General features: G+C 42.3%; 53 protein-coding genes (2 of these 53 only partly in view). 14 read left to right on the top strand and 39 right to left on the bottom strand.

Translation table 11 applies throughout. The annotated features are described in order from the left end of the window. From SRRS_RS06575 to SRRS_RS06535, 9 genes are all read right to left on the bottom strand, one after another. A protein-coding gene (locus tag SRRS_RS06575) for an acyltransferase (protein WP_371367325.1) crosses the window boundary here: on the bottom strand, positions 1-464 show its beginning. Its footprint begins 751 nt before the window's first position; only the first 464 of its 1,215 coding nucleotides appear in the window; it begins with the start codon at positions 462-464; its stop codon lies beyond the left edge, outside the window. Positions 465-582: 118 nt separating this feature from the next. Further along, positions 583-1,449: a class I SAM-dependent methyltransferase gene (locus SRRS_RS06570; RefSeq protein ID WP_371367323.1), complete on the bottom strand. Its 867-nt coding sequence runs from the start codon at positions 1,447-1,449 to the stop codon at positions 583-585. Between the two features lie 240 nt (positions 1,450-1,689). Continuing rightward, positions 1,690-2,121, bottom strand: a complete 432-nt coding sequence (locus SRRS_RS06565) for a cupin domain-containing protein (RefSeq protein ID WP_371367321.1) — start codon at positions 2,119-2,121, stop codon at positions 1,690-1,692. A gap of 99 nt (positions 2,122-2,220) precedes the next feature. After that, positions 2,221-2,664 carry a MarR family winged helix-turn-helix transcriptional regulator gene (locus tag SRRS_RS06560; RefSeq protein ID WP_371367319.1) on the bottom strand — a complete coding sequence of 148 codons (444 nt, stop codon included), beginning with the start codon at positions 2,662-2,664 and terminating at the stop codon, positions 2,221-2,223. A 313-nt stretch (positions 2,665-2,977) separates the two neighbouring features. Further along, entirely contained in the window at positions 2,978-5,023 is a 2,046-nt protein-coding gene (locus SRRS_RS06555) for an OPT family oligopeptide transporter (RefSeq protein WP_371367318.1), read from the bottom strand. Between the two features lie 486 nt (positions 5,024-5,509). Next, positions 5,510-5,944, bottom strand: a complete 435-nt coding sequence (locus SRRS_RS06550; protein WP_371367316.1) for an OsmC family protein — start codon at positions 5,942-5,944, stop codon at positions 5,510-5,512. Between the two features lie 129 nt (positions 5,945-6,073). Next, complete coding sequence (locus SRRS_RS06545) at positions 6,074-7,810, bottom strand: sigma 54-interacting transcriptional regulator (RefSeq protein ID WP_371367314.1); 1,737 nt, start codon at positions 7,808-7,810, stop codon at positions 6,074-6,076. A 402-nt stretch (positions 7,811-8,212) separates the two neighbouring features. Continuing rightward, the gene (locus SRRS_RS06540) at positions 8,213-8,554 is read right to left on the bottom strand and encodes a CGGC domain-containing protein (RefSeq protein WP_371367312.1); all 342 of its coding nucleotides are present in this window, start codon (positions 8,552-8,554) and stop codon (positions 8,213-8,215) included. Positions 8,555-8,644: 90 nt separating this feature from the next. Further along, positions 8,645-9,322, bottom strand: a complete 678-nt coding sequence (locus tag SRRS_RS06535) for a hypothetical protein (protein ID WP_371367310.1) — start codon at positions 9,320-9,322, stop codon at positions 8,645-8,647. Between the two features lie 537 nt (positions 9,323-9,859). Between SRRS_RS06535 and SRRS_RS06530 the strand changes: the two genes are divergently transcribed. Further along, on the top strand, positions 9,860-11,221 hold the full coding sequence (locus SRRS_RS06530) for an APC family permease (RefSeq protein ID WP_371367309.1): 1,362 nt from the start codon (positions 9,860-9,862) through the stop codon (positions 11,219-11,221). 241 nt (positions 11,222-11,462) lie between these two features. On the opposite strand, the gene SRRS_RS06525 is transcribed toward SRRS_RS06530, so the two are convergent. The 3 genes from SRRS_RS06525 to SRRS_RS06515 all read right to left on the bottom strand — a co-directional run bounded on the left by SRRS_RS06525 (position 11,463) and on the right by SRRS_RS06515 (position 13,325). Beyond that, positions 11,463-11,690 (bottom strand): hypothetical protein, encoded by a 228-nt coding sequence (locus SRRS_RS06525; protein WP_371367307.1) that lies wholly within the window; start codon positions 11,688-11,690, stop codon positions 11,463-11,465. Between the two features lie 199 nt (positions 11,691-11,889). After that, on the bottom strand, positions 11,890-12,315 hold the full coding sequence (locus SRRS_RS06520) for a GNAT family N-acetyltransferase (RefSeq protein WP_371367305.1): 426 nt from the start codon (positions 12,313-12,315) through the stop codon (positions 11,890-11,892). A gap of 185 nt (positions 12,316-12,500) precedes the next feature. After that, on the bottom strand, positions 12,501-13,325 hold the full coding sequence (locus SRRS_RS06515) for a PDZ domain-containing protein (RefSeq protein WP_371367303.1): 825 nt from the start codon (positions 13,323-13,325) through the stop codon (positions 12,501-12,503). Between the two features lie 371 nt (positions 13,326-13,696). Here SRRS_RS06515 and SRRS_RS06510 point away from each other — a divergent pair, with 371 nt between their 5' ends. Beyond that, a complete protein-coding gene (locus SRRS_RS06510) occupies positions 13,697-14,128 on the top strand; it encodes a hypothetical protein (RefSeq protein WP_371367301.1) in 432 nt (143 codons plus the stop codon). A 270-nt stretch (positions 14,129-14,398) separates the two neighbouring features. Here SRRS_RS06510 and SRRS_RS06505 read toward each other — a convergent pair whose 3' ends face one another. The 3 genes from SRRS_RS06505 to SRRS_RS06495 all read right to left on the bottom strand — a co-directional run bounded on the left by SRRS_RS06505 (position 14,399) and on the right by SRRS_RS06495 (position 15,840). Continuing rightward, positions 14,399-14,608 (bottom strand): hypothetical protein, encoded by a 210-nt coding sequence (locus SRRS_RS06505; RefSeq protein WP_371367299.1) that lies wholly within the window; start codon positions 14,606-14,608, stop codon positions 14,399-14,401. A 185-nt stretch (positions 14,609-14,793) separates the two neighbouring features. Beyond that, complete coding sequence (locus tag SRRS_RS06500) at positions 14,794-14,997, bottom strand: molybdopterin-binding protein (protein WP_371367297.1); 204 nt, start codon at positions 14,995-14,997, stop codon at positions 14,794-14,796. Positions 14,998-15,099: 102 nt separating this feature from the next. Continuing rightward, positions 15,100-15,840 carry a class I SAM-dependent methyltransferase gene (locus tag SRRS_RS06495; protein ID WP_371367296.1) on the bottom strand — a complete coding sequence of 247 codons (741 nt, stop codon included), beginning with the start codon at positions 15,838-15,840 and terminating at the stop codon, positions 15,100-15,102. A gap of 226 nt (positions 15,841-16,066) precedes the next feature. Between SRRS_RS06495 and SRRS_RS06490 the strand changes: the two genes are divergently transcribed. Continuing rightward, positions 16,067-17,224, top strand: a complete 1,158-nt coding sequence (locus SRRS_RS06490) for an MFS transporter (protein WP_371367294.1) — start codon at positions 16,067-16,069, stop codon at positions 17,222-17,224. A gap of 67 nt (positions 17,225-17,291) precedes the next feature. On the opposite strand, the gene SRRS_RS06485 is transcribed toward SRRS_RS06490, so the two are convergent. Further along, the gene (locus tag SRRS_RS06485; RefSeq protein ID WP_371367292.1) at positions 17,292-18,716 is read right to left on the bottom strand and encodes an HD domain-containing phosphohydrolase; all 1,425 of its coding nucleotides are present in this window, start codon (positions 18,714-18,716) and stop codon (positions 17,292-17,294) included. 522 nt (positions 18,717-19,238) lie between these two features. Between SRRS_RS06485 and SRRS_RS06480 the strand changes: the two genes are divergently transcribed. The 6 genes from SRRS_RS06480 (at position 19,239) to megL (ending at position 25,318) form a co-directional block, all read left to right on the top strand. After that, positions 19,239-20,168 (top strand): Rossmann-like and DUF2520 domain-containing protein, encoded by a 930-nt coding sequence (locus SRRS_RS06480; protein WP_371367290.1) that lies wholly within the window; start codon positions 19,239-19,241, stop codon positions 20,166-20,168. A 14-nt stretch (positions 20,169-20,182) separates the two neighbouring features. Beyond that, positions 20,183-21,016, top strand: coding sequence for a 3-methyl-2-oxobutanoate hydroxymethyltransferase (gene panB / locus SRRS_RS06475; protein WP_371367288.1), 834 nt, complete (start codon positions 20,183-20,185; stop codon positions 21,014-21,016). Between the two features lie 14 nt (positions 21,017-21,030). After that, complete coding sequence (gene panC, locus SRRS_RS06470; RefSeq protein WP_371367286.1) at positions 21,031-21,888, top strand: pantoate--beta-alanine ligase; 858 nt, start codon at positions 21,031-21,033, stop codon at positions 21,886-21,888. After that, a complete protein-coding gene (gene panD, locus SRRS_RS06465) occupies positions 21,882-22,265 on the top strand; it encodes an aspartate 1-decarboxylase (RefSeq protein ID WP_371367284.1) in 384 nt (127 codons plus the stop codon). The genes panC and panD overlap by 7 nt, the downstream gene beginning before the upstream one ends. Positions 22,266-22,458: 193 nt before the next feature. Beyond that, entirely contained in the window at positions 22,459-24,015 is a 1,557-nt protein-coding gene (locus SRRS_RS06460; RefSeq protein ID WP_371367282.1) for a sigma 54-interacting transcriptional regulator, read from the top strand. Between the two features lie 112 nt (positions 24,016-24,127). Further along, the gene (gene megL / locus SRRS_RS06455; RefSeq protein WP_371367280.1) at positions 24,128-25,318 is read left to right on the top strand and encodes a methionine gamma-lyase; all 1,191 of its coding nucleotides are present in this window, start codon (positions 24,128-24,130) and stop codon (positions 25,316-25,318) included. A 173-nt stretch (positions 25,319-25,491) separates the two neighbouring features. Here megL and SRRS_RS06450 read toward each other — a convergent pair whose 3' ends face one another. From SRRS_RS06450 to SRRS_RS06425, 6 genes are all read right to left on the bottom strand, one after another. Further along, a complete protein-coding gene (locus SRRS_RS06450; protein WP_371367278.1) occupies positions 25,492-25,977 on the bottom strand; it encodes a GNAT family N-acetyltransferase in 486 nt (161 codons plus the stop codon). 30 nt (positions 25,978-26,007) lie between these two features. Next, the gene (locus SRRS_RS06445) at positions 26,008-26,472 is read right to left on the bottom strand and encodes a MarR family winged helix-turn-helix transcriptional regulator (RefSeq protein WP_371367276.1); all 465 of its coding nucleotides are present in this window, start codon (positions 26,470-26,472) and stop codon (positions 26,008-26,010) included. 217 nt (positions 26,473-26,689) lie between these two features. Further along, positions 26,690-27,247 (bottom strand): RNA 2',3'-cyclic phosphodiesterase, encoded by a 558-nt coding sequence (gene thpR, locus SRRS_RS06440; RefSeq protein WP_371367274.1) that lies wholly within the window; start codon positions 27,245-27,247, stop codon positions 26,690-26,692. A 32-nt stretch (positions 27,248-27,279) separates the two neighbouring features. Continuing rightward, positions 27,280-27,969: an aspartate/glutamate racemase family protein gene (locus SRRS_RS06435; protein WP_371367272.1), complete on the bottom strand. Its 690-nt coding sequence runs from the start codon at positions 27,967-27,969 to the stop codon at positions 27,280-27,282. Positions 27,970-28,119: 150 nt separating this feature from the next. After that, on the bottom strand, positions 28,120-29,022 hold the full coding sequence (locus SRRS_RS06430; RefSeq protein WP_371367270.1) for a LysR family transcriptional regulator: 903 nt from the start codon (positions 29,020-29,022) through the stop codon (positions 28,120-28,122). A gap of 120 nt (positions 29,023-29,142) precedes the next feature. After that, a complete protein-coding gene (locus SRRS_RS06425) occupies positions 29,143-29,991 on the bottom strand; it encodes a Cof-type HAD-IIB family hydrolase (protein ID WP_371367268.1) in 849 nt (282 codons plus the stop codon). A 144-nt stretch (positions 29,992-30,135) separates the two neighbouring features. Here SRRS_RS06425 and SRRS_RS06420 point away from each other — a divergent pair, with 144 nt between their 5' ends. Beyond that, positions 30,136-30,591 carry a chemotaxis protein CheX gene (locus tag SRRS_RS06420; RefSeq protein ID WP_371367266.1) on the top strand — a complete coding sequence of 152 codons (456 nt, stop codon included), beginning with the start codon at positions 30,136-30,138 and terminating at the stop codon, positions 30,589-30,591. Positions 30,592-30,818: 227 nt separating this feature from the next. On the opposite strand, the gene SRRS_RS06415 is transcribed toward SRRS_RS06420, so the two are convergent. The 9 genes from SRRS_RS06415 to SRRS_RS06375 form a co-directional block, all read right to left on the bottom strand. Continuing rightward, positions 30,819-32,336, bottom strand: a complete 1,518-nt coding sequence (locus tag SRRS_RS06415) for a response regulator (protein ID WP_371367264.1) — start codon at positions 32,334-32,336, stop codon at positions 30,819-30,821. Positions 32,337-32,381: 45 nt separating this feature from the next. Further along, positions 32,382-35,090 (bottom strand): ATP-binding protein, encoded by a 2,709-nt coding sequence (locus SRRS_RS06410; protein ID WP_371367262.1) that lies wholly within the window; start codon positions 35,088-35,090, stop codon positions 32,382-32,384. Between the two features lie 292 nt (positions 35,091-35,382). Further along, positions 35,383-36,324 (bottom strand): tRNA glutamyl-Q(34) synthetase GluQRS, encoded by a 942-nt coding sequence (gene gluQRS, locus SRRS_RS06405; RefSeq protein WP_371367261.1) that lies wholly within the window; start codon positions 36,322-36,324, stop codon positions 35,383-35,385. Between the two features lie 233 nt (positions 36,325-36,557). Next, complete coding sequence (gene iadA, locus SRRS_RS06400) at positions 36,558-37,724, bottom strand: beta-aspartyl-peptidase (protein ID WP_371367259.1); 1,167 nt, start codon at positions 37,722-37,724, stop codon at positions 36,558-36,560. Between the two features lie 174 nt (positions 37,725-37,898). Next, complete coding sequence (gene pflA / locus SRRS_RS06395) at positions 37,899-38,645, bottom strand: pyruvate formate-lyase-activating protein (RefSeq protein WP_371367257.1); 747 nt, start codon at positions 38,643-38,645, stop codon at positions 37,899-37,901. 26 nt (positions 38,646-38,671) lie between these two features. Then, positions 38,672-40,900: a formate C-acetyltransferase gene (pflB, locus tag SRRS_RS06390; RefSeq protein WP_371367255.1), complete on the bottom strand. Its 2,229-nt coding sequence runs from the start codon at positions 40,898-40,900 to the stop codon at positions 38,672-38,674. A gap of 540 nt (positions 40,901-41,440) precedes the next feature. Next, positions 41,441-42,133: an HAD family hydrolase gene (locus tag SRRS_RS06385; RefSeq protein WP_371367253.1), complete on the bottom strand. Its 693-nt coding sequence runs from the start codon at positions 42,131-42,133 to the stop codon at positions 41,441-41,443. 460 nt (positions 42,134-42,593) lie between these two features. Beyond that, positions 42,594-44,072 carry an ATP-binding protein gene (locus SRRS_RS06380; RefSeq protein WP_371367251.1) on the bottom strand — a complete coding sequence of 493 codons (1,479 nt, stop codon included), beginning with the start codon at positions 44,070-44,072 and terminating at the stop codon, positions 42,594-42,596. Positions 44,073-44,151: 79 nt separating this feature from the next. After that, on the bottom strand, positions 44,152-44,751 hold the full coding sequence (locus tag SRRS_RS06375; RefSeq protein ID WP_371367249.1) for a DedA family protein: 600 nt from the start codon (positions 44,749-44,751) through the stop codon (positions 44,152-44,154). A gap of 239 nt (positions 44,752-44,990) precedes the next feature. Here SRRS_RS06375 and SRRS_RS06370 point away from each other — a divergent pair, with 239 nt between their 5' ends. Together SRRS_RS06370 and SRRS_RS06365 are read left to right on the top strand one after the other, a co-directional pair. Then, positions 44,991-45,569 carry a DJ-1/PfpI family protein gene (locus SRRS_RS06370; protein ID WP_371367247.1) on the top strand — a complete coding sequence of 193 codons (579 nt, stop codon included), beginning with the start codon at positions 44,991-44,993 and terminating at the stop codon, positions 45,567-45,569. Positions 45,570-45,637: 68 nt separating this feature from the next. Further along, on the top strand, positions 45,638-46,093 hold the full coding sequence (locus tag SRRS_RS06365; protein WP_371367245.1) for a hypothetical protein: 456 nt from the start codon (positions 45,638-45,640) through the stop codon (positions 46,091-46,093). Positions 46,094-46,216: 123 nt separating this feature from the next. Here the strand turns inward: SRRS_RS06365 and SRRS_RS06360 are convergent, their stop codons facing one another. The 5 genes from SRRS_RS06360 to SRRS_RS06340 all read right to left on the bottom strand — a co-directional run bounded on the left by SRRS_RS06360 (position 46,217) and on the right by SRRS_RS06340 (position 52,287). Further along, positions 46,217-46,852 carry a nitroreductase family protein gene (locus SRRS_RS06360; protein ID WP_371367243.1) on the bottom strand — a complete coding sequence of 212 codons (636 nt, stop codon included), beginning with the start codon at positions 46,850-46,852 and terminating at the stop codon, positions 46,217-46,219. Positions 46,853-46,871: 19 nt separating this feature from the next. Further along, entirely contained in the window at positions 46,872-47,420 is a 549-nt protein-coding gene (locus tag SRRS_RS06355; protein ID WP_371367241.1) for a gamma carbonic anhydrase family protein, read from the bottom strand. A gap of 107 nt (positions 47,421-47,527) precedes the next feature. Then, a complete protein-coding gene (locus SRRS_RS06350; protein WP_371367239.1) occupies positions 47,528-48,934 on the bottom strand; it encodes a DASS family sodium-coupled anion symporter in 1,407 nt (468 codons plus the stop codon). Between the two features lie 135 nt (positions 48,935-49,069). Further along, entirely contained in the window at positions 49,070-50,734 is a 1,665-nt protein-coding gene (locus SRRS_RS06345) for an MDR family MFS transporter (RefSeq protein ID WP_371369737.1), read from the bottom strand. Positions 50,735-51,435: 701 nt separating this feature from the next. Then, the gene (locus SRRS_RS06340; protein ID WP_371367237.1) at positions 51,436-52,287 is read right to left on the bottom strand and encodes a YitT family protein; all 852 of its coding nucleotides are present in this window, start codon (positions 52,285-52,287) and stop codon (positions 51,436-51,438) included. Between the two features lie 180 nt (positions 52,288-52,467). On the opposite strand from SRRS_RS06340, the gene SRRS_RS06335 reads away from it, so the two are divergent. Further along, positions 52,468-52,638, top strand: coding sequence for a Spo0E family sporulation regulatory protein-aspartic acid phosphatase (locus SRRS_RS06335; RefSeq protein WP_371367235.1), 171 nt, complete (start codon positions 52,468-52,470; stop codon positions 52,636-52,638). Between the two features lie 392 nt (positions 52,639-53,030). On the opposite strand, the gene SRRS_RS06330 is transcribed toward SRRS_RS06335, so the two are convergent. The 3 genes from SRRS_RS06330 to SRRS_RS06320 form a co-directional block, all read right to left on the bottom strand. Next, positions 53,031-53,777: a CAP domain-containing protein gene (locus SRRS_RS06330; RefSeq protein WP_371367233.1), complete on the bottom strand. Its 747-nt coding sequence runs from the start codon at positions 53,775-53,777 to the stop codon at positions 53,031-53,033. A gap of 210 nt (positions 53,778-53,987) precedes the next feature. Next, positions 53,988-56,114, bottom strand: a complete 2,127-nt coding sequence (cooS, locus tag SRRS_RS06325) for an anaerobic carbon-monoxide dehydrogenase catalytic subunit (protein WP_371367231.1) — start codon at positions 56,112-56,114, stop codon at positions 53,988-53,990. 64 nt (positions 56,115-56,178) lie between these two features. Further along, entirely contained in the window at positions 56,179-57,444 is a 1,266-nt protein-coding gene (locus tag SRRS_RS06320) for an NAD(P)/FAD-dependent oxidoreductase (protein WP_371367229.1), read from the bottom strand. Positions 57,445-57,637: 193 nt separating this feature from the next. Between SRRS_RS06320 and lepB the strand changes: the two genes are divergently transcribed. Further along, on the top strand, positions 57,638-57,671 hold the 5' portion of the coding sequence (lepB, locus tag SRRS_RS06315; protein ID WP_371367227.1) for a signal peptidase I. Its footprint extends 530 nt past the window's final position; the window shows 34 of its 564 coding nt (coding positions 1-34); it begins with the start codon at positions 57,638-57,640; its stop codon lies beyond the right edge, outside the window.

Raw genomic sequence — 57,671 nt, 5'->3', positions numbered from 1 at the left:
AACCATAAATGAGTCCCCGGTTCCCCAAACCACACCGGACTAAAGCCAAATTTTCCGATAAACAGCTTATGTTCCGAATACCACGGCAAAAAATCCAGAAAATTCCCAGAAAACTTACCCTTACTCAAACATTCAACATATCTCTGCGGCGGTATGAGAATTAATATCCCAAATATATATGGAATAACCAGTCGCCAATACCTGTCACGGATGAACTGAAATGTTGATTTGGCCTTTAATGCCAGATTAGTCCCCGCACCAGCAAGCAAAAAAAACAGTGGCATTATCCAAAAATTAACGAACATAACTAAGATAGTCGGCTCTATAAATGTCTGTTGATTCTTCAATTCCCAGTCTATAAGGTCAAAAAATCTAGTATTGTGAAAAAGGAACACACAAATTATTCCTATTATTCTTAACCAATCAACATAATAGCAGCGCTCTCGCTCAATGCTTTTTTCCATATTTCCCACAACCCTCTTAACGCTACTTCCTATTTGGGAATATTGGCTCCCAAAATGATAAACTCCTGCCAAATTAATACAATTGAACAGGAGTTCCGGAAATTCCTAATCTCGGTTTTCAAGCCTTACAGGTCACGATAAAAGTTACGTCCGTAGAAGTAAAGTTGCTGCTTTCTATAATATTGTCATAATATCTATGCTTGGAAAAATTAAAACTACCCAGCACTTCCCCGATTTCATCCTTTGAATAATAATGGTTCCAGGCTCGATACACTTTTATATCACCGGTTTCTCCAATAACGACATATTGATCAACAAAAGCCCGGTCATCGGGGTAAAGGAAAGTTTCAAATAAGTTCAGATATTGTCCCTCCGCCCAAAAACCGTCCTTTTCAATTGATAATCCCTTTTGAATGATTTTACTGCAAGGGCATTTTTCATTAAACACATCAAAGATAAACATTCCGCCCGGCCGCAAAGCTTTATGCACTCTTTTTAATAATTCATCTCTTTCGCTATTGCTAAGTACACCAAAATCACAATAAATGAGCAGAATGACATCAAACCTGGCGTCAAAATCCATCGTAAGGTAATTCTTATAAATATATTCTATCTTTAGATTTTCTTTTGCAGCATCTGCTGTTGCAAATTCAATAGAGCGTTTGGAAAAATCCATACCCACAACATTATGCCCCAATGCCGCCAGTTCTTTTGCATATAAGCCTGGTCCACAGCCAAGGTCTAGAATATCCGCCTTACTCTTGCTGAATTGCTTTGCTAACCAAGTAACCGTATGATTTATAATCGAAATTTTTCTGCTGGCGGCGTCACTGCCGGGGTCAAGATGTGCCGATAACATATGCCTGGAAATGTGGGGATCATCCCACAGGCTGTCCGTTCCTTTTGCAAACAGTTCCGGTCTTCGCGATATTTCGTTTAATAGATTTATGTCAAGTCGTTGGCCTCTAATAAAGTTGAAACTCATTTGTCTACCGTCCCATACACTATACTTTTCATAACATTTACTGGTATTATTTCCAACATAAGTATAACACTCTTTTATTAGCAGGACAAGAAATGTATTTGGTGTATCTTGTTTCACCGCGATATACTGGCCGAGGCAAAAGCAAAAGCACTGGGCTTTATGTAGCACCAGTGCTTTCAATGCTGCCTTTAAGTAACAATGAAACAGTAACCAGTCTTATATACTCGTATGGCTGCTCTCTTACTTTTTACCATTCATCCATGAAGCCTTGGTATTAAGTATTATACCGTCTTCGTGCGTAGCCTGGGTTAAACTTCCTGCCTGCGCTTGGATACAAATAAAATATAGATCCTTATCACCGGCTTTGTACGCACGTGCTCCTGCCGGGGCCACTCGCACCAAGCTGCCTTCCTGAACATTAAATTCAACCCCATCAACGAAGAAAGTACCATTACCGCCAGTAATAATATATAGTTCCTCGTTCTTCTTGTGAGCATGAACAAATGGAACTGCCTTGCCGGCCGGTAAGCGATTCAGGGATACTTCACAGCCACTAAGTCCAAGCTCATTACCTATAAAAAACTTTCCCTCGATACCTTTATAATTTCGACTCAAAAGACTTTCAAAGGTCCCAACTTCCAGCGATGTATAATTATTTTCCTTGGTTGTCATGTAATTAAACTCCCTTCATCTTTCAAAAATGCCTACATTTATCGGTGTATATACACATATATGTTTAAAAATTTCTTTTCTTCAGGTAAAACAACATTATTAAGGCACAAGCGCCTCTAGCTTTGATAAAAGTTGTGTAAGCTTACCCAAGTCCTCCCTACCGAGGTATTCCCTAAGCAATACCTGAGCTTCACCCCATCGTTCCCATGCCTTAGCCACCGCGGCTTTCCCAGTATCTGTTAACATTACCTGCTTTGTGCGTAAATCTTTCCCCTGCTTAATACTTATCAGCCCACCATCAACTAACGGCTTCATATTACGGTTTAGCGTGGTTCGATCAATACGTATCATGGTAGCTAACTCACTGATAGTTATCTGTTCTACCACTTCGATATGCCGAAGCACCCCTAGTTGAGCAGTGGTAAGTCCGCTAGGTTTCAGCATATCATCATAAAACTGGGTAACAGCACGAGATGCCCGGCGAATGTTCATACAATTGCAAGGACTCGGAGGCTTGGGATATATTTCGATTATCTGTTTCATCTTATGTGCCTTTCTTTTAAGTGTATATACACTCTTATTATAGGGTTGCTAGCAATGTATGTCAATAGCGCCCGCTATTCAATAAAAGCCCGCCCCTTGTTTCCTAGTTTTAGATAAGTTTCAGCATTTTATCATAGTATAAGCAGGTAAGCGATATAATAATTTATTATTATATATAAAAGGACAAGATAGCCACCTTAGAATTTTTATATTATTTCTGACAGGAATGGAAAATGATTTAGTGGGAGCCGCTATGCAGCAGCCCCCACTAAATTATTTTTTTATCATTTTTTATTGCATGTATTATTGCCGACTATTTATTCGCCTCGAATTTTACATTAACAACACGACGAATAAACATGACAATCATGGCGATAAATACAAGCAAGCCTAATAAATCAGCTGTGGAGGCAAAATCTTTGCCTACAAGGGCCAACGGTGAATCACTGCCACCACTTGTTACTGAGAATACAATGATAATGGCGATGATAACCCCCATTAAGCTTTCGCCGACAATAAGTCCCGACGCAAATAGCACACCATGACGGTTGCACTTTTCCACATCTTCTTCGACATTTTGCGGACTCCGCTCACGCGCCCGGTCACGCAGATACCGAGTTACAAAATAGCTCATAACGGCACCTAAAATTAGCGGCGTTTCCAACGTAGGCGGCAAATAAATTCCCATGCCTACAGCTAACGGAGGCAGGCAGTATTTTGCCGTGCTCTTTTTCAAAAGTAAATCTACAATAATGATAGCAACCCCGACACCTACACCAAAAAGAATGTAATTCCAGTCGAGATTATGGCTAAAAATACCTTTTGCTATCGTGGCCATCAACGTTGCCTGAGGTGCGGACAACACTTGGCTTTCGTCCATTCCGGCACGCGGCATAGCTCCGACAAAACCATAGGCTTCATAGAGTAGATTCAGCACAGGTGCAATCGCAAAAGCTCCGATAATACAGCCCAGTAATAAAGCCACCTGCTGTTTCCACGGGGTAGCGCCAACAAGATAACCAGTCTTCAAGTCTTGCAGATTGTCGTTGGAAATAGCAGCAATGCTGACAATAACACTGGTCATAAAAATCGCTAAAGCGATGGCGAATTTAGTGCCCATTGCAGTATCGAAAAGGCTAACTGTTGAACCGATTCCCAATACGACAAGGGAGGAAATAATAATACCCAAAATGCCAATACCGGAAATCGGGCTGGCCGATGTACCTATTAAGCCGGCCATATAGCCACATGCCGCAGCTACAAAGAATCCCATGCAGATAGCAACAGCAACACCTACGACAACAAAAATCCAAGTAGTACTTGCTGCCAAGTGTGCATCGGCAATAAAGGAGTAAAAGGTTCCCAGCAGGCCAACGATAATAACGGCTAAAACCATGCCAGTTGTTTTAGGCGACATATCTGTATCCATACGATGCAGATTTTTTCCTGTCTCCGACTTACTCATAGCTTCAATGGAAATGCGCATACCTTCAAGGATTGGCTTAACTAACGTAATCAGTGTCCAGATTGCAGCAATACCGATTGTCCCAGCACCAATAAGCCGTACTTTTTGCGCCCATACACTTTGTGCAAATGCATTAACGCTCTGACCGGCTGCCGGTGTCAGCACAGAGGTAAGATAAGGAACAAATACAACCCACGCCAAAATGACACCCACTAGGATTGCCATACCACTGGCGATACCTATCAAATAGCCAGCTCCCAGTAAAGCAGTAGAAAAACCAATGGGCAGCTGTGAAGTCATTTTACCAAAGGAGAACCAATAGTGAACTTCCGAGGAAATAATTTGGAATCCACTGGTGCAAAAACTGATAATAGCCGAAACAAAACCGCCAGCTAAAATATCTTTTACACCATTTTCTTCGGATCCGGCAGCACTACCACTTCCTACTTTCAAAATCTCTGCTGCTGCCAGCCCCTCAGGATAAGGCAAGTCACTATTAACAATCATTGCACGCCGGAGCGGAATGGTAAACAACACGCCGAGACTGCCGCCACATGCACAAATCATTAATGTCTGCCAAAAAGCAAACCCCTGCCAATATCCGATCATTAGCAAGCCGGGAATGATAAATATAACTGCTGAAAGAGTACCTGCTGCTGAAGCTTGCGTCTGTACCATATTATTTTCCAAAATATTGGCATCCTTAAACATTTTCAAAACCGCCATAGAGATAACTGCTGCAGGAATAGACGATGAAAATGTAAGACCTACTTTTAATCCTAAATAAACGTTTGATGCTGTAAAAATGACCGTAATCAGCATTCCGAGCAACATTCCCCTAAACGTAAGTTCAGGCACGTTTAAGTCATGACTCATATAATCTACCTGTTTCAAATGTACACTCCCCCTCTAATAAATTTTTTGCCATCTTGAATTGGCTACAATTTTCCAGATTTGAAAACTCACCCCCCATCGCGATTACTGCAATACCTGGTATAAACTGCTTTGGAAGTATTGTAGTAAACTGAATAACACAAAGAAATAGCTTCTTAAATTTTAATTTTCTATATTTTACCACAAATTCCTGCTTGCTGTTTTTGTCATGCGGACAATAAACCACTAAAAATTAAAACTATCGTAAAAATCTACTTAAAAGTGGAAGACTATTGATGATTTTTAACTATTTTAAGTCTTAAAAGTCCAGTAATTTGTTATTTTTCAGCAAGTAAGTGGGGGTTTGAAAATTTAAAAAATTTTATACAAATTAAGAATATTACTTATGTATCTTCTACAAGGACATACAGTGTAAAAACTACCCTGTTGCTGACAGAGTAGTTTTTACATTCAAAGCTTTTAATTTGGCGAGTATCGGTTTTGTTTCTAGTCAAGGTATCCTTCTTGCGGATAGCGCTGACCGTTGACTTCATAGGCATAAGTAATCTTAGCATTGAGACTGTTTGAGACCGAGCAATACTTTTCCAGGCTAAGGCGGATAGCTTTTTCCAAACTGGTCGGTTTTACTTCCCCCTCGACCTGGAATAGCAGCCGTATCGATGTAAACCTTTTCGGTTCAATGGGATTACGCTCAGAATCGATTTCAATTTTGAGCGACTTCATTGGTTCCCTCATCTTTTTCAAAATTGCTACAACATCAACACCGCTGCAGCCGGCAAGACCCATCAGCGGAAGTTCTAAAGGTTTAGGTCCCTTGCCCTCACCGCCGTCAGTCACCCCCGTGTCCATCAACACACTAAAGCCAGTTTCTCCAGTTGCTACAAATTTGTGTTGCCCTTCCCACACTGCATTAATCTTCATCTTATATCCCCTTCCTATAGTTGCGTTATACTGATACTCTGCTTACATCTTATGCAAGATTGGTGCCATTTCAGAAGACAGAGAATTAGAGTCAAAAATATCCTGGTCTTTCCGACCGGCTAGTTTTCTCTACAAATTATATTTACGGATTTTTCGATACAAGGTGGCAATTCCAATTCCCAAACTTTCTGCTGCCTGCTTCTTGCCTTCCACCGTATTTTCAAACCTTTTCAAAGCCTGTTTGATTGAGGCATATTCATCGGTAACAGGCATCGAATGCTTATGAATGACAATCTTGGTTGGTAAATCTTCAACTTGAACTACATCGCCTGTCATCCGGATAACCGCCCGTTCCATAGCATTTTCCAGTTCCCGGACATTGCCCGGCCAGTTGTAGGTAAGCAGCATTTTTTTAGCCATTGGCGAAATATCTTTCACCTTTTTGCCGTAAAAATTTGCATGCTTTTGACAAAAGAAAGCGACTAGTTCAGTAATATCATCGCGTCGGTCACGCAGCGGCGGCAGTATGATAGGAAAAACGCTGAGCCGGTAGTATAAGTCTTCACGAAACTGACCCTGCTGCACCATGTATTCCAAATCACGATTGGTAGCGGCAATAATACGAATATCAAGCGGCACGCACCGGGTTGACCCCAGCCGGTCAATCACTTTTTCCTGCAGCACCCGCAGTAATTTAGCCTGCAGTGCCAAAGGCATATCACCTATTTCATCCAAAAACAACGTTCCACCGTTGGCCATCTCAAATTTACCAGGCTTACCTCCTTTTCGCGCCCCGGTAAAGGAACCTTCGTCATAGCCAAACAATTCACTTTCTATCAAATTATCAGGAATAGCGGCACAATTGACAGCTATGAATGGCTGAGCCGCTCTTTCACCTTCGAAGTGAATCGCTCTGGCTAACACTTCCTTGCCGGTTCCACTTTCTCCCATGATAAGTACCGTAGCCATACTTTCCGAGGCTTTCTTTACCTCGAACTTCACTGCCGAAATGGATTTACTGCTCCCGCGGATATCTTCCATTGTAACCCGCGAAGTAACGGCTGCAGTATTACCCATAAGATTTACGTTACGAAAACTAGCCACAACACCTTGTACTATGCCGTCTACCGTCATTGGTTTGGCGCTGAATAGGTAATGATGGTGACGACCCTTATGCCAAATACTGATTTCCCTGTCAATGAAGCCCACGCCGTTACGAAGCACCTCTGTAACCGGTGACCCAGGCAATACTTCATTTATATGAAACCCAAGTATATCGCTTGCTCTAACATGCAGCATCTTCTCTGCCGTAAAATTGATACTGATAATAATACCTGTTTGATCGACAGCCAATACGCCTTCAGCGATGAAATTGATTACAGTCTCCAATTGCTTTTTCAAAACAATTAGACGCTTTACACTTTCCTGTTCGGCCACTTTTGAGGACATGAGATCTGCCATTTTTCGAATAAAATTCATCAGTTGCTGCCCTTTGTCTACTATCTCCCTTTGCTGCTCCGAAGAAAAGGCAATAAGTGCCAGTACTCCTATCACCTCCTTGCCTGATAGGATTGGACAGCAGAGCTGAGCTCGTGTAGGACAAACAGAAAATTTATCGCATCTCTGGCACTCATGGCTTTCCTTGACATCCGGAATTATATATTCTTTAGCGTTGTCTAAAACATCCCGATACATGGTTTTATCGCCGCTAATCTTCTGGCCAACCTTCATTTTATACTGACCTGTACCCGCGATACGGCACAGGTCTTCGTCAACTACTGTAGCATCAATGCCAAAGGCACTATAAATTGCATCCGATACTTGTTGCGCTGTTGCTTGAATCAAACGAAGTCTTGTCACTTGCATGATCCCCTTTCCCAGCTTTCCGACTTGTACGTATCCTCTGTCTTTACATATTAACAATTATATTTTAAAATTTTCCACGACATTTCTGGTTTGATTTTACCACATTTATTATATTTATCACCACTTACCAATTTTATCACTTAATTATCATCTCTTTTGAGAAAACGCCCTCAGCCCCAGAGAATTACTGCATTAGCCCTTGGCATCAAATTTGCGTACATTTATATATGACATTATCCTTATAAGAGAAGTTGGTGGTTCAACATTGAAGAAATGTAAATTAAATAAAAGACGGTAATTAAAAAACCGGCCACATCTTCGAAAGATGATTGCCAGTTTTGTTTTGTAACTTTCCGTTAATGTCATGATATTTCCCGGGGGTTAGCCACCCCAATCGCCGCACTACCCCTCTTTTTTTATAATTATTGCCGCTCGTTCCTTACCTTCTTCCGCTCCATGGGTATAGCCAACAACGTCGAAGTATTCCGCAAGACGCTTAGCAAGGCTTTCATAATTGGCTGCCTTCGCCCGCATACAGGATGACAAATGCACCGCATCAACTCCGTTTTTACGCATCATTTCGATTTTATGGTCAATATCACCACCAGCATGAGTAAAGGTGACAAGCTCAATCTCATCTTCATATCCAGCAAAGGATTCCTTTTTCTGAAAAAAAGCGTTAAGGCACCCTTTGCCTGTACAACGCTGCATAGTCTCTTCCCTAACGAGTATAGCAATTTTCATAACTTCACCTCAAATTTTTACTAAGATAGTACTTTCGCATAGATAACTGAAGAAAGCAAGCCCGGCAATTCGGTTTGCCGGACTTGTGTTTTAAATTCTGGTAGCAAACATACAGGTAATGCCTGTCATTGTATAATCTACTTTACTAGTCTGTGGTACACGAGCTATCTTCAAATCCATATCCTTTACCTTACGTTCGGCATAAGAAACAGTAAATGCGCTTCTCGGGGACAGTTTATAGCTTACTCCCGCCTCTTTAAAATCCACGTCTTTGCCAGTCAGTATTGTCGCAAATAAAGTGGTTTTATCGTCTATTTTGTGTGTACCGGTTAAGCCAATATGAAAAGCTGAGCGGGTGGCAGATTCAACAAATCGACCATAAGAGATTTTAGTATGTTCATAGCCGGTAGTTAACACTAGGTTGGGGTTTATCTTGTATAACAATTGGATGTCTGTTGGTTCAGCCTCGGCGTAGGTAGTTAGTGAACCAAGGCTTGGTACTGTAACAGTCTTATATACGGATTTGAAGTCACCATGTTTATATTGTAAAGCAAACTTATCGCTTAACCCTGCAGTTACCGAATATTTGTAGCCGGAATCGCCGTCGGCATCAAGATTCATATACCCCTGGCCTTTGACCTTGGAATTAAAAGCACCGCCAACTTCTAATACAACAGCTCCTCTTTCAAATTCTGCTGCCGGGGAAGCATAAACGGTGGCACCTGTAAGTATAAGACCCATGGATAATGCTGCAACTATTTTTCGCATTGTTCCTCCTTATATTAAAACATAACATCTTCTAATTAAATAATAACCTTCAACATTTTACCACAAATTTCGCCAAATTGGATAGTTTTTTATAAATACCAATGTAATTGCAATCTTTATATGTAGACTAATTTGTAAACTTGTAATATGATTAAATTGTACAAGCCAAAAATATATTATTATTTTCTGTAGCAACGATGTATCAGATGTGGCATGTGCCATAAACAATCGTTTAAATCAAAAGAATAGGAGGTCAATTCAAAAATGTCCGTGCCCCAAAGGGAAAACATAACGTTACATTATCTTTTATAAAATACTGTGCATAGTATCAAACCTACTGCGCAGTATTTTTCCTCTCTCTGCCGAAATAATAGTTATAATCTTAACTTTATAACGTTCATTCCCTTACAGCATTTTACAATGTTTTTCATTAAATGCATTTATTTTTTTACGATTCTATGGTACGCTTGAAGCAATGTGCCAAAAAGATGACATATTTTTTTTGGCAAACAAAATAAAATAAAGGATTTGAAAACTATGGAGAATATGGAAAACGCACTTCGGAAAAAGTATGGTCTCTTGACCGCTATCGCAATGGTTGTTGGTATTGTAATTGGTAGTGGTGTATTTTTCAAAGCTGAAAAAGTTTTGACCGCTACCGGCGGCGATCTTCCTATGGGTATCTTAGCCTGGTTCATCGGCGGATTAATCATGATTGTCTGCGCCTATGTGTTTGCAACGATGGCCACCATGTATGAGAAAGTTAGTGGTGTTGTAGACTACGCTGAAGTAACTCTCGGTAGTAAGTATGGCTATTTCATCGGTTGGTTCCTCGCGGCCATTTATTACCCGACTCTTACCTCGGTACTTGCATGGGTATCTGCAAGATACACCTGTGTATTGATGGGCTGGAACATCGTAGGTGGCGAAGCAATGGCGCTCTCCGGCTTCTTCCTGCTGGCAAGTTATACTTTGAATGCGCTATCACCAAAGCTTGCGGGTAAATTCCAGGTATCTACCACCGTAATCAAATTAATTCCGCTGGCTTTGATGGCACTTATCGGAACAATTGTCGGTCTGAAAAACGGTATTTTAGTCCAGAACTTTACCAGCGGCGTTATTGCCGACGTATCTGGCAGCAATCCTCTGTTCACCGCTGTTGTTGCTACCGCTTTTGCTTATGAAGGCTGGATTATCGCAACAAGTATTAACGCCGAATTAGAAAATGCAAAACGAAATCTTCCTCTGGCACTCACCTTCGGAACTATGTTTGTAGCTCTAATTTATATTCTTTATTATACTGGACTTGCCGGAGCTGTCGAAAACAGCGTTATGATGAAAGGCGGCGAAGCTGGCGCCAAACTGGCATTCTCCTCTGTATTCTCAAATATCGGCGGCGCCATTCTGTTTGTCTTTGTTGTTATCTCCTGTCTGGGAACTTTAAATGGTTTAATGCTGGGCTGTACCCGTGGATTTTACGCTTTGGCGGCCAGAGATATGGGACCTGAGCCGGAAGTATTCAAAGTCATCGACAAGAACACTGATATGCCGACCAACTCCTCTATTCTAGGTCTGATGCTGTGCGGAGCATGGCTGCTGTACTTCTTTGGCGCCAATCTAGTTCCTGTTCCATGGTTTGGACCATTTAGCTTTGATAGCTCAGAGCTGCCAATCGTTACTCTCTACGCCATGTACATTCCGATTTTCGTAATGATGATGGTTAAAGAAGCTTCTCTAAACTTCTTTAAACGGATCATCATGCCGGCTCTTGCTGTATGCGCCTGTATCTTCATGGTAGTTGCTGCCTGTTACTCCCATGGCAAGGCGGTTATATTCTACCTTATCATCTTCGCCGTAATTATGGCGATTGGAATGCTGGTAAACTCTAAAAAGAACTAATATATCTGCTCGATGCGGCTTGCTGTTAAAAAGGCAAGCCGTTTGTTTTTCTCATTTCGTAACACTTGACTATAGAAAAGCCACTCACGGTGTGAGTGGCTTTAAATGACTATATAAGTAAAGAGCCTGCAATAATCTACGCTACAGCCTACACCGATCATTACATACCTATACGCAGACTTTCGCCTACCCACAAGCATTACACAACCGATGCAAACCTTTGCTCGACTACCACAGATAGCTACTGAACCGCCTGCAATCTCCCGACTGCAAACGACCCGTATTGTTCACAACCCGTAGCAGTCTTAGCTCGACTGACATAAATCCCTTGGGACCATACAGCAGCAGTTGGGCTACCGCACAGCCTTTCAAGACCCATGCCAATCTTCCCGCCGACTAACGCCGAACCTTCCGATCCGACGCCAATCTTTGGCCGACTGATGCCGAACACCCATGCGATATCCGACACCACTCTTGGCTCGACCATTACAGACCCTTTACACTCATAGTATCTGCTGATTAACGTATCCAATACATTGAAAAATTTGGGATTGCTTTTTGAAACAACTATATTTTAAATTGTTGTACAGCCTGCTGCAATGTTTCGGCCAAATTAGCCATTGCTTGGCGGGATAATGTAATTTCCCCATCAAAAACGCCGCTTGACATTAAGGCTTTTTACGCACCATAAATTTAGATTCATCACCTGAAGTATAAAGGTTAAAACCCGCATCATAGTAGAAATATGGTGTTTTGGTAAATAATGTAATTTTCTTTAATCCTGCAAGATCAGGATGATTTACTATAGTCTGAATCAGCCATTTTCCCAAACCTTGATCACGATAGTCTCGCAGCACAAATACATCAGCAAGGTAAGCAAAAGTAGTTAAATCACTAATAACTCGTGCAAACCCAATTTGTTTTTTCCCCTGAAATATGCCAAAACAAAAAGTAGAATTTTCTATAGCACGCCTCATAAGTTCTTGACTTCGACCTTGCCCCCAATAGGATTCGTTTGCTACAAAATTATGGATTACAGTAAAATCCAATAAGGATTTATCGGTTGAAATCGTGTAGTCGCCTTTTTGCCACATGCTATTACCTCCGTGTTACAATAATCAATCCGGCTTTTTCTGTCCGACATACTATTTTAGAATTAGGGCATTTTCTAAATTCCGATTATGTATTTTCCTTTTAATCATTTATCGAAAATATAACTTCAGACTGCAAATTCTGATTAGATCTTGTAAACTAAGTTTTATTCTTTTTAGGGATAGTTTTAGGTTGACTGTACTAAGGGCGTAGAACGCAAAGATTTTTTAAATCTTGGGGCAATATAGCTTTTAGATAGAGGATAAGTTTTGGTTCTGCCGTCAGAATGTTTGATAGTAAAATAAGCTGACGGTTCTGCAAAAATCCGTTCTAGTTCGTTGTTGTCTATATCGCCTAATGGTTTTCCATTTAAACCAATAAGTTTATCACCAGACACAATCCCGGCTTTCGCAAAACTACAGTCAGGTGTTACAGAAGTTATCTGCCACTCTGATTTATTCCTCTTATATTCAAAACCGTACTTGTAGCCACCATCAAATCCAAATTTCAAACGATTTAACACGTCCTGTATTTGTTCTTCAATTTTTCTATCTGCAGGATAGATTACCTCCCTTGCTGTGCCGGGAAAGGATACGACTTGTCCGTTGGCAGTGATCATGGTATCGTTTCCGATTTCTACAATATTGTATGTAAGCCGCATTTCAAACGAATTTGACCCGCTAAACACGGAAGCCCAAAAATTATCTTTGTACATTGAAAACGTGACGCTATAATCATTCATGTTTTTAACCGTCATGCCAGCAGATAGCATTTCCGGGACAATGACACTCATAACGTCCGACTTTTTGGTATCTGTAATTATCACTTGAGGAGCAGCAGCAGAAACCACTTCAGTTCCAAACACCGAAAGGTATAGTACCACAAAAACTATAGGTAATAAGCATCTCGCAGCTGCACCTGCTTTTCTTTGACGATTAAAAATTCCTAACGTTCTTTTCCACAAAAAAGATAAACCTGACATATCTGTATTAGTTTCTTTACTCTTTACCATAAACTTAACCTCCTTGAATTGTTAAAACTGGATAATTAGTCACAATAGAGATTTCTTCAAGAAAAATTGCGAATGCCCTGGAAAGCCACCTCTCTCCGATCTTTGGTCAAGTATATATATATTTAACTTAATAGCTGTTTTCTGGAAAAAGTTTTAAATTCCTACAAAATATGACGATAATATTTTCTAATTCCGAGTGCATCAGTAACAACCTATCCTATTCGTTGAATGGCTTTGATTAACAGCTAAAAATGGACAAAATTCTTGCAAAAACGCTATTTCGACATTTGGCAAGGTTTGACTACTCAGTCACTATCGGTAATAATCAACTTATGGTAGAAATACTAAAATTAACTTAGGGAGGAGTTTATATGAAGAAACACATTTTGATTGGTACGTTGCTGCTTTTCTTGCTTTCAGTTACTGCGGTTCCGGTTTCGCAAGCATTTGGCTTTGGAGATATTTTAAAAGTGGGTGGAATTGGTATCCTTATCGATAAATTTTCAACCCCGCTTAATAGCTTTATCAATAAGCTGACCGCACAGCATGGTGCAGGTACCGACTATGCCACCAAAGTAGTGCCGATTGTATCTGTCGGCAATAACGGTTACATAGGAGCTGCTCAGGTAACGGGAGCACAGGAATTAGTAGATCAAACAAAAGCAGTCCTCCAGTTAGAGGGTAACTTTAACGGTAATTCGTTTAGAGTTAAAGCTTTAATACCTATTAACAGTACTAATCCCCTTCACTTTAGCCGCGTACAAGGTGTTGGTGTATCAGCGATTATTGACGTTAGAATATAGTAAAATTCTAAAAACAAAAAGCTGTGTCGAAACATAAGGTTTCGGCACGGCTTTTTTGCTTAAGTCGGTTCAGCTTCTATTCTAAATAAGAATTTATTGCAAAAAGCCACTCTTGGCTGAGTGGCTAACAGTTACTTACTATACAGGTAAAGAGCCCGCAATGATCTACGCTACAGCCTACACCGATCATTACATACCTATACGCAGACTTTCGCCTACCCACAAGCATTACACAACCGATGCAAACCTTTGCTCGACTACCACAGATAGCTACTGAACCGCCTGCAATCTCCCGACTGCAAACGACCCGTATTGTTCACAACCCATAGCAGTCTTAGCTCGACTGACATAAATCCCTTGGGACCATACAGCAGCAGTTGGGCTACCGCACAGCCTTTCAAGACCCATGCCAATCTTCCCGCCGACTAACGCCGAACCTTCCGATCCGACGCCAATCTTTGGCCGACTGATGCCGAACACCTTTTCGTATCCGACACCACTCTTGGCTCGACCATTACAGACCCTTTACACTCATAGTATCTGCTGATTAGTGCATCTAATACGTTGAAATATTTGGAAACAAGCCGTTCCCCCGTACAAGCGAACAATTTATTTTATTCCTACTGTCTTGATTCGTTTACCTTCTGTGCAGCTTAAGATTTGGCCTATTTAATCACCATCATTTCGGTGGCTTTTACAAGAGCAGTAACCTTGTCGCCAATTGCAAGATTTAAGTCTTCTACGCTATCAATGGTAATAGCCGCAACCAATTCTGTTCCTTTATGATCCATTACAACTTTAGCCATTACTTCGCCTTTAACAATCTCTTTTACTGTAGCTTCTAATTTATTTCTTCCGCTAATTTTCATAAATCCATTCTCCTTTTATTGTTAATTTGTCTTACTTATAATATATCAGAAATATCAATAAAATTCAAAAATTTCCATTAAAATGCTATTGCTATCACTTTTTTAACTTTTCCGTGCTCTAATAAAAAGAAAGTGAGGATTACGGGTTAACTTTTCGTACACTTTGGGCTGCAACTCTTTAAACCTTTCTGTTGGCATAGGTTCTGCCAGCTCTTCAATTAGGAACCCGGCTTGAATTACAGACGAGATTATTTTACACAAAGGTCTGCGATAAAATTGAACTTTCACCTTTTCTTTATTGGTTGTCCATTCATCTTCCAAAAGTTCGGTAAGAAAATAGTCATCTCGATGAAAATAGTGGAAATCCATAAATGGATGATGAACAGAAAAAACCAGGGTACCGTCTTGTTTAATTATTCTGGCAAACTCTGCCATTACAGCATTCCACTCCTTAAGATAATGGAGTGTTAACGATGATAGTACAATATCTGTAGAGTTATCAGCTATGAAATCAAGTGGCTCATTCAAATCTGCTCTTAGCACCTTAGCCCTGCTGCCAACTCTTCTTTTGGTCATTTCTATCATATTGGGGCTAAAATCTAATGCCGTTACATTTGCACCTTCCTCGACCAGCCAGTTAGTATACCAGCCTGCTGCACACCCTGCATCTAAAACGTTTTTTCCCTTAACGGCCGGAAGCAAAGACAACGTGGCCGGTCTTTCATAATAAGCATTAAAGGGTTTAGTATCTACGAATGTAAAATAGTACTCAGCCATTTTTTCATAAGAATCAAGCGAAACAGAATTTTTATTTACTTGCTCAGATTCAAGTTGATTAGGCAAAATCGTTCCCCCTCGAATCAACAGCTCCAGTCATATTCCATTTCTGGTGCTGCTTTTTGCGAAATTTCCTACTCCCCATTTCTTCTTTAATGGTAATTATTATGTGATATAATTAATGTAACATCAAAGTGATACTTTCAAAAGTACCAGTTTTGACTGTTTTCACAGTGTCAGTTTGGAGTGTAAAGGTAAGAGAATACATAGTCAGAATGAGATGATGATACAAGTGAATAACAAATGCGCAGTTGAATATACAAAATTAGTTTGGTTACTCGGTTTTGCCGGATTCATTTCCGCGGCTGATAACTGGGTTGTCTCGCCTACCTTACCCGCAATTGCTGCTGGATTTGGGGTTTCGATTGCTCAAGTTGGAATTGTATTAACATCCTATATGATACCCTATGGGATAATGCAGCCTGTCTACGGATTTCTTAGTGACAGGTGGGGCAAAACCCGTATACTGCAATGGATTGTAGCCGGACTTGCCTTGGGTACTATTGGTTGTTCCATCGCGGCTTCCTTATGGATGTTATGCCTTTGGCGGATAATAACAGGCTTTTTCGCAGCCGGAGTAATTGCCGTATCGCTGGCACTCATAGGTGATACAGTGCCTTTACTTGAACGCCAGAAATACGTAGGAAGATTCATGGGGATTGTTTTCCTTGGACAGGGCTTGAGTGTTGGCTTAGGAGGAGTTTTCGCCAACTTCATTAGCTGGCGGGTGGCTTTTATTTTTTTTGCAATATTAGCTTTTTGTACTGTCGGTTTTTTGCGTAAACTACCTAAAGATTCCCCCAAATCCAGTCATTGCAACTTTTTTCTTGAGACCAAACGCGTAACTCTGTCGCCTAAAGGCTTGGTGATCTTTCCGCTGGCCTTAGCTACGGGTTTTTTATTACTTGGCTTATACAGTTATTTAGGAGCCTTCTTACATGAAATTACAGGCCTTGATTTCCTTCAAGTCGGTTTAATAGTTATGTTTTATGGTTTTGCCTGTCTTGCCGCCGGTTCTCAAGTTGGCAAGCTTGCACAAAAAATAGGTAGCCAAAAAACTATTATACTCGGTGCCTTTCTCAGCTTAATCACGGCCTTCTTATTAACTACTTTTCCTTATTGGCAAGCTGGTTTACTTGCTACTATTAGTCTAGGAATGGGCTACATTTTTATTCAGTCTACATTAGCAACAATTGCTTTTGATATTGCGTCCGAAAACAAAGGTCTTCCCTCGGCATTAATTGGATTAGGTCTTTTTGGCGGTGGTGGCTTAGGTACCGCCTTGGGCAGTTTACTGTTATCACTGGGAGGTTATCAGACTCTTTGGCTCTTTTTTGGATCCGGAATCATACTATTCATTTTTATCACCGCTAAACTGCATTTCGAATAGCAATCCATAAAACCCCTATTCAAGAAGTACAATGTACTCTTGAACAGGGGTTTTATTACAAAGTCGCTTAAGCACTTTTATATTCCTTGTTTTTACAAATACGCAAGAATATATCTACTATTTCCGGATCGAACTGAGTACCCTTATTCCTCTCCAGTTCTTGCATGGCTGCCGCTTGGGTCATACCACTGCGGTACGGCCTGTCAGAAATCATAGCCTGAAAACTGTCGGCAACCGCTATGACCCGAGCACCTAATTCTATATCTAGCCCTTTTATCCTATCAGGATAACCACCACCATCATAGCGTTCATGATGATGTTTCACTATTTCTTTAATCTGCTGCAGGGCTGGAATAGCCTCCAATATCTTTGCACCAAGTGTAGGATGTTCTTTGATCAAATTAAATTCTTCTTCGGTTAATCTGCCGGGTTTATTTAAAATGGTATCCGAAATCCCAATTTTGCCAATATCATGCAACACAGCAGCAAAAGTGATATTAAATCTGTTATTGGCATCAAGATCTAATTCCATCATTATATCTTTAACAATGTCGGCAACTTCTGCCGAATGACCATGAGTGTAAGCATCTCTTAACTCTAGAGTATTGATTAAAGCCGTTATGACAGACATAAATAGTTTTTCCCGTTCTTTAGTGACCCTTTTTATTAAATTATTAACCCTCGAAGCTAGTATCTGGATCTCATCATGGCTCTCAATACCAAGGTAAATACCGTAGTCTTTTTCCAGTGTGTTTTCAATAGTCATTTTAAGCTTATTTATTCTGGAAACTATGCGTTTTGCCAATACCATACTAATTATAAGCATTATCAGCATGCTCATAACAGAGTAAGTAATCATAAACTCCCTGCGTTGGTAAATGCCGGACTTTATGTGGTTGGCATCAAAGTCTATGCCGACTATAGCAACAACTTGGCCCTGAGAATTTCTAACCGGCGCATAACCGGAAAGAGTTACTCCCCATTTATCTGTGGTAAATTCTCTGTCTGCAGATGGTTTAGTAAAGCCTGACAACATGTCTGGGGCATTTTCTATGCTATAAGCCTCATTGAACTCAACAATTCCCGCAGGATTTCCATTTACAACAAAATACAGCTCATTGTTGTTTTCACCTTTTCGCATTATGTATATATCTTGAATATTGGAATTTGCCTCAATCATACGCCGAAACTGCTCTTGTAAAGAGTTGTATTCATCACTAATCTGCTGTTCAGGATTTTGTAATTTTTCAACAGCATCACCATTAATTGTGACAGCCGCTATTGAGGCAATAGATACCAGCTCATTCTTGACCATGTCTATATGTTTGACTTCGATGTTTTTTTCCAGATGGTACGTTAAAAGTAAAACGGTAACCGAAAATACCAAAAATAGTATTGTAAACACTTTGTAGTAAAGCGAAGAGTGTGTCATCAGCAAAATTTGGCTTAACTTACTCCTGCTTCTTTTGTTCAGTTTCAGTTTACTTATCATACTAATACCTCATAAACAACCTATTAGTCTAATTGCAATACATACAAAAAAACTTAATCAGTACGATAAGAAAATTTTCTATATATTACTATAAACTACCTGCTTACTTGTAATTTATTTTTGCAAAATTTCTCTTGGTTATGAATTTTAAATAAAATCAAAACAACATACTTTTGTAAGAAAATCTGCAAGTATTGCAAAAATAAATAATTTCTTTATCCCAAATTTCAAAATTAATTCCTTGCAAAACTCGTAAGATATGGTATTATCAAAATGAGTTACAGATTTTGTATGGATGGCATCCACCAGGAGTCATACCGTATAAAATACATAGCTGTAATCTCAAGCCATAATTTAATACACATTTATCCGCTTGGATCCAAGGGACTGAGACGGGAGGTAACAAGGGATTACTATGCCTTCTGGACACGCCAGAAGGCTTTTTATATCTGGGGAGAAGTACGCCTTTTCCCTGATAATAGTAACACGGCTTCCGCTTTTGCCACTGGTTAAGCGCAAGCCGTGTTTTTTTGTTTCCTCTATCAGCTAAAGGCGGTAAATACGGAAGGAGAGATTTACATAGCAAAAGCAAAAATAGCCATCGTCGGCGCTGGTAAAGTCGGCAGCCGTTTGGCCGCGGCACTGCAGTCTCTAGACTATCAATTAGTCGGTGTAGCCAGCCGGACAGAGCCATCGTCGGCATTGCTCGGGCGAAAATACGGAATACCGTGGACAACCAAACCGGTAGAGGTTTGCAAACAAGCTGAGATTATTTTTATTACAACACCTGACAGAAGTATTGGTGACGTTGTTAAGCAAATTGCCAAAGCACAAGGCTTCAAAGCTGGTCAGTATGTATACCATGCCTGCGGTGCCTTGACAACCAATGTGCTGGAGCCGGCCAAAAACTGCGGTGCCCTGACCGGCTCGTTTCACCCCTTACAGACTTTTGCAACCAATGAAACAGAAAACGCCAGTTTGACCGGTACTTTCTTTGCGTTAGACGGCGATAAGCAGGCTGTTGAATTAGGCCGGAAATTAGCAACAGAACTTGGGGGGCAGTGGTTGCTGGTCCCCGCACAGCAAAGAGCAGTTTATCATGCGGCCGCCTGTATCGTTTCCAATTACCTGGTATCTTTAGTTGACTGCGCTACGCATTTATACAAGCAGATGGGGATATCGGACAGTAATGCGATTAGTGCGCTACTGCCACTCATTACCGGTACACTCAACAATATTGTCCAATTCGGAACGCCCCATGCCTTAACCGGCCCAGTCAGTCGTGGCGATGTTTCTACAGTAACCAACCACTTAGCGGCTTTAGAGCAGTGTGGTGAGCGAGAGTTACAATTGTATAAAAGTGTCGGCTTATACACGACCACACTGGCCTTAGAAAAAAAATCGCTAACTGCGTCCCAAGCAAAAGAACTTTTGGAAGTACTGCAAAAATAGGAGGAAGAAAATTTATGCAAAAAAAGCTAACCACCACTACCATCCGGCAGCGCAAGCTTACAAACCAGCCGATTACCATGTTGACGGCATATGATTATTCTTTTGCCCGCATATTGGATGCGACCGGCGTTGATATGCTGCTTGTCGGTGATTCACTGGGCAATGTGATGCTTGGCTATGATTCAACCCTGCCCGTAAGCATGGAGGATATGCTGCATCATGTAAAGGCTGTATGCCGGGGGGCACAACATACCTTGGTGGTAGCCGATATGCCGTTTATGTCCTATCAGGTTTCAGTCGCAGAAGCCGTAGCCAACGCCGGCAGATTCCTCAAAGAAACCGGCGCACAGGCAGTCAAGCTGGAAGGCGGCCAGGAGCTTGCTGACACCGTTAAAGCTATTGTTAACGCCGGAATCCCGGTAGTCGGACACTTGGGACTGACCCCACAACATGTACACCAGTTAGGCGGTTATACTGTCCAGGGAAAAGATTTAACTGCCGCCCGCAAGCTGCTGACTGACGCCAAAGCGTTAGAAGAAAGCGGCGCTTTTGCCATCGTCCTGGAATGTGTGCCAGAGTCTCTGGCTGCCAAGATAACGGAAACAATCCGCATCCCTACCATCGGTATCGGCGCCGGCTCGCAGTGTGACGGCCAAGTTCTGGTTATTCACGATCTGCTGGGGTTAACCCCTGGCAACACGCCAAAGTTTGTCAAAAAATATGCCAACCTGCGTCAAGACATTGCCGCTGCCGTTAGCAAATATATAACGGAAGTACATAATAAAAGCTTTCCCGGAGCCGAGTACAGCTTTAAAGATGCCGGCCTGGAACTTGATAAGCTCTATTGAGAGGAGAATACACCGTGGAAATAATTACAACAGTCGAAGCTATGCACCAGATTATAAAACAAGTGAAAAGACAGGGAAAAAGCATCGGCCTTGTCCCCACAATGGGGGCCCTGCATGACGGACATCTGGAATTGCTGCGCCGTGCTAAATCAATGTGCGAGGTAACTGTAACCAGCATTTTTGTTAATCCCACTCAGTTTGGCCCCACCGAGGATTTTAATCACTATCCCCGCGATTTCGACAATGACTGCGCCAAAGCTAAAAGCACCGGCATCGATATAATCTTCCACCCCGCGGCAGCCGAAATGTATCCGGAAGGCTATGCAACTTTCGTCAACGTTAATGGCAATATTACCGATAAATTATGTGGTCTGTCCCGCCCCGGCCACTTTCGCGGCGTGGCTACGATTGTGAGCAAATTATTTAATATTATTCAGCCTGACAAGGCATTTTTCGGACAAAAAGACGCGCAACAGGTCGTTGTAATTAAACGTATGGTGGAAGATTTAAACATGAGTACGGCCATTGAAATCGTCCCCATCGTCCGCGCCGCCGATGGTTTAGCCTTAAGCTCACGCAATGCCTATTTAAGCGGTGAGGAACGGAATGCGGCTCTGGTCTTATCACGCAGTTTGAAGTTGGCTGAACAAGCGGTAAAAGCCGGCCAACGCGATTTCACCCAAATCCGCCAGTTAGTGGTGAACGAGATTGGTAAAGAAAAATTAGCCGGTATTGATTACGTAGAAATATACCACTTCCCCGGGCTTGAGCCTATCGAACAGCTAACCGACAAAGCTTTATTGGCACTAGCCGTTAAAATTGGCAAAACCCGCTTAATTGACAATACTATTCTGGAGGCGGCAACATGTTAATTACATCATTAAAAGCCAAAATTCATTGCGCAACCGTAACCGAAGCCAATCTAAACTATATGGGCAGTATTACTATCGATGAAGCCTTACTGGAGGCGGCAAAAATTCTGCCTAATGAAAAGGTTCAAATTGTCAACAATAATAATGGCAGCCGCCTGGAAACCTATGTAATCAAAGGACCAAGAAATTCGGGAGTAATCTGTCTTAACGGCGCCGCAGCCCGCCTGGTCCAGCCCGGCGATAAAGTAATTATTATTGCTTATGCTATTGTGACAGAATCGGAAGCCCTGGCCTTCCGGCCAACGGTGGTAATGTTGGACAGCAATAATCACGTTTCCGAAATACGACACGTGGAAGTTCACGGAGAAATCGCCTAGTAAAATCTCAGAATAACCGACGGAATCTTTATTGCCGGTTTTGGAAATATAAATTCCATTTGTGGCAAAAAAGTTTCCATTATATTGAATTGGCCTCTTGCTGTTGAACTGATATACGAAGTAAAATTAGTATAGCTGAATTTCGGAAAACACCCCCATCGTTTACTTCATCATTTAACTCGGGAGGTCTAGTATGGCCGTTATCCGTTGGTTAATTAAAACCAGTGATCGCATTGGTATGGTTCAGGATGTTGTTGAAATCTTTTCTCATGAAAGTATCAGCATTAGTTCTATGGAAGTTTCCACCGGAAAAATTTATATTAAATTCAGTCTAAACGACGCTCATGAGGAATTGCTTAAGCAAGAATTACTCAGCCAAACCGATGTGCTTGAAGTTATGCCTATTGCCTTACAGCCGCAGGAAGAACGAGAAAGAGAATTACAAGCTTTGTTGGAATCGGCAAGTGAGGGCATTATCGGTTTGGATAACCAAGCCACTATCCGGTATATTAACTCCGTAGCCGCGAAACTACTCCGAATAGAAGCCAAAGAAACTGTCGGAAAAGAGATTAGTGAGTTCATGGGGTCATCTGTCCCTTTTAACGGATTATTAGCGGGAGATTCCTTTGACAATAAAGAAATGCTGGTAGAGACGCCCCGGGGCACCCTTCATTATTTATGTTCCGGACGGCCAATACGAGATGAGAATAACCGCGTAGCAGGCGCGGTAGCTACTCTTAAAAGCATGCAGGCAGCCCGGCAGCTGGTTAGAACTATTACCAAGACTCATAGTTTTGGCTTTAACGACATAATTTACACAAGCCAACTCATGGGAGAGGTTGTTAGCATTGCCAAAAAAGTAGCTAAAAACAACTGCACTATACTCATTCGCGGTGAAAGCGGCACAGGAAAAGAATTGTTTGCCCGGGCAATCCATGACACAAGCAACAGAATAAATAAACCGTTCATTCCCATTAATTGCGCGGCCCTACCTGACGCGCTCCTGGAAAGCGAGCTTTTCGGCTACGAAGAAGGAGCCTTCAGCGGCGCAATAAAGGGCGGTAAAATCGGACTGTTTGAATCAGCGCATCAAGGCACGCTATTTCTCGATGAAATTGGCGAACTGCCATTAGCCCTGCAGGGTAAGCTGCTACGCAGCATCCAGGAAGGAGTTGTCCGGCGGGTAGGCGGCAATCGCCAAATAGCCGTAGACGTCCGGATTCTGGCGGCAACAAATCGAAATTTAGAAGAAATGGTGGCGGTGAAACAGTTCCGTGAAGACCTGTTTCACCGGATCAACGTTATACCCATCCGCATACCGAGTCTCCGGGAACGCCCCGAAGATATACCGCTGCTGTTACGATATTTTCTCAATAAATATTGTGCAGAACAAAATAAAGAGTTGGAATTCTCAACTGCGGCAATCAACTTTTTGACCAAATACGCTTGGGCAGGAAATGTGCGTGAACTGCAAAATGTCGTTCTGCGCGCAGTTCATTTAACAGTTGGCAATACTATCGACACTGCCAACCTATTATTAAGCAGTGAACCCCCCTGTACTACCAGCCTTACCCCAGCAGAAAAGAACTTAAAACAAACCATCAATTATACCGAGCGAATTATGCTCGAGGAAGCCTTAAAAAAATGCGGCAGTGCCCGACGGGCAGCCAAAGAATTGGGACTATCCCACACAACAGTGTTAAAAAAAATCCGGCTTTATGGTTTGGAACATTTGTATCAATCAAACTAACCTAAAATCAATAGAATAACCCTCCCTCCTTTTTCCCAGTATATATACTGGCACGAAACTTGCTTCTTATAAAGACAAACGCTCGTGATAAATATTGTGGGGAGGGTCTTCTATGAACAACCATCAAAAAATGGGTTACAATACTACCATTATTCACGCCGGCCAAGCACCAGATCCGGTTACCGGAGCATTGGCTACTCCAATTTACCAGACATCAACCTTTGTTTTCGATAATGCCGAACAAGGTGCAGCACGCTTTGCCTTAGAAGAAGAAGGATATATATACACCAGGCTCGGAAATCCAACTCAACACGCTCTGGAAATAAAAATGGCAGCACTGGAAAAAGCGGAAGCTGCCCTGGCAGTCGCATCCGGAATGACGGCAATAGCAGCTTCGCTATGGACACTTTGCCAAAGCGGCGACCACATCGTCGCCGGCAATGCCCTTTATGGCTGCACCCACGCTTTACTTTCTCATTCAATGCCTAAGTTTGGCATTGATGTAACATTTGTTGATGCTGCCGATCTCGATAGCATCCGTGAAGCTATGCGCCCCAACACCAAAGTTGTCTATATCGAAACTCCTGTCAATCCAACACTTGCAGTTATTGATATTGCCGCCACTGCCAAACTTGCCCACGAGCATCAAGCTCAATTAGTTGTTGATAATACTTTCATGTCCCCTTATTGCCAACGCCCATTGGAGCTGGGAGCCGACATTGTTGTCCATAGCGCAACCAAGTATATTAATGGTCATGGCGATGTAATTGCCGGTATCGTAGTAGGGAAAAAGGATTTTATTGATCAGGTCCGCTTTGTTGGTGTAAAAGACATTACAGGCGGCTGCATTAGCCCCTTCAATGCCTGGCTTACCTTACGCGGTTTAAAAACATTAGGCGTTCGTATGGAACGCCATTGCCAAAATGCTTTTGAAGTTGCCCAATATCTCCACAAGCATCCTAAAGTAGAAGCAGTATACTATCCCGGCTTGCCTAATCATCCACAACGAGCTTTAGCCGAATCACAAATGAACGGGTTCGGCGCTATGATTTCGTTTGAGGTTGTTGGCGGTATTGAAGCCGGCCGCCGGGTAATGAACAGTGTACAGCTTTGCTCTTTAGCCGTTAGCCTTGGCGATACGGAAACGCTAATTCAACACCCTGCTTCCATGACCCATTCCCCCATTGCCCGTGAAGAACGACTAAGAGCAGGCATCACGGACGGTCTCATCAGGCTTTCTGTTGGACTGGAAGATCCCGAAGACATTATCAATGATCTCGCGCAAGCCCTGTCAAAAATGTAAGAAAATATAATACACGAATCACTCCGACTGCCGGCAAATACTTTGCCGGCAGTTTTATCCTCGATGATAAACTAATCATAAAAAAACGGCCATAACCACGTCGCATACACTGGTTTCTGACCGTTTTTATTTCTTATAGGATTGTTACCTGGAGACAATATGCAACAGCATTTTTAAAGTGTAAGCTTATAAAATCTTGTATCTACTTTCATAATCGGAAACGTAGCAGGCAGTTGCTTTTTATCTATTGTGATAAATTCATTTTTTTCATAAAAACGATGTGCCGCTAAAAATTTTTCGGTAGTGCCCAAATAAATCTCACGCATGTTTTGATCTTTTGCCCATGTTATTAATTTTATCAGTAACAGTTTGGCTAACTCATAGGCTTTCCCTCTATATTCAGCCTTAACAAACATTTTTCTTAGCGCCCCTTGTTGATTGCCAATGTTAATCAGCGCAATTGTGCCAACAACCTGTCCCTTATGCAAAGCCAACCAAAAGTTACCGCCTGATTGATAAAAATTGGGGATATCACTTAAATCCGGTTGATCTTCTTTGGTTATATTAACTTCAAATTCTCCGCGCTGAATACTAAGAATTAAATCAATAACTTGTTCTTGATATTTGTTGGAATACTCTTGGATAACAATATTGTTCAATTAACTTCGCCCCCCATCTGATTACCTGGATCAACCATTATTTTCTTTATAGAACTTTAACTCTTTCCAATCCTGTTCAATGTTTTCCCGCATTCTTTTTAGCAAAGAATATACGGCTTGCTCTTCTTCTGGACTAAATCCCTTAAAACAGATTTCAATATTTCTGTTTTCTTCGGTTATGATAAATGGATAAATCTCCTTTGCTTTCGCAGACGGAAATAAGTGCCACATCCGTTTGTCAGAACGATCGCGTTCCTTTACTACATAATCCTCTTCCATTAACTTTTGAATTGCTTTGGTCGTCGTTGCTTTGTCCACTTTGAGGATATTAGAAAGATCAATCAGGTTAATTCCTGGTCGTTCGCAAATACGCGTCAAAAAAACAAATTGCCCTCGTTGCAGTTTGATTTCTCGAAACTTAATATCACTAATGGACTGGATACAGCGGGCAAGCATCCCTGCTTCCCGAAGTATTTGGTTTTTAAGCCGAATCATAAACCCCTCCGTTTTTCGATATGGTTGAAAGTTCAACTGTTTTAACTTTATCATATTTTAGTTGAAATATCAACTATTTTAGAACTACTATATTCGCTAAGCTTGACTAATACAAATCAACAAGTCTACACATCCCGTAAAAATACAAACAAACGGACAAAACCGCATCATTTAGCGATTTCTGCCCGTTTGTTAATTTTAGCCTTATTTCTACTTGCTATACAGCTTCTACGCTTAATGCAAAAGATTGCACTGGACTATAAATCCTTTTGCCGTTTTCCACAGTGCTTTTAATCAGCGAGAAACGCTCAACGGTAAACGGTAATTTTTCTATTTCCCGGTTAAAACCTTGCAATCCCGGTTCAGGTAATTCTACTTCCCGCCCCAAAGTAACATGAGGCTGATACGGTTTATCTTCTGGTGGATAGCCCACTGCCGCTAAGGAGGCAGCAATGCTGTTTTGTAAATATGCCAGTTTGCTTAGCTCTCCGTTAAGTCCTACCCAAACCACGCGTAAAGGATTTCCTTTTCCAAAGCTGCCGGTGCTGTTTAACGTCAATAAAAACGGGTTATGCTGTTGGGACGTTATATGCAAACGTTCTTCTATCAACCCAATCTTTGCCGGAGGAACTTCGCCCAAGAATTGCAATGTAAGGTGCAAGTTATCCCCTGCAACAAACCGCCCGTGTTTTGCCTGACTTCGGATAAGCTTCTGGATTCTAAGCAATTCCCTCATTATATTATCGGGAAATTCAATACCAACAAACAATCGCATAGGAACCCCCTATTATGGTTTCTACTTTTGAATTATATAAATGCTTGTTTTACTACCGCCTTAGCTAATAGTAAGGTGGGGTCAATCTTATTACAGTTTTTTTTGATATGCTTAAACAAGAGTGGTATTTCCGTACAACCGGCAATAAATGAGTTTATCCCTGTTTGTTGGTATTTGACAATAGTATCCTCAATCATATCCAGATAGGGGTTGTTTTCAATTTTTCCCGCTTTCGTCTCATCGATTGCTTTAGCAATAATTTGTTGTTCTTGTGAAGCTGGAACTTGTAAGCAAATATTCTTAGCCAAAAATACCTCTTGATATAACCTTGTCTTAACTGTGGCGTCAGACGCAAATAACATAATTTTATCTTTAACTTCTTCAGCATTAATAGCATCGGCTGTATTTTCAATCATATTAATTATTTTTATCTTAACAGCGTTCTGAATATCCTGATACCAATAGTGTGCGGTATTACAAGGCATCACAATAAGGCTGGCCCCCGCTTTTTCAAGCACTTGGGCAGATCGTATAAGTTCTTCTCTGGGACTTTCTGTTCCATCTAGTATCGCTTTAACCCGGGATGGTATCTGCGGATTGTTATAAATTAAAATCTTAAGATGGTCTTGGTCAACACTGGCTGGCGTACATTCAATAATTTTTGCAAATAAATCTACGGTTGCCATTGGCCCCATTCCACCTAATATACCTACTGTAAGCATCCTAATATACCCCCAAAATTTTTCTCCCTGTTAATCTAAGATTAACAAAACCCCAGGGATAAGGGAAATTACAGTTATTTATTTGTAAATAGAAATGAGTTATTTAGATCTGCTCTTTTTCCATTTTAGAAGATGGGAATCTTAAGCGGATTAATTACAGGACAAAAGTTCCTTAATGGATTCATCTGCATCTTGCTGATTGGCAAGCGTAAGTAGTATGGCATACATAGGCAGGGTATATACTTTGTCCTTGCGATGGACTAACGAAACTCGCAATTGCATTGGTGGTTCCTGTTTTAAAACTACTAAAGTACCTCTCTGTATTTCCTCCCGCACTAACGACCTAGGTAAATACGAAACTCCCAAGCCGGCTAGTACCGCTTGTTTTATAGCTTCCGAATCACTATATTGAATATATGAATTAAAGTTAGTATAACGAAATACTTCATCCAATTTAGTTCTGAGTACACTTCCCGCCGTATAATTAATGAGTGGAACCTGGCTAATGTCTGTAATGGGAAAATGAGTCTTTAGAAATTCGATGCTTGCTACCCATAACACATCTTCAGTCCAAACCCCATGCTGGCGAATTTGTTTATAGGTATTCTCCCCGTGAATGAGCCCCAAATCGAAGTGTTGTTCGTTTATACCCTTAAGTACTTCCTGTGTGTTCATGCAAACTTCCACATTGATCGAAACATGAGGCATTTGCGCCTGTGTTTCCATAAGCACAGAAGGCAAGAAATGGTTAATAAGTTGCGTAGATACCCCTATTCTAACGGTGTCATTCCCCTGGTTATAAGAGGCCATAACATTTTGTGTTTCTTCATAGAGATTGCTGATCCGCTCAGCGTAATCAATAAACCTCTTTCCCGCCTCGGTTAAGGCCAAACGCTTACCATTACGTTCAAATAACCGAACATGAAATTCATCTTCCAAACTATATATTTGGGAGCTGATTGCCGGTTGAGTGAAACTAAGCTGTTCAGCTGCCTTAGTAATATTTAGCAGCTTAGCTACTAACAAAAATGTTTTTAATAGTTTTATATCCATATATCCACCTAGCTTAGAACGTTTTCTTACACCTATAATATTACCCTGCAATAACAGTATAAACAAGCGGCTGAATAGCTCCAGCCGCTTAAATTTATACTTGTTTTATTATTTGAAATATTATTTAGTTAACGTGTCGGCAGCCAGGACAAACTTATTAATAACATTGGCTACTCCATCTTCATCATTAGAATCTGTCACATAATCAGCTTTTCGTTTTACACTATCAAGTGCATTTCCCATAGCAATACCCAAACCAGCGTATTCAATCATGGACAAATCGTTCTCACTATCACCGATTGCAATTATCTCTTCTTGTTTGATCTGATAAAGTTCCGCCAGCCTGGCAACAGCCCTGCCTTTGGAAACGCCCTTACGCGTGATCTCAATATTATATTTAGACGAATCGACAATCTCCAGCTGTTCAATTTGCTTTAGCTCTTTCTTAAGTTCAGCAACTAAATCCGGATTGCGGTAAATAATTTCGGCCTTAACGAGATTGTCTTGTTCTTTTTCCAAGATTTTATACCACTGCCGCCACGAAATCACATATCTATTATCGATGGGGTTACTTCTTCGTCCTAATAGTTTGTTTACTACATAAAAAAGCTTAAACATAAAATCGCCATAGTAAAAGGTACGCGGCGTGCAAAAGTATGGTTTTATGCCATGCTTACGAAATAATTCCAGCAGTGTAAGCGAAAGCTCTTTGCCTAAAATATCTTTAAAAATCGCCTTGTCGGAGTCTTTCTCTTTGATAAAGGCTCCGTTTGAGGCGATTACCGGCGATTTCACACCTACAAGATTTGAAAAATACTCCGCATCAGTATACATGCGACCGGTACATATTACAATATGGCTACCCTGTCGGTGAGCCTGCAGTATTGCTTCTTTAGTCTTATTTGTAATTTTATGAGTGCCGGTAAGTAGCGTCCCATCAACGTCAATACAAATTAATTTGTATGCCATAATGGTTCCTTTCGTGTATTTCAGGACTATTGACCCAGAAAATTAAGCCTAAAGTCGGATAGCCATCCCTCAGTTTTTCATCGAAGAATAAAGTAGATGTTATTGTTTGCCAATTTTGGTAAACAATTAAGGGGGCCATTCATAGTGGATGCAAAGTTCGTTAACCCATTCATTACTGCTTTAGCAAATGTCTTACCACAAATGGGTTTTAAAAAAGTAGTACGCGGAAAACTTTTTTCTAAAAATCAATTTATTGACAGCCAGGGTGTAATGATAAATGTACCACTAACCAAACACGTTTCCGGTAATGTGGCCTTCACTATGACGGAAGACACGGCCAAGCGATTATCCTCGGTCATTATGATGGGCTTTGCCGTAGATAAACTAGATGCCATGGCTCAAAGTGCGTTATGCGAGATGGTCAATATAGTAACTTCCAATGCAGCAACTTCTCTTAACAAAGAAGGAGTCGCAGTAGCCCTGGAACCACCAGCACTTACTCAGTCTACTGCCCAACTCCAAGTATGCAATACCAATTATATCGGCATTGAAATGATTATTGACGAGCTTCCTATTGAAGTCGCTATCGGACTTAACTAACCCCATATCAGGATATAAAAGACCAGGTATACTCTGAATAGAGACTCCTGGTCTTTTTCAGTTTACCAGTTTAACAATCGCAATATATAGCATTTGCATAGAATGTACCCTTAATGCATTCTGTCTGTTACAGTTGTTTTCTTATAACACCATCCTGGAATATTGCAGATTTGCTAATATGATTACAAATATAAGATGAAACTTGGTATACACCGAGTCCCACTACATTACTCAGCATTTAACTTAAACCGTACATAGATGACGGATCCCCACTCACCGCTCTTTATGTCTATCGTAGCCCGATGGCGAGCAGCAATACTATAGCAAACTGCCAAACCCAAACCTGTGCCGCTGTCTTTAGTAGTAAAAAATGGGGTTCCCAGTCTATCTATAATTTTAGGGTCAATTCCGCTCCCCTGATCCTCGACGGCTAATAGAATATCACCGTCTTCCCGATAAGCACTGATTTTGAGAATACCGCCTGCTTGCATAGCTTCCAAACCATTTATTGCTAAATTCAATACCATTTGCCGAATCTCTTTTTCGTCAAAATAAAAGTCAGGTAATGGATTAATAATAGGTATCACAGATTTTCCGCATAAAATAGCTTCGGCTTGAATTAAGGGCAGCAGGTTCTCCAGAGTAACTCCTAAACTTTGCAGCCGTTTATCCGTATTCTTATTTTTGGCCAAACTCAAAAACTCGGTAATAATAGAATTGGCACGATCAAGTTCTTCGACCATCAAATCCAGGTTACTTGGAGATAACGTTGATTTACCTTTTTTGGCATACTGTAGAAAACCGCGTACGGTAGTCATAGGATTGCGTATTTCATGGGCAATACCTGCGGCCATCTCACCAATTAGATTAAGCCGGTCAAGCCGCGCCATTTCTTTATCAATATGTTTACGTTCCGTAATATCATTTAAGTAAACCGACATACTGTCTTCCGCCGGATAGACTCTCACTTCATAACATCGGCCATTAAACGTACATATTGTTTCAAAACACGCAGGCTCATTATCGCGGTTAATAGCAACAAGGCGCTCAATAAAATCACTATTATATCTAATTTTTTCAAATAGGGTCTTACCTAGCATTTCACGCCGTGACAAACCAAATATCTCTTCAGCGGCATTATTTACATAGGTAAATACGTATTTATCATCGACAGTAAAAAATCCATCTTTAATGCTCTCCAGAATGCTACTTATCTGTTGCGTGCGCTCTGCTACCATGCTTTCAAGCAGTATTTCGTTACGGCATAATTCCAATGTAGTATTTGTCAGTTGATCGTTGAGCCGGTCTAATTCTGCAACCTGACCCTGCAATAACTCTCGCTGTTTAGTTATCTCACACTGATATTTGTATGTTCTCAAAAAAGCATCTACTTTAGCCCGCAAAATTGCTGGACTAAATGGTTTAAATATATAATCAACAGCACCCGAAGCGTAGCCCTCCAATACATTCTCTTCGTTCTGACTGATAGCTGTTATAAAAATTATCGGGATGTTTTGGCACTTCTGCCTGGTGCGAATGATTTTTGCTGTCTCAAAACCATTAAGGCCTGGCATTTGGACATCCATCAAAATTATGGCGAAATCATCATGCAATAAACACCGCAAAGCATCTTCGCCGGAGGTAACTCCAACCAAATTATATTCCGGATTTGCCAGAACAGCCTCTAAGGCCATTAAGTTCTCCGACCGGTCATCAACCATAAGAATATTAAAAATTCCTTCCATGTAATAGGCCCTCCCCTAAAACTTGCCATGGATATGTTGCTTCACCTACTGATTCAGCCACACTCGCAATAGTGAGAACAATTGGTCAAGATTTACCGGCTTGCTGATATAATCGGAAGCTCCCATTTCCATACACCTGCATCTTTTCCCGTCCTGGATCATTTTTTTTGCCGTAAGTACTAGAATTGGCAATTCATAAAATTCCGGTCTCTTACGGATATTCTGAATAACTTCATAGTTATCTAATTCTAGCAACGTATTGTCAATAATGATTAGTTCAATGTCAGCGTATTCTCTTAAATACGGTAAGCCATCCCTGCTATTCTTGGTGAATAATGGCACAATTCCCTCTACCTCCATCGCAGCAACAAGGGCATATACATTGCACATATCATCGTCTATAATCAAAACTTTTTTGCCGGCAAGAGTAGCCTCACTACTGTCATTTCGCTGCCTGCTTGCAGCCTCCACCGTAGTGGGCAAAACTGGATCTTCAGCTATCGTAGATGCTGCTTCGGTAGTAGAAAGATTCGGAAGTTCGCGGATCAGACTTGCCCGGCTGGGAAGGTATAAAGCAAAGGTACTGCCATACCCCTCTTTACTCTCCAAACTGATACATCCACCCAGTAAGCGTGAAAGTTCCCGGCTAATAGACAATCCCAGACCAGTACCGCCGTATTTGCGGCTGGCTGTCCCGTCAACTTGCCGGAAAGCTTCAAAGATCATAGTCTGCTTATCAGGAGGAATCCCAATACCTGAATCACTCACTTCAAATACCAGCCAATCCGGATTGGCTGCTTTTTTTATCCATAACTTAACCCAGCCTTTCTCTGTAAATTTAAAGGCATTTGATAGTAAGTTTTTCAGAATTTGCTGTAGCCTGAGCTTGTCTGTATAAATAGCAGCCTGTATCTCCTTATCTATTTCGACAATAAAGTCCAACTCTGACCGCTCCGCTACCGGTTTAAACTGATTAACTAAATCTGCTGTCATATTGGCAATATGCATAAGTTCCATATTAATAGTGAGTTTGCCGGAATCTAGTTTTGACAAATCCAGAATGTCGTTAATCAAGAGAAGTAAATCATTACCTGCCGAATAAATAGTACGAACATATTCCAATTGCTTGGCTGTTAAATTATTATCCCTATTCGCCTCCAGCGCTTGCGCCAAAATTAACAGGCTGTTAAGCGGAGTTCTGAGTTCATGCGACATATTGGCTAAAAACTCAGTTTTATAGCGGGACGATAGATCTAACTGGCGTGTGCGTTCTTCCAGTTCAGCCTTTGCTTGTTCTAATGCCTTTGTCTTGTGTTCGGAATTCCGATACTGCTCTTCCAATCTTTCATTAATAATCTTTAGTTCTTCCTGCTGCTGCTGCAGTTCCTCTGACTGGCTCTGCAGCTCTTCGGCAAAGGTTTGGGATTCAATCAACAAATGTGCGGCCTGCATCTGGCTGGTTACCCTTGTTAGTATAACCGCTATATTTTTCATAACTTGTTGTATATATTGCGTATGTATTTCCGTTAACTGACCAAACCCAGCTAATTCAACAACCGCTAAAACCTTATCTTCGTAGCAGACAGGCAAAGCTACAATATAATCGGGTTTGGCACTACCCAGCCCGGAGGTCAGCTTAATATACCCTTCAGGTACCTGATCCAAAATAACAGATCGGTTTTGCACCGCACATTGCCCGATAATACCTTCTCCCATACGTAACCTGCTTACACCAACAGTGTCACCAGAATCAGCATAGCTCGCCAGCTTATTTAGCCACTGCGTTCCGCCATCGTTTTCCACAATATAAACTACACCATAGTTTGCTCCAAGGGTTGGCGCGAGTTTATTAATAAAATCTTTCCCCAGTGTTGCGTGATCACTAACACCTTGCAATAAAGTAAACATCTCGGCGAGTTGTGATTTTAACCAACTTTGCGCTTCCATGGCAGCGATAAACTCTTTTTCTTGTATTCGATGCCATTCAAGAACTGCCACCATTTCATTAAAAGCTTTTGCGATACTTCCGATTTCATCGCGTGAATAGATGCTAATTCTTGGCAAAACCTTGGCCTTGGAGTCCCTCACACTATTAATGACTTTAGCCATTTTCCTTAAATCACTTGTAACGCTGCCAATTACCCTAATCGTAATACCTACGCCGATAATAACGCTGGTTATACTACAGATAACAAGGAATAATTCCGCCATCTTGTAGGTAGTTGTTGCTTCTTCTAATGTATCGACCATTATCCGTTCCTGGAGCGTTCGTAATTCCTGGGTCAAATTAATCGCTCGTGTAACAATTGTCTGCCCATCCGACATTAATAACCTAGCGGCTTCTGTGTGCTGGCCTGCTTTGGTCAAGCGGATAATCTCCTGCGTCAAATATTCATAGTTGTCCAGGGTAGCTTTCAATTTGGGTAAAATTTCTAAAATACGGGGATTAGTGACAGCTCTTGCATAAGATTCAAGAGCAATCTTCTGTTCGCCCTGTGATTTCTCAATCTCCGTTAGTGCCGACTGGCGCTTATCATCATTTGAGGAAATAACAAGATTTTTCAACGATCCGTCTATAGAATAAATGCTGCGATCAATTACACTGGTTTTACGGCCCTTTTCATATTTATCCTTTATGGCTTCGTTTATATTATCATTTAACTGATAAGTTAACACTACCGCAATTCCTAAAAACATTACCATAAGTAAAATTATAGAACCGAAAGCCAATAATAATTTACGCTTAAATCCCATGCTTTTTTAACCCCCAATAACCAATAAACAAATAATCTTTCTATATCAAATTTACTTTTCCTGCATTTTTTTCCTAAAATTATATATTTTTTACAAAATATTCCTTAATTATGACAAACAACCTATATACATAGCACTCTCCGGGAAACAGCTCAGGAACCACTAAGTGAAAAAATACAACAGACGGCTCACGCAGTTTAATGCGAACACCGTCTGTTGTATTTTTAAGTCCTTACATTGATATGACTGATTCTCCAAGCTGCAGAAAAGTAAAATCTGCAACTAAACCTCTTTATATCGGGAGTTTATCTTCAATAATCACCTGTCCATGCGGCAATCCGGTAACATCAAAACTGCGGATTAGTTCCGTCGCCTTTACAGGCTGATATTTATCTACTAACCGGGCTTTAAAAGCCAAGTACCCTATAATGGCTTCAGCTTTTACACCGTTAGCACGGAGAACAGCAATTGATAGTGCCTGTTGACGTTTTGACAGCCGATGACCGTCTAGATCAACCAGCAGGGGAACATGAGTAAACTTAGGCGCTGTAAGTCCTAACAAGCGGTATAACAGCAACTGGCGCGGTGTTGAATTTAACAGGTCATCGCCCCGTAGCACATGAGTAATACCCATAGCGGCGTCGTCGACAACCACTGCCAGTTGATAGGCATGAACGCCATCGGAACGCCGCACAACAAAGTCACCAACCTCCCTGGCAAGCTCCTGACTGACATGCCCGGTATGAAGATCGTCAAATTCAATTACCCCAGGCTGTACAGCCAAGCGTAATGCCGGACGTTTCGTTGCTTTCCGGTAGGTATCTACTTCCCGATACCTACAGATACCGGAATAGACACGCTCGTTTTCACTACCATGAGGAGCTGAAGCCGCCAATTCCGCCCGGGTGCAATAACAAGGGTATACCAGCCCAGCCGCCGTCAAGCGTTCTAACGCCATTTGATATAGCTCCCGCCGCTCATCCTGACAATATGGTGCATACGCCCCTCCTATATCAGGTCCTTCGTCCCAATCAAGTCCCAGCCATTTCATATCTGCCATCAATCTATCTATATAAACTTGCCGCGACCTGTCCGGATCAAGATCTTCGATTCTAAGTACCATTGTTCCACCAGCCGCTCTCACTTGCAGCCAGGCCAGCAGTGCTGTCCAGGCATTGCCCAAATGAATCTCACCAGTCGGACTGGGAGCAAAACGCCCCCGGATTAAACGCATGATGTAACAGTATCCCCCTTACCTAAAACTTTGTATCAACATACTATCTAATACCATATATTTATTACCCAGGCAATAAGCATCATTAATTATTCTAAATCTCTTCTTATTTTTACATATTCTCATTTCGTGCCCTGCCGGTAATATTCCTTTAATCAAAAACAACCATCCCGAATTAGGACGATTGTTCTTAAGTACATTACTTAAATCTTGTAATTGAATTATTTTGGTAGTTATTCGAAAGTGCCTTTTACAATTGCCTGACCATCTCTAACTAACCAACGCCCTTTTGCAAAAACGTGCCGGATGTTTAAAAGCTTATCAATCACCACAATATCAGCGTCACTACCTATAGCTATTGTCCCTTTAGTTGGCGTTAACTTCAAAACCCTGGCCGGATTAATTGTTACAGGCTTAATCGCTTCACCTAGCGATAAACCGGCTAGTACTAACTGTTTTACTTCTTCATACAGACATGTTAATTTTGACTCTTTTATGCCACTGACACCGCCGTTTCCGTCAAATACCGGGAGACTGCCATGGCCATCCGAACTAATGGTCAACTGCTCTATTGGTACGCCTTGCTTCAGACAAAAAAGAATGGCCTGAGCGGCTGTTATGGTTTCATTTCCCTGATCTGCCGGGTCAGCAGCAGTAAAATCTATTACTCCCCCTTTGTTGGCTAGTTTGATTCCCTCCAGAATAAGTTCCCAATTACGGTTTATATGGGTGGGAACAAATTGGCTTATAGGAATTTCGGTTTCAGCGATAAGCTCAAATAATACATTAAGCTGTCGTGGTCCAGCTCCAATATGAAGATGGAGAATACCGGCCTTACCGCTTAAAAGTCCGCCTACCCGTGCTTCCGCCGCTAATCTCGCCAATTCTTCCTTTGATGGCTGAGAAGAACGGTGATCACTAATAGCAACTTCCCCGCAGCCGATAATTTTATCGATAAGTACCAAATCTGTGCGTACATTGCCGGTAAGTGTCGGTGGCGGCACCTCATACGCACCGGTATAGAGGTAAGTTGTTACTCCTTCCTCGTCCAGACTGCGGGCTTTAGCCAGCAAGCCTGCCATGTGCCGGGTAATGCCGTCTGTGCCCAAACAACCGACAACAGTTGTAGTTCCCGCTTGGGTAATGTCTGTTAACACCACTTCCGGTGTGCGGGTTGCAAAACCGTCTTCACCACCGCCTCCTAACAAATGGACATGTTGGTCTATAAATCCAGGCACTACCGACATATCTGTGACATCTACCACCTGAGTTTCTCCATACTGCCAGTCAGGCGAAATATCAGGTGCAATATTGCTAATCTGCCGACCTGCAATAACAACATCCTTTATACCTAAATCCGGGGGAGCAAATACATTACCGCCTTTTAAAATAGTAAACACTCTGTCACCTCTGTTATTTCTAATATTGCGTGCGTCTTAACCCTTGAAAAATACTCATGCCCCTTCTTTGTTTATTATGCAATATTTTGTCCGTCCCCACTCCTGGACAGTTATGACTTTTTATTTACGAAAAAAAAGCCAGCAACTGGGAAATCCCAGTGCCGGCTTCTATAATTAACCTGCTTTGGTTTCATATAAAACTTCAATTTGCCGTTCTTTTAAATATGCCTGAACCTTGGCAACATCTTGCAAAGAAGCATCAGGCACACCTTCGAGCAAATAGGTTCTGCCTAAGTGAGCCCATTTTTTACGGCCAAACGTATGGTACGGCAGCAATTCTACCGCCGCCGGACCTGGTAAAGATTTAATTAACCCCGCTAAAGCGTCAAGGTCTTCCAGCCCATTGGTTACACCGGGAATAACTACATAGCGGATAGTAACAGGCATTACCGCCGATAAGGTCTTGAGATTAGCGAGTATACGGGCATTATCCGTACCGGTCAGCCAGCGGTGTTTCTCAGTGTCTACGGCTTTAATGCTGAACAAGACGGCATCAGTATAAGGCAAAACGAGATGCAAGCTTTCCACCGGGTAATTGCCGGCAGTATCCAATGTCGTATGCACTTCTTTATCCCGGCAGGTTTTAAATAATTCGGCCGCAAACTCCGGCTGCAACAGTGGTTCTCCACCTGAGAGAGTCAAGCCGCCACCCGATGCTTCATAATATCGGCGATATTTTTTGATATCAGCCATAACCTCATCGACACTTATGGTTTTATCACCACGCACCCAGGTATCCGGGTTGTGACAAAATTTACAGCCCAAAGAACATCCGGCCAAAAATAGGACATAACGAATACCCTGGCCATCAACAGTTCCAAATGTTTCTACAGAATGATAGTAACCATATTGCTGCGACATAGTCTTTGGCTCCTTGAAAAATTATATTAAACAGCCTCGTAAAAAGTACGACTAATTACTTCCCGCTGTTGAGCAGGCGTAAGTTTGATAAAGTTAACAGCATAACCTGAAACCCGAATAGTAAGCTGCGGATAATTCTCGGGATTCTGCATTGCGTCTTCCAATACAGCCCGATCCAGGACGTTTACATTGATGTGATGACCGTTATTCTCGGAATAACCGTCAAGTACAGCAGTCAGGTTATTAACCCGGGAATCACAACACTTCCCTAATGCCCCTGGCACAATGGAGAAGGTGTAGGAAATACCGTCACGACAATCTTCGTAGCTAATTTTGGTTACTGAGTTGCAGGCTGCTAAAGCACCCCGCTTATCGCGGCCATGCATGGGATTAGCGCCTGGTGCAAACGCCTGACCGGCATTACGTCCGTCCGGAGTAGAGCCGGTTTTCTTACCGTACATTACGTTTGAAGTAATAGTTAGTACCGAGAGAGTATGTTCGGCATTACGGTAAGTCGGATGTTTTTTAAGATTAGCCGAGAATTCAGCAGTTACTTCCTTGGCGATAAGATCCACACGCTCGTCATCATTTCCGTAGCAAGGAGCTTCCCCAACAAATTCGAAGTTAGTGGCGATTCCACGTTCATCACGGATCGGTTTTACTTTGGCATATTTAATTGCGCTTAGTGAGTCGGCTACAACCGACAAACCGGCAATACCAAAAGCCATCAGACGGCCAACCCCGGTATTGTGAAGCGCCATTTGCGAACGTTCATACGCATATTTATCATGCATGAAGTGGATAACATTTACGGTATTAACATACAGTCCGGCAAGCCAATCCATTACGGTTGAGTAGTTCTTTCGGACAGTTTCGTAGTCAAGGTATTCACCTTCGGGAATAGGCAGCACAGGCGCTACTTGCTTGCCGCTGACCTCGTCTTTACCGCCGTTAATAGCCATTAATAGCGCTTTTGCTAAGTTAGCACGGGCGCCGAAGAATTGCATTTGTTCACCAAGACGCATTGCGGATACACAGCAGGCAATAGCGTAATCGTCACCATAAGTCGGGCGCATAACATCATCGTTTTCATATTGTAAAGCACTAGTATCAATAGATACCTGAGCGCTAAATTTTTTAAAGTTTTCCGGAAGCTGAGTTGACCAGAGTACAGTCAAATTAGGTTCGGGAGCCGACCCTAAGTTATAGAGAGTGTGTAAGGTCCGGAATGAAGTTTTGCTAACAAGCGGACGTCCGTCAAGTCCTACACCGCCAATAGCTTCCGTAACCCATAACGGGTCACCGGCAAACAGTTCATTATACTCAGGAGTTCTAAGCTGCCGAGCAAATCTGAGCTTAATTACCAGTTGGTCAATTAATTCCTGAGCCTGAGCTTCGGTCAGCACACCTTGCGCTAAGTCGCGTTCGATGTAGATATCTAAGAATGTCGATACCCGGCCCAAAGACATAGCCGCACCGTTTTGTTCTTTAATAGCAGCCAGATAACCCAGGTATAACCATTGGACAGCTTCAGCAGCGTTTTCAGCCGGCCGGGTAAGATCAAAGCCGTATATTTTACCAAGAGTAATAATATCTTTCAGTGCATTAAGCTGATGGGATACTTCTTCTCTAAGCCGTATAACATCTTCCGTCATAGGCTTAACAGCTAATTCGTGCAAATCGTTCATTTTTGCTTCGGATAGTTTATCAATGCCGTAAAGAGCCAGCCGGCGATAGTCGCCGATAATGCGGCCACGACCATAGGCGTCAGGCAGACCTGTTATAATTGCGGTACCGCGCGCCAGCTTCATTTCGTCGGTGTAAGCCATAAATACTCCAGTATTATGGGTAATACGGTGATTGTGGTAGGTTTCGCTGATTTTCTCATCGAGTTCATACCCATATGCTTCGCAAGCCTGTTCGGCCATACGGATACCGCCATTAACAATGATACCGCGCTTAAGCGGAGCATCGGTTTGTAGGCCAAAAACAACTTCCAGCTCTTTATTGATATATCCGGCAGGATGCGAGGTAACTGTAGATACCTTGCTAGAATCTACATCAAGCACACCATTATTGGCACGTTCTTGTCTTAAAAGCTCTGAGCACTTTTCCCAAAGCTTACTGGTACGTTCGGTGGGACCTGCTAGGAATTGGCCGTCGCCTTCGTATGGAGTGTAGTTTTGCTGGATAAAATCGCGAACATTAATAGTATTTTGCCAAGATTGACCTTTGAATCCTTGCCATGCTTTCATGTATGAATCCCCCTCTTAGAAATTTCAAACAATTACAACATAAGACCGCCTGAGCAGGAATGCCCAGGCGGTCGGCTTTCACCTCATACAAACCGCCTTGCATACATTCCGCCCGGTCTGCAATTGGTAACTTATAGTAGACTCAGCTTCTCAGCTGGGGTTTTAGCCCCACCTGAAGATAGTAGTCGCCCTTATCCGGGGACTTAGCCTCTTGCCGGTCCCCGTACTTCCATTTGGAAAAGACGGAGTCTAGAGAGAGCTAGTCATCGGATAAAATTTCTTTAGGCTTATTATGCAATACATTAGCAAAGTTTGTCTAGTGGGTGAAAAGAAGTAAATATCTTCTCAATTGCTACGCAAATCACAATTAGTAAAACATTTGATTTATCAGGAAAATCCGTACCTTGTTCTCTGTAAAATCGCCGGAAAAATAAAGAAAACACGGCTTCTGCCGAGTCTTGGCGAAAGCGGAAGCCGTGTTTCCCTTATCCAGGCGAAAATTTACTTTCTATCAGGCTAAAAAAAATATAGCAGCCAAGCTTAGCACTTGCCGGCTGCTATTTTCTCTATAAAAATTTCGTGTGAGGGTAAGCTGTCAACTACCCACCAAGGAGCACAAAATTCTAATTGGTCAACCGTATACCTGCCAGTAGCTGTCCCGATAGTATAGGCCCCAATTGCTTTACCGCATTCCACATCATGGGGCGTATCACCAATCACGAAGATTTCATGCTGCTCGGGGTTACCCCAGTTAGAACGCACAATTTCCAATGCACTGCGGGCAATATCAACACGGCGTTCATATTGCGCGGCAAACGCACTACACGAAAAATCGAAGTACTTTGTTAATTCAAAATGTCTAAGTTTTATTTGTGCCCCTTGCACACTATTGCCTGTCAGCAGCAGAAGTTTGTACTCTTCGCGTTCATAAAGCTGTGACAAAATGTTTATAACTTCCGGTAATATCAAACCATCTCTGGCAGCTAACTGTGCCGGCAGGATAGTTTCATACCGCCGGCATAACATAGCTATCTCTTCTGAGGCAGCTTCCCGACCTAGTAGGGATTCAATAATTTGCCTGGCAATGTAGTTATCGGTCATACCTGCAGCCTGAATTTTATCCATATCTACAGATTTACCCCAAATTTCCTCAGTTGCCTGTGACAATGCATATAAACCTGCTTTGGACGTACGAATAAGAGTCCCGTCAATATCCCAAAAAAGTATCCGCAATTACCTTCATCCTCCCAATATTTCTCTATATATTTCGCCAATGCACCGGTAAACTCCTGTCAGAGACTGCAGTAACCGCATTATTTAGCAATTAAAAAATGAATGAGGGAAGGATTACCCTTCCCTCTTAACAAAGCACCTATCCCTATAGTAGTACTGTACCGATACACTAAACCTGCCTTTTACAATCTTACTTACGGACGGGTCACATGGACTTAACACCAGATGGACATTATACAGATTTTGAGTAAACAAAAAACACTATCCTGCCAGATCAAGTAACCGATTTGCAACAAACGGAAAACGGAAGTTTCCTACCTACTGCACACTGGTTTGAATCTAGAAACTATAAGGATGGTGCTTATTTAGATAATAGCATAGTTATTGTTTTTTTTCAAGTATGTTTTTCGGAATTTTTTTAATTCTTGTTGACAACTCATTTATTAACTTTTAAAAATCACTACATTACCATCTGACCTTTGCCGGCGTCCGGTGAATATATTGGAAGAGTAATGGTAAAGGTAGTTCCCGATTGCAGAGCAGAAACAACTTCAATAGTTCCGTTATGACGGTTTACAATGCTGGTACAGATAGCTAAGCCTAGTCCTGTGCCATTTTCTTTAGTCGTATAAAATGGATCAAATATATTTTTACATATCTCTGGTGGTATTCCGCAGCCGTTGTCAGAGATAGTTACAATATACTTCTTGTCAACAAGCCGCGTCTGGATGATTACTAAACCATGCTCCTTGATAGCTTCCATGGAGTTGCGAGTAAGATTGAGAATAAGTTGGATAATCTCTTTATCATTAAGCAAAGTTTCCGGGATTCGCTTATCTAAATTAAGTGTTAGCTCGACCCCATTCTTTAGCGCTTCGGCGGTCAGTAACGGATATACTCCCTCAAGGATACTGTTGATATTACAATGTTTTTGTTCAGTGACCCGGTTTTTTGCCAGTGACAAAAAGTCAGTAATAATAGCCTCCACCCGGCCAAGTTCCTCTAAAACGATACCGCATTGTTCTTTAGTAGTCGCCGCCACTTCTTTCATCTGGAAATATTGCAAAAACCCCTTTATTACTGTTAAGGGGTTTCTAATTTCATGGGCAACACCGGCTGCCATCTGCGATACCAGATTCATTCTATCCAATTTGGCCATTTCTTCCATTACTTTGTCTTTGTCACTAGTTAATTGAATTACGGTATCAAGCACAGGAATAAGCTGCGGAAACTCATGCAGTTTTGAGGGATTCGGACTACCGCTTTTAACCTGGTTGGCAAATTCCGTCAATGAATTTTCAATTTTGCGAAAGGCCCAGCCAATCGTTAATAAAACACTAATCCACAATAAACAAATTAAACCAAGGTTTCTCGACAACAGAATGTAAAATTGGTCATGGAAGTCCTGAGTCTTGTAATTTGCCCACACATGGCCAATCATATTTCCATTTGAATATAACGGATAATTGACAGCAATTAAAGGATTACCGTCGCGGGTAATACCACTATCAACGCATACTATTTCCTTTTGCTTGGTCTCATAAATTCTGAGCGAGTTGTTATGCGCTTTTAATCCCAGCGTTTCGGGTTTAAAAGGAGATACAGCTACTATACTTAAACTAGGCGAGTAATATCCCAGGCCAAAATGCGGATACTGCCTAGATACTTCGTCAACAATCGGCTGAAGATGCTTGTTTAAAACTGCCCGTTGTTGTTCAGCCGTCCCGTTAACCACACTCTCTTCAGTTAAAATTTGTTCAAAAGTCTGAGGCAACCGCTGTTCCAGCGTAGTTACTGCCGCTATGAGCTCCAGTTCTGTTTTCTGCTGCAAAATGGTTTGAGCTTTGGTAGCATTCGCATAAGCCCATAGAAACAGCGGAATCGACACAACAATAGTAATGATGATATAGGTTCGCTTATGTATAGAGCCAGGAAACATAAAATTCTCCTTTATCTCCATAGTAATAATTATACAAGTTACATATTATTCAAAAAAATCCTTCTTTTTTGTTAAATTGTCAAAAAATAAAAACTCGCCGCACCAAATACAAGATCAGGAATATTGCAATTAATGCTCCGCCGATAATCCACCCAAACTGATTGCCTAAACCGGCAATCAGCTGCCAGTTATACCCCAGAGACACCCCCACATGAATAAGAGCGGCACACCAGATACTTGAACTAATCACATTACTGATAATGTATTTTTTACTATCCATGCGGACAAAACCAGCCGGTATTGGAATGGCACCACGGACAACGGGCAGAAGCCGCCCTAGCATAATAGCGTAAATGCCATACTTATTAAGCCATATGTTTATCGTTGCCAGCTTAGAAGGAGAAGGCATTAAAAAACCCAAACAGCGGCTGATTTTTGGGGATCGGCTAAAATAGCCAATACCATAGCTAGCCGCAGCTCCTAGCAGATCTCCCGCTGTTGCCAATGTGAATGCGGTGACAAAATCTGCTTGCCCGGTATAAACCAGATAACCGGTAAAACCTAATGTCAATTCTCCTGGCAAAGGTACTCCCATTCCCGTCAACAGCATGGCGGAAAAAATTGCGATATAAAGATTGCCGCCCATTGTCCCGAAAAAATCATATATAGTTTGTTCCATATTCGTTAACTCTCCAAAAATTATAAAGTAGACTTAGCTTCAGATGGGGTTTTAACCCCACCTGAAGGTTAGTCGCCCTTATCCAGGGACTTAACCGCTCGCCTGTGCCCGTAGGGGTATACTCCCACTTACAGAAGAGGGAGTCTTAGTGCGGGTTAGTCATCGGATAAATACTATGATGTACACAAATCCTATTATTTCCTGTACAATTGAATAAAATAGCATGGGGAGTGATTTATATGGTTACTGTCGGCATTCTACTTTTCCCGCAGGTAGAAGAGCTTGATTTTGCTGGGCCGTTTGAAATATTAAGTTATTGCAATAAGATTAAACCTGATAGTATTAAAGTTATGCTTGTTGCCGAAACTGCTGAACCAATCGAAGCCTTCAACGGTCTGAAAGTATTTCCTCATATAACGCTGGCCAACTGCCCACAACTAGATATTATCGTTGTCCCGGGTGGAAAAGGTCGGCTGGACGCAATGAAAAATCCAGCACTAATTGAATTTATTACCAAGCAATCTCAGTTGGCCAAATTTACTACCTCTGTATGTACAGGCGCATTTTTACTGGCCGAGGCCGGTTTGCTTACAGGCAAACAAGCCACCACCTACCATACTGCCCTGGCAGAGCTAGCAGCATATTCCGTTAACGTCCTTAGCCAAAAAGTAGTCCATGACGGAAGGATTATTTCATCAGCCGGGGTTAGCTCAGGCATCGAGTTAGGATTATACGTACTAAAGCTGTTATTTGGCGCCGCTCTGTCCCAGGAAGTGGCTGATAAAATTGAATATGGTATAGATGTTACAAGGCTATAAGGGATATAAAAGTTAAAAGACATATTTGTTCGACAACCATCCCATACTAGAACTATGAGGAGGTTGCTATGAAAAAAACTAAAAATATCTTTATCCTAACGGCCATACTATTACTGTCAGGATCTATCCTATTAGGAGGCTGCGCCAATAATCTCACCCCAGTAGAACCCCAGTCTCCTCCGCCCGCTGTTACGCCGCCTGCCGGGCAACCCCCGGCCAAAGATGTTGTGGTAACTTACAATTATAAGGATGCCGAACCTGTGCAACTTTCAGCCAACAATATCACTTTAAAAGTCGGACAAAGAATTGTACTTTCGCCTGCTCCCGGCCTTACAAAAACAACTCGTTTTACCTCGTCCGGCGAAAACTTTTGGGGTGACATAATGAAATCGGAAGTCGATCCGCAGGAAAGCGGTCAAGCTATCTTTAGCGCTATTAAGCCAGGCAAAGGCAAACTCAAGGTAATCCCCAACAGCACAGACACCGATCATGCAACAGACCTTTGGGTAACTGTTGTAGAGTAAAAAACAAGGCTTTTCCATTACAAAAAAAACAGTGAGACCGCGTTGTTATTCAACACGACCTCACTGTTTTTTATTTAAGTTCTAATCCTGTTAATGGCTAAGGTTTATTATTACAACCAGGTGTTAGCCAATAATTGTCAGAACCTCTTCCACCGGCTTGCGCGGTGTTGCCGCAGTAGTTGCAGCAGCCGGTACTCCCAGCGGCGTCATAGCGGCCAAATAATAGCCTGCTTTTGCAAAACCTATGTAATCACTAATTTCCGTGGCGGCATAAGTCGGCCCTACCATCCAGCAGGTTCCATAACCCAAGTTGGCGGCTGCCAGGAGCAAGTTTTCCATCGCAGCGGCAATATTTTGAAGGCCGGGATTAGGCCTGGCAAACTTCATAGCCTCTTCTCGCGATATAATACCTTCGGCCAGCAGAGTATCCGAAACTGTATCATAAGGACCCGCATAGGCAAGAACAAGGACAGGCGCTCCCTTAAAAACGGTATGATATCCAACAGAGCCTTTAAATGCTTTAATCTTGGCTTCGTCTTTCATATAAGTACTGAGCTCCGCATTCTTGGCCTCAACAATCCGGGCAATTTCAGCAATCTTAGCTTTATCGGTTATAACAACAAAATGCCAGTTTTGTTGATTTTTCCCCGAGGGGGCGTACGTAGCCGCTTTAATTATGTCCCTGATTTTTGTTTCAGGCACTGGTTCGTCCGAAAATTTACGCACACTATGCCGCTTGTAAATAAATTCTAATTCCATCGCAATACCTCCCATTTACTTACACTATTTTTTCACCTTTGTAGCGTTCGCCGCCGGCGTTTGGCAGAATTTTATACCGTTCAGTCCATAGAGTTTTATACTTTACCGCCTGGGCATGAATGCTGTCCCATTCTTCTGGTAAAGATTTGACTATTTTACCAGGAACACCAACAACAAGGGAGTGCGGCGGTATGATCTGTTTTTCCCTGACAACAGCACCTGCGGCAATAATACTGCCTTTTCCTACCACTGCACCATTAAGGACAACGGCCCCCATACCTATCAGGCAATGGTCTTCAATGGTACAACCATGGATAATGGCATTATGACCAACTGTCACAAAATCGCCGATAATGGTCGGATAATTATCAGCCACATGCACAACACTATTGTCCTGCACATTGCTATACCGCCCAATTTCTATCCGGTTAACATCCCCTCTGGCAACAACATTAAACCATAGGCTGCTAAACTCTTTCATCGTAACAGCACCAATAACCTTAGCACCATCAGCGATAAAAGTCTTCTCATCAATGGTTGGGGTGATACCTTCAAATTCTGTAATCATTATAAAAACTCCTTTTGTTTCGGATGAAGTGCCATCCTCTATTTTATGCACCGTTGAGTAACCTACACACAAACTTTATGAGATTGCTATATTTAATTTTTATTATATCAGTACCAGTAACCAATCAGCTTCCAATAAACAACGCCAACGGTCAAGTATACTACTGCATATAATAGCGTAAGCAAAGCACCCGTTCCCCACCAAGTACGCTTATCGTTATATCCTTTTTCCATCAGCAGCGATCCTAAGGCATTACCATAGTGAGTAAGCGAGCAAGAAATAATCATTAAATATGCCAACAGAAAAAAGGCCGGATATCTAGGAGCATCAGTTGCCGCCACAAATGAAAAAATCAACGGCGCAAAGGCCACAACATATCCTGTATAAGATACAAAAAAGTAATGCGGCACGATTGCCAATGCAGCAATCAGCACTAAAATAGTATAACTATCCAGCCCTGCTGTAGGCAGCATTAACTTAATTATGCCCGCGAACCAGCTGAAAAAGCCAAGCTTGGTTAAGGCTGCTGAGAATCCCAAAATCGCGCCAAACCAAACAACAAATGACAATAATTCTTTGCTTTCCGCCAAATCATCCCAGACAATCACCTCGCTTATCAGCATAAGTGATATACCAATAAACGCTACTAATGTGCTGTCTATTTTCGTTACCGTGCTTGTTGCCCAAAGAATAAGAATGGCCAAAAATATTCCGGCCGCTATCCTTTCCTTTTTACTAACAGCCCCCATCTGAGCAAGTTCACTACCGGCTCCGGCTCTGACTTCGGCCATCGAAGCAGTATCTGGCGGCGACAGCTTATAAATAATATATGGTGAAAGTAAAAACACAATAAAGCCCGGCAATGCGGCTATCGACCACAAAGGCCAGCTGACAGAAATACCAAGTACATCTTGCGCCAGCTTAACATTTATAAGGTTAGGGCCCATACCTGTCATAAACAGACTGCCTGTCTGCATACTAGCCATAAAAGCCAATAGCGTAAAATAAGCGCCTGTACGCTGCCGGCCGGGAGAGTTAGGCGTACTGCCGGCCTCAATAACCCCCTCAGACAGCGGATATACCAGACCGCCTGTTCGCGCTGGTGATGCCGGTGTACTCGTCGCTAATAGCAAGTCAATAAAGCTTAAGATATAGCCAATTCTGAGTGTTGTCTTACCGAACCGGCTGATTAGCATAAGTCCCAGCCGCCGTGTTAAACCTGATTTTTTTAACCCAATTCCAATCATCATAGCGACAACAGTCAGCCACAGCATGGTGTCCATGTAACCGGCCAAAACTTCCTGGATGGGCACAATAAACATACTGGCAAGCGTAGTAATAATAATTAGTAGAGTCGGCTCAGGATACGGCTGCAGGATAAGCCCCAATATCAGCGCAACAAATACACCAAATAAATGCCATGCGGTGGCGCTTAAACCGTTAGGAGCCGGAAAGGCCAAAAATACGCCGGCAACACTGCACAACACGGCGATTTTGGCGTAGTGTGATTTCAAGTACTCCATCTCCTTGTAAGAAACCAATAGTGTTATAGTATTTATTTTTTCTTTACTTGTTTAACAAAATCCTTTTTCTATGGGGTTGCACATAAATAATCCTGCCCAGCTAAAAAACACCGGCAGGATTATTAGCTATTTCTTTTTACCCAGCCGATTAAGCAATGGCGCAGTTTCACTTAGTAGATCAGGTACCAATTCGGCCGCAAGCTCTGCTTCCGTGATTAACCCTTCAGCAAACAAAGTAATACCCGCATCCTCAGCGGCTGGTTTATCGGCCTTACCTGCTATTTTGCTATCTCCCATAAAAAAACTAACAATAAAGCCAGCGACCAACACGGCCATAGCTACTAAGAATACCAATTGCAGCGAATCAGCCAATGCTGTTTTGAGCGTCGGCAGCAATACCTGCTGAATCCCCCCCGGCATTGCTTTTATCGCTTCCGGGCTTAACAGTATATTAAACAAACTTTGCGGATCCGTGTGGGCTTTCGCTACTATTCCGGCAAACGGCTCTACTGCCAAACCTGGGATTCCCTGTATTATGGGGAAAAACTCCTTTTCCATAATGACCCGGGAATGGTTGTTAAATACTACTCCCAGCACAGTCATACCCAAGCTTCCACCAATACTGCGAAAAAACTGAGTAGCCGAAGTGGCAACCCCCCGCTGCTCCGGCGGAAAAGCACTTTGCACAGCTATCGTAACCGTAGGCATAATGATCCCCATACCCAATCCCAGTACAACTATGTAGACAATCGCTACCGCTTGCGTAGTGGCCGCATTCATCGTACTCATGAGATAAAAACCTAACACCATAATCCCCATACCGGCAGCAAACATAGTCCGGAAACTTACTTTGGTAACAATACGTCCGGCAAAAATACTTGTCAACACCATAGCAAACATCATCGGCAGCATAGTATTGCCTGAGCTTGTAGCACTAATACCGATAACCCCCTGCAAAAATAACGGCAAGAACATCATTGCGCCAAACATGCCTAAACCCATAAGAAACCCGAGAATATTAGTAATAGTAAAAGTCCGGTTTTTGAATAAATCCAGACTGAGTATCGGGTCTTTGGCCCGATTTTCAACAAAGACGAATATCAGCCAAGTGGCTGCCGACGTGACGAGCAAACCGATAATCTGCCATGATCGCCAAGGAAATTCAATTCCCCCGAAATTTAAGCCCAGCAGCATGGTTACAGTAGCTATAATCAGCGTTGCTGCTCCTAAATAGTCAATAACCGCCTTATCGGTTAGCCTCTTTTCTCCCTGAAGTCCAACGTAAATAGTAACAGCCGCCAGTATTCCTATCGGCAAATTAATATAAAACACCCACTGCCAAGAAGAATAATCGACAAGCCAACCGCCTATTGTTGGTCCGACAATAGAAGACAGCCCAAAGATCGCCCCCATAATCCCTTGCCACTTTCCCCGCCGCTCCGGCGGAAAAATATCCCCGACAATAGTCATTGCCAGTGGCATCATAATTCCGCCGCCAATCCCTTGTATACCACGAAAAACAATAAGCTGCATCATGTTGCTGCTAGTTCCGCATAATGCAGAACCCAGCATAAAAGTAAGTATGCCTGTTACATACACAAGCCGTCGGCCATATATATCGGCCAATTTGCCGGCAATAGGCACAATAGTTGTTGAACTTAGCATATAAGCGGTCGTTACCCAGGTCATGATACTAAGTCCGCCCAGCTCGCCAATAATGCGCGGCATAGCGGTACCGACAATCGTCTGATCAAGCGAAGAAAAGAATAGTCCTAATAATAATCCTAACAGTAAAACCTTACGCTGTGCTTCGGCTTCCAGAATAATTCCCCCTCAATTAATGCGAAACACTTGTTTATATTATCATTCCCAAGTTGCATTGCTTTATGGCGGGCGGAAGGGTCACTCGAAAATATAAAGAAAACACGGCTTACGCCGAGCCTTAGCGAAAGCGGAAGCCGATGTTGCCTTATCCAGGCGAAAGTTATACTTTCTATCAGAAAAATAAAAATCACCGGTTGAGTTGATCAACTGGTGATTTTATAAGTCATATGTCTATTCTTTTTTGGAATTAAGACCTAAAAGCTTACAAGATTGATGGTATAGTGCCAACACCCAACCAATACTCACCAGAGCCAATAACAAAAGTTCTTGCCCGTTCATACGAATGCACCTCCGTTTTATTTGAGGCGGACATCCGTTTAGAAGGAGCTTCCTAGGGTAGTTGACTTCCAGAATTATTGAGCTTTTCTTTAACCAAAAAGCTCTGTCCTTCTAGCCCCGCCAGGAAGTTATTCTGGTTGGTTGGCCGTACATATACATTATACCAAAAAAAGTGAACTTTTCAACTCCAACTTTATCCGATGACTAACCCGCTCTAAGACTCCCTCTTCTTCCAAGCGGGAGTAAGAACGGCTAAGTCCCTGGATAAGGGCGACTAACCTTCAGGTGGGGTTAAAACCCCATCTGAAGCTAAGTCTACTTTATATAGTTTACATTTGTCTGCTTCCCGGTAACGTAAAGCCTCGTCCCATAACCTCGGCTGCATCTTGTACAATCATAAAGGCGTGCGGATCGGCTTCATGCACAAGTTGTTTAATTTTAGCTATCTGCGTCAGACTGACAACGACAAACAACACTTGTTTAGTCTGGCGGGTGAACGCGCCTTGGCCATGCAAAATAGTAACGCCGCGTCCCACTTCTTTTAGGATAGCGGCAACAATATCATCGGTATTATAAGAAACAATAAATACTGTTTTCCGGCGGTTAAAACCTTCTACCACTTTATCAGTAAGATTAGCGGCGATAAACATGGAAAACAGAGTTAACATAGCCAGCTTCAGGCCGAACAACACTGCCGCCACAAGCATAATTACACAGTTAATAGCAAAACCAACTGCTCCAAAGTTAAGCGAATAAAACTTTTTTATTATGGCGGCAACGATATCCAAGCCACCCGCACTGCCATTTACCCGAAAAATCAGGCCACTGCCGATTCCCGAAACAACACCGCCAGTAATGGCGGAAATAATCGGATCGTCGATAAGGTTTAGATGAGAAACAAACTGAGTAGCATCTACTGTCAGCGAAAACAAAATTGTACCGAAGATTGTGCCAATAGTGTATTCCTTGCCTAAGAGACGGTAAGCAGCAAATAGCAGCGGAATATTCATTAGAAATATCTGCAAACCAATTGGCATACCAAAAAGAAAGTAAAAGATAATAGCCAAACCGGAGACTCCGCCACTTAATAGATGGTGAGGCACCAAAAAGGCATTTATCGCCAGACTAGAAACTACACAGCCTATTGCTACCCACAAATATTGATTGATTTTGTTTTTCATATAACCTCCGTTAAGTATTAAATACCAATTATAATTTTACCATAATATGGACTGTTCGCCAACTTAAGAATATATATCATTCAAGCCAACAGTTAGTTTCAAGCTTGCAGTTTTATAAGTTATATTCCTTTACTCCTGGGAATAATAAATCCATCAAGGAGAGGAGGGATTGATAATACAATGGCTGAACTCATCGAGCTTCAAGAAATGATTGAGAAACTACGAGACAAACTGTATCAGGTTTCCATAGGTAAGGCACTCACTGATCCAGAAGTTATTCGCGCAAGTCAAATGCTGGATGTGTTATTAAATGAATATCAACGAATGTTAAACGAGAAGATTAATAAATAGAGCCTTCGGGCTCTATTATATTTTAACATTGCAGGAAGCTGCTTTCTTTTGCCGAAGTATTAAAAAACGGACAAAGGGAGATGGCTTAATATGGATTTGTATAATGAAATAGTCGCCAAATAGCAAGGATAGAAGAAAACAAAGTTCCTATATCGCAATTGCCTTACAAGAATGGCATCCGTTTAGAACAAACGCCTAAGAATCGTAAACTCGAAGTTAAAAAACCGGATAGCAATTCTAATTTAAATGTCACTATTGAAAAAAATAATAGATGAACGAAACAGTCAATATAAAGAGTCTTCGGGGGCTCTGTTTCTTATTTTAATATTGAAGAGATAGAAGAATAAAAAGCATGTAAACGAGCGAACTATCGCTTGTTTACATGCTTATGTTTATCCTATAAACTCCTGAGTAAACATATAGCCATACGGTCCGCCTTTGATAATACCAATACCAATTTTAGTATATTGAGTATTTAGTATATTGGCCCGGTGTCCGGGCGAGTTCATTAGGCCGGTGTGGGCCGCTTCAACGCTGGAGTTGCCGGCGATGTTCTCACCTGCAGTCTTGTAGGTAACTCCCTGTGCTTTCATCAGATCAAACGGCGAACCATAAACGGGAGATTGATGCCCGAAATAGTTGTTGTTAATCATATCCAGACTTTTCATGCGAGCAATTTTAACTAAGCGCATATCCACGGTCAGAGCATTTAGTCCTATGCTCGTCCGCTCCTTATTAACAAGATTGACCATCTGCTGCTCCTGAGCCGTAAGCGGTGCAGTCAGCAATGCATCACTGGCGCTTGTACTCTGGGACGGAGTCGTTGGGGTCGTTGGAGTCGTAGTTGGTTTAGTAGTTGGGGTCGGTGTTGTAGCCGGTGTAGTCGTACTTGGTGTACTAGTCGGTTTTGTGCTCGTAGTCGTGGTCGGCTTAGTAGTTGGGGTCGTAGTGGATGGCTGCTTTACCAAATTATACGGAGTATAGCCTTTGCTAATAAGCCATTGATTAATTTGCTGATAGTAATTTAGTTGCTGATCATTTGCATAATACAAAGTTGAAGCAGCTTCCACTGGCACAGTAGCAGAACCAATAACTAAGGCTGTCAAAACGGCAGCTGTAACTGTACGAAATTTTGTCACCGTGTCACTCCTCTTTATGGCTTATGCCGATTGATTATTGAGATATTCTATTGTCGGAATCATTATAGCTTAGACCTTTACAATGAAACAACCCACAATATATGGATGGTAAAAATGGACGTAAAAAAGGATTGCCCTGATACTGCCCTATATTACAACTCTACCTTGTAATATAGGGCAGTACAAAGGACAATCCTGTTTTTTTACTTCTTAGCTTAAGCCTAATTCCTTACGCTTTTTCTCAATATGTTCCACGTAAATCTGCACTGATTTATCGGCGCTTGTTTCGACAGTGAGTTTCCCTAACCCCAGCGATTCGGTAGTCTCAGTTAAAGTTTTAACAACCACATCACTGCCGGTAACAGACGGTACAGGAGCTACGTGTACTAACCAGCCGAGAGCTATGGCGGTGCAAGCATCCGCTACCGCTTTTTGCTCAAGATATTCAGGTGCACCGATAACCAGCGGCAGTTTGTTAGTATCAACATCCAGGTCATCGGCAATTTCTTTAGCCGTTTGGGTCATTTTGCCAATATCAACGCAGGCGCCATAAGAAAGAACCGGCGGAATACCTAAAGACTTGCAAACCTCCTTAAGTCCCGGACCGCATTCTTCGGCGGCCTGCGGGTTAGTTAGACCGCCATATTGCATAACCGATGAAGTACAACCGCCTGACAACACGAGAATATCTTTTTCAATCAAGCCTTTGGCAATACGGAAGATGTTGCTGCCGCCTTGACCATAGCGAGCGGTAGTACAGCCGACGATGGTCGCGATACCACGGATTTTGCCGGCGACAATAGCATCAATTAACGGTTTCCATGACCCGCCCAGTGCTGCTTTTACCGATTCGGTACTAAAACCAATCATACATCCTTCAGATACATAGGGAGGAATGTAAACTTCGCGATTTTCCGCTTTGCGTTTGGCAAAAGCTTCAATAGCCATTGCAAGGATTTTTTCGGATTGCTTTTTCATTTCCTCAGGCTTAAATTCAACAATATCAGTACCAGGCATACGGATTACTTCATGAGTACTGACCATTTTGGTACCAAACCGCTTGGCATACAGCGGCAGAGTAGGAATAGTACAGTTATAGTCAAACATGAATAGATCAACCGCACCAGTTGCAAAGAGATATTCTTCACTCAGCCACTCGCCTTCCTGACCGCCATAGGCGCTCATTTCGCCGGTGTCCTTATAGTTCAACAACTGCTGTCCTTCGCAAACATGGCCCAGTACCTGCATGCCGCTGGCCCCGGCTTGTTTGGCTTTTTCCTGCCATTCCGGAGTGGAGGCCAATTCGATGACGCAATGCGCAGTAAGCGGCATATGACCGTTTGTGATGATATTAACCATATCTTTCTTAAGTAAACCCATGTTCTGCTTAGCCGTCCGGATTTTTTGGGTGCCCATTAAGATTTCCTGGAGTATATCAAGAGCAAATAGACCCTGATATTCGTTGATAATACCAAGCCGAACCGAAGTAAGCAGGAAATCAGTCGGATCGGCATTCAAGTTAGTCATGCACTTAGTTTGGGCAAAACCAATTTCACTGAAACCGCCGCCCGGGTAAATACCTAATTTCCTCCACAGCTCTTGCCGTTTTGGCGGGGCAAAGGCTTGTACCATAACCGACTCTTCCCAATAGGGCCTGCCCATATCCTGGAGAACCCAGTTGGCAAAGTTAATGGCCACTTTATTAACATCTTCATGGCTGTTTAATCCTGCCATTTCGGCGTATTTTAACAATTTTTGCGAATCACGGATTTTTAGCCCGCTGTCAGGCTTTTCTGCGGCTGCCTTAAGGGTACGCGCCGCCTGTTGGGCGTGAAAAATATTAGCCGCAGCCCCAATGGTAACATGACGGTACACAAAGTTTCTGGATACCATTACATGAGCATCAACACCACAGTTGCCACGCGGTGCTTTAGGGCTGATACGGCAGGGACCGTTCGCACAAAGCTGACAGGACAAACCGGAAGAACAGAAACTGCAGCGAATCTTTTCCTGCTGTTCAAAGCGGTCAAACACATTGGTCAATCCTTGCGCATGAACATGCTGGTACATCTCCCGCATGGCCGGGTCAAGAATAATGTTTAATGGGAATCCTTCCTTGCTTTGGTCGTGGACCTTAATATGCTCACGCTGCCATTTATGTACTTCAGGCATAGTTGCAGGCGATTTAGTAATATCATAGTATTTTTTTGCGTTTTTATGAACGTCAAAATGCTCGTCCGGATTATTAGTACCGCTGGCATCGCCTTTATTTAGTACTGATTCCACATCACCTTTGCTGGTAGTGTCGGCGCTTTTGATAAGAGTCGTATCAGACATATACAGTTATAACCTCCTTTGGGATTTCTGCTGTTAGTGTGATATCAAACGAGAAATTTTATTATTATTCTTTTTTAACTTTTCCAGGTTTCAGCATAATAACCCGTACCGCCCGGTCAAAAAAGAAATAGTCCCAGGCCCAGTTGATAAGCACCACTATCCTATTACGAAAACCAATTAACCGGACAATATGAATAACCAGCCACAACAACCAGGCAAAAAATCCTTTGAACTGCCATTTGCCCATATGCGCTACGGCAGCATTTCGGCCAATAGTCGCCAATACCCCTGGATTTTTGTAGATAAACTCTTCGGGCTCCTGCCCCTGCACCAGACGCCGGATATTATTGACGGCCGTTTGCGCTTGCTGGGTAGCTACCGGCGCCACCATGGGCAGCGGCTGACCTTCTGCCTCCAAATACGCAGCATCACCGATAACCATAACCTCCGGGTACTCAGGCAGTTGTAAGGTAGGCTTAATCACCAACCGTCCGAGTCCAGCCTGTTTTACCCCCAGCTTATCGGCCAATGCGGCTGCCCGGATACCGGCAGCCCAAATAAGCGTACGGGCCGGAATTGCTTCGCCATCTTTTAGGGTAACCACTTCTCCGTCAAAATCCGCTACCGGATTACCAAATCTGACTTCTACCCGCTTCTTTTCCAGCATTTTCACCGTAGCCGTCCCAAGATCATCAGGCAGACCGGTTAGCAAGCGGTTTGATGCTTCCAGCAATATTATCCGGGCTTCCTCATAGTCAATACCAGGGTAATCCTTAGGCATAACAAGATAAACCAGTTCGGCTAAAGCTCCGGCACTTTCAACGCCTGTCGGCCCACCGCCAACAATAATAAAGGTAAGCATCGCCCGGCGCGCGGCTGCATTCGCTTCCTGGGCAGCAAGTTCAAACAGTCTTAGGATATGATTACGGATAGCCAATACATCATCAATATTTTTTAAGCCAAATCCATACCGTTCCACCGACTTCATACCAAAGAAATTGGTTTCTCCACCTGCAGCAACTATTAGATAATCATAATCAATAGTTCCCGCAGTCGTCGACAGTTGCCGGGTATTCAAATCAGCGGCGGTTACTTCAGCCATTCTAAACGTAAGATTGGTTTGGCCGCGCAATATCGTCCGCACTGGATAAACAATATCAGGCGGTGCCAACGCAGCAGTAGCTACTTGATATAGCAGCGGCTGGAACAAGTGGTAATTATTTTTGTCAATCAGGATTACTGCCACCGGTGCGCCTGCCAAGGCCCGCGCTACCCATAAGCCGCCAAAGCCCGCACCAATAATAACAACTCTGGGCATCCTGTTATCCATGAACTCACCTCATACTTAACTTACTGTTATAGCATACGCACTTACCAAGAATTCCATCAGCAGATATGGTAATAAATCTTGCTCCCAGTAAAGCTATCTGCTATAGTAAGACTTAGTTATCGTTGCTTCTCATGACCATAAACTTCTGGATTGGCCGAGAAAACAGGCGAATTTGATACTTGGAGGTATCTAGATGAAACTGATAAAAGAAATTGCCGACTGGGCCT

Source organism: Sporomusa rhizae, assembly GCF_041428845.1.
In the GTDB taxonomy this organism is placed as follows: domain Bacteria; phylum Bacillota; class Negativicutes; order Sporomusales; family Sporomusaceae; genus Sporomusa; species Sporomusa rhizae.
The sequence above is the reverse complement of the archived record's forward strand: the minus strand, read 5'-3'. Positions and strand labels throughout refer to the sequence as shown.

Bases quoted from the DNA above. Each gene is read 5' to 3' on its own strand.
- SRRS_RS06570 (WP_371367323.1), bottom strand. From the start codon at position 1,449: ATGAGTTTCAACTTTATTAGAGGCCAACGACTTGACATAAATCTATTA.
- SRRS_RS06565 (WP_371367321.1), bottom strand. From the start codon at position 2,121: ATGACAACCAAGGAAAATAATTATACATCGCTGGAAGTTGGGACCTTT.
- SRRS_RS06560 (WP_371367319.1), bottom strand. From the start codon at position 2,664: ATGAAACAGATAATCGAAATATATCCCAAGCCTCCGAGTCCTTGCAAT.
- SRRS_RS06550 (WP_371367316.1), bottom strand. From the start codon at position 5,944: ATGAAGATTAATGCAGTGTGGGAAGGGCAACACAAATTTGTAGCAACT.
- SRRS_RS06545 (WP_371367314.1), bottom strand. From the start codon at position 7,810: ATGCAAGTGACAAGACTTCGTTTGATTCAAGCAACAGCGCAACAAGTA.
- SRRS_RS06540 (WP_371367312.1), bottom strand. From the start codon at position 8,554: ATGAAAATTGCTATACTCGTTAGGGAAGAGACTATGCAGCGTTGTACA.
- SRRS_RS06535 (WP_371367310.1), bottom strand. From the start codon at position 9,322: ATGCGAAAAATAGTTGCAGCATTATCCATGGGTCTTATACTTACAGGT.
- SRRS_RS06530 (WP_371367309.1), top strand. From the start codon at position 9,860: ATGGAGAATATGGAAAACGCACTTCGGAAAAAGTATGGTCTCTTGACC.
- SRRS_RS06520 (WP_371367305.1), bottom strand. From the start codon at position 12,315: ATGTGGCAAAAAGGCGACTACACGATTTCAACCGATAAATCCTTATTG.
- SRRS_RS06515 (WP_371367303.1), bottom strand. From the start codon at position 13,325: ATGGTAAAGAGTAAAGAAACTAATACAGATATGTCAGGTTTATCTTTT.
- SRRS_RS06510 (WP_371367301.1), top strand. From the start codon at position 13,697: ATGAAGAAACACATTTTGATTGGTACGTTGCTGCTTTTCTTGCTTTCA.
- SRRS_RS06500 (WP_371367297.1), bottom strand. From the start codon at position 14,997: ATGAAAATTAGCGGAAGAAATAAATTAGAAGCTACAGTAAAAGAGATT.
- SRRS_RS06485 (WP_371367292.1), bottom strand. From the start codon at position 18,716: ATGATAAGTAAACTGAAACTGAACAAAAGAAGCAGGAGTAAGTTAAGC.
- panB (WP_371367288.1), top strand. From the start codon at position 20,183: ATGCAAAAAAAGCTAACCACCACTACCATCCGGCAGCGCAAGCTTACA.
- panD (WP_371367284.1), top strand. From the start codon at position 21,882: ATGTTAATTACATCATTAAAAGCCAAAATTCATTGCGCAACCGTAACC.
- SRRS_RS06460 (WP_371367282.1), top strand. From the start codon at position 22,459: ATGGCCGTTATCCGTTGGTTAATTAAAACCAGTGATCGCATTGGTATG.
- megL (WP_371367280.1), top strand. From the start codon at position 24,128: ATGAACAACCATCAAAAAATGGGTTACAATACTACCATTATTCACGCC.
- SRRS_RS06445 (WP_371367276.1), bottom strand. From the start codon at position 26,472: ATGATTCGGCTTAAAAACCAAATACTTCGGGAAGCAGGGATGCTTGCC.
- thpR (WP_371367274.1), bottom strand. From the start codon at position 27,247: ATGCGATTGTTTGTTGGTATTGAATTTCCCGATAATATAATGAGGGAA.
- SRRS_RS06435 (WP_371367272.1), bottom strand. From the start codon at position 27,969: ATGCTTACAGTAGGTATATTAGGTGGAATGGGGCCAATGGCAACCGTA.
- SRRS_RS06430 (WP_371367270.1), bottom strand. From the start codon at position 29,022: ATGGATATAAAACTATTAAAAACATTTTTGTTAGTAGCTAAGCTGCTA.
- SRRS_RS06425 (WP_371367268.1), bottom strand. From the start codon at position 29,991: ATGGCATACAAATTAATTTGTATTGACGTTGATGGGACGCTACTTACC.
- SRRS_RS06415 (WP_371367264.1), bottom strand. From the start codon at position 32,336: ATGGAAGGAATTTTTAATATTCTTATGGTTGATGACCGGTCGGAGAAC.
- SRRS_RS06410 (WP_371367262.1), bottom strand. From the start codon at position 35,090: ATGGGATTTAAGCGTAAATTATTATTGGCTTTCGGTTCTATAATTTTA.
- gluQRS (WP_371367261.1), bottom strand. From the start codon at position 36,324: ATGCGTTTAATCCGGGGGCGTTTTGCTCCCAGTCCGACTGGTGAGATT.
- pflA (WP_371367257.1), bottom strand. From the start codon at position 38,645: ATGTCGCAGCAATATGGTTACTATCATTCTGTAGAAACATTTGGAACT.
- pflB (WP_371367255.1), bottom strand. From the start codon at position 40,900: ATGAAAGCATGGCAAGGATTCAAAGGTCAATCTTGGCAAAATACTATT.
- SRRS_RS06380 (WP_371367251.1), bottom strand. From the start codon at position 44,072: ATGTTTCCTGGCTCTATACATAAGCGAACCTATATCATCATTACTATT.
- SRRS_RS06375 (WP_371367249.1), bottom strand. From the start codon at position 44,751: ATGGAACAAACTATATATGATTTTTTCGGGACAATGGGCGGCAATCTT.
- SRRS_RS06370 (WP_371367247.1), top strand. From the start codon at position 44,991: ATGGTTACTGTCGGCATTCTACTTTTCCCGCAGGTAGAAGAGCTTGAT.
- SRRS_RS06365 (WP_371367245.1), top strand. From the start codon at position 45,638: ATGAAAAAAACTAAAAATATCTTTATCCTAACGGCCATACTATTACTG.
- SRRS_RS06360 (WP_371367243.1), bottom strand. From the start codon at position 46,852: ATGGAATTAGAATTTATTTACAAGCGGCATAGTGTGCGTAAATTTTCG.
- SRRS_RS06355 (WP_371367241.1), bottom strand. From the start codon at position 47,420: ATGATTACAGAATTTGAAGGTATCACCCCAACCATTGATGAGAAGACT.
- SRRS_RS06340 (WP_371367237.1), bottom strand. From the start codon at position 52,287: ATGAAAAACAAAATCAATCAATATTTGTGGGTAGCAATAGGCTGTGTA.
- SRRS_RS06335 (WP_371367235.1), top strand. From the start codon at position 52,468: ATGGCTGAACTCATCGAGCTTCAAGAAATGATTGAGAAACTACGAGAC.
- cooS (WP_371367231.1), bottom strand. From the start codon at position 56,114: ATGTCTGATACGACTCTTATCAAAAGCGCCGACACTACCAGCAAAGGT.
- SRRS_RS06320 (WP_371367229.1), bottom strand. From the start codon at position 57,444: ATGGATAACAGGATGCCCAGAGTTGTTATTATTGGTGCGGGCTTTGGC.